This is a genomic window from Kitasatospora sp. NPDC032150 (assembly GCF_055579945.1).
The window spans coordinates 53,722-111,392 of sequence record NZ_JBVIMH010000023.1 but is presented as its reverse complement, the minus strand read 5'-3'; the positions used below and the strand labels follow the sequence as shown (position 1 = coordinate 111,392).

The 57,671-nt window shown below is 72.5% G+C and carries 38 protein-coding genes, 1 tRNA gene, 1 other RNA gene, 1 pseudogene and 1 riboswitch (2 of these 42 only partly in view); of the genes and pseudogenes, 34 read left to right on the top strand and 7 right to left on the bottom strand.

Features of this window, described 5'->3' with window-relative positions:
• Positions 1-1,281, top strand: the 3' portion of a protein-coding gene (gene secA, locus ACZ5ON_RS25090; RefSeq protein ID WP_465596830.1) for a preprotein translocase subunit SecA. It extends 1,503 nt beyond the left edge of the window; 1,281 of the gene's 2,784 nt are visible here — the last part of the coding sequence; its start codon lies off the left edge, out of view; it ends in the stop codon at positions 1,279-1,281.
• A 152-nt stretch (positions 1,282-1,433) separates the two neighbouring features.
• Here secA and ACZ5ON_RS25085 read toward each other — a convergent pair whose 3' ends face one another.
• Complete coding sequence (locus ACZ5ON_RS25085; protein WP_465596827.1) at positions 1,434-2,075, bottom strand: Rv3235 family protein; 642 nt, start codon at positions 2,073-2,075, stop codon at positions 1,434-1,436.
• 547 nt (positions 2,076-2,622) lie between these two features.
• Between ACZ5ON_RS25085 and ACZ5ON_RS25080 the strand changes: the two genes are divergently transcribed.
• From ACZ5ON_RS25080 to ACZ5ON_RS25065, 4 genes are all read left to right on the top strand, one after another.
• Positions 2,623-3,702: a patatin-like phospholipase family protein gene (locus tag ACZ5ON_RS25080; RefSeq protein WP_465596824.1), complete on the top strand. Its 1,080-nt coding sequence runs from the start codon at positions 2,623-2,625 to the stop codon at positions 3,700-3,702.
• 228 nt (positions 3,703-3,930) lie between these two features.
• Positions 3,931-4,440, top strand: a complete 510-nt coding sequence (locus ACZ5ON_RS25075) for a DUF6912 family protein (RefSeq protein WP_465596821.1) — start codon at positions 3,931-3,933, stop codon at positions 4,438-4,440.
• Positions 4,441-4,564: 124 nt separating this feature from the next.
• The gene (locus tag ACZ5ON_RS25070) at positions 4,565-5,221 is read left to right on the top strand and encodes an HAD family hydrolase (protein WP_465596818.1); all 657 of its coding nucleotides are present in this window, start codon (positions 4,565-4,567) and stop codon (positions 5,219-5,221) included.
• A gap of 475 nt (positions 5,222-5,696) precedes the next feature.
• A complete protein-coding gene (locus ACZ5ON_RS25065; protein WP_465596815.1) occupies positions 5,697-10,661 on the top strand; it encodes an NAD-glutamate dehydrogenase in 4,965 nt (1,654 codons plus the stop codon).
• Positions 10,662-10,981: 320 nt separating this feature from the next.
• Here the strand turns inward: ACZ5ON_RS25065 and ACZ5ON_RS25060 are convergent, their stop codons facing one another.
• Positions 10,982-13,855, bottom strand: a complete 2,874-nt coding sequence (locus ACZ5ON_RS25060) for an FtsK/SpoIIIE domain-containing protein (RefSeq protein ID WP_465596812.1) — start codon at positions 13,853-13,855, stop codon at positions 10,982-10,984.
• Between the two features lie 398 nt (positions 13,856-14,253).
• On the opposite strand from ACZ5ON_RS25060, the gene ACZ5ON_RS25055 reads away from it, so the two are divergent.
• From ACZ5ON_RS25055 to prfB, 3 genes are all read left to right on the top strand, one after another.
• Positions 14,254-16,113 carry a serine/threonine-protein kinase gene (locus ACZ5ON_RS25055; RefSeq protein WP_465596809.1) on the top strand — a complete coding sequence of 620 codons (1,860 nt, stop codon included), beginning with the start codon at positions 14,254-14,256 and terminating at the stop codon, positions 16,111-16,113.
• A 158-nt stretch (positions 16,114-16,271) separates the two neighbouring features.
• Positions 16,272-17,570 (top strand): serine/threonine-protein kinase, encoded by a 1,299-nt coding sequence (locus ACZ5ON_RS25050; RefSeq protein WP_465596806.1) that lies wholly within the window; start codon positions 16,272-16,274, stop codon positions 17,568-17,570.
• A gap of 35 nt (positions 17,571-17,605) precedes the next feature.
• A complete protein-coding gene (prfB, locus tag ACZ5ON_RS25045; RefSeq protein ID WP_465596803.1) occupies positions 17,606-18,721 on the top strand; it encodes a peptide chain release factor 2 in 1,116 nt (371 codons plus the stop codon).
• Positions 18,722-18,856: 135 nt separating this feature from the next.
• On the opposite strand, the gene ACZ5ON_RS25040 is transcribed toward prfB, so the two are convergent.
• A complete protein-coding gene (locus ACZ5ON_RS25040; RefSeq protein ID WP_344636343.1) occupies positions 18,857-19,054 on the bottom strand; it encodes a hypothetical protein in 198 nt (65 codons plus the stop codon).
• A gap of 341 nt (positions 19,055-19,395) precedes the next feature.
• Here ACZ5ON_RS25040 and ftsE point away from each other — a divergent pair, with 341 nt between their 5' ends.
• The 9 genes from ftsE to ACZ5ON_RS24995 all read left to right on the top strand — a co-directional run bounded on the left by ftsE (position 19,396) and on the right by ACZ5ON_RS24995 (position 30,109).
• Positions 19,396-20,085 (top strand): cell division ATP-binding protein FtsE, encoded by a 690-nt coding sequence (gene ftsE, locus ACZ5ON_RS25035; RefSeq protein WP_465596800.1) that lies wholly within the window; start codon positions 19,396-19,398, stop codon positions 20,083-20,085.
• Between the two features lie 54 nt (positions 20,086-20,139).
• Positions 20,140-21,048 carry a permease-like cell division protein FtsX gene (gene ftsX, locus ACZ5ON_RS25030; protein ID WP_344636341.1) on the top strand — a complete coding sequence of 303 codons (909 nt, stop codon included), beginning with the start codon at positions 20,140-20,142 and terminating at the stop codon, positions 21,046-21,048.
• A gap of 98 nt (positions 21,049-21,146) precedes the next feature.
• Positions 21,147-22,253, top strand: a complete 1,107-nt coding sequence (locus tag ACZ5ON_RS25025) for a S41 family peptidase (protein WP_465596797.1) — start codon at positions 21,147-21,149, stop codon at positions 22,251-22,253.
• A gap of 92 nt (positions 22,254-22,345) precedes the next feature.
• Complete coding sequence (gene smpB / locus ACZ5ON_RS25020; RefSeq protein ID WP_465596794.1) at positions 22,346-22,822, top strand: SsrA-binding protein SmpB; 477 nt, start codon at positions 22,346-22,348, stop codon at positions 22,820-22,822.
• Positions 22,823-22,902: 80 nt separating this feature from the next.
• A complete protein-coding gene (locus ACZ5ON_RS25015) occupies positions 22,903-24,219 on the top strand; it encodes an alpha/beta hydrolase (protein WP_465596791.1) in 1,317 nt (438 codons plus the stop codon).
• A gap of 114 nt (positions 24,220-24,333) precedes the next feature.
• Positions 24,334-24,712: a transfer-messenger RNA gene (gene ssrA / locus ACZ5ON_RS25010) on the top strand.
• Positions 24,713-25,084: 372 nt separating this feature from the next.
• Positions 25,085-27,406 carry a HelD family protein gene (locus ACZ5ON_RS25005; RefSeq protein ID WP_465596878.1) on the top strand — a complete coding sequence of 774 codons (2,322 nt, stop codon included), beginning with the start codon at positions 25,085-25,087 and terminating at the stop codon, positions 27,404-27,406.
• Positions 27,407-27,862: 456 nt separating this feature from the next.
• Positions 27,863-29,335, top strand: a complete 1,473-nt coding sequence (locus ACZ5ON_RS25000) for an NAD-dependent malic enzyme (protein ID WP_465596788.1) — start codon at positions 27,863-27,865, stop codon at positions 29,333-29,335.
• Positions 29,336-29,827: 492 nt separating this feature from the next.
• Positions 29,828-30,109 (top strand): HU family DNA-binding protein, encoded by a 282-nt coding sequence (locus ACZ5ON_RS24995; protein WP_045303480.1) that lies wholly within the window; start codon positions 29,828-29,830, stop codon positions 30,107-30,109.
• A gap of 93 nt (positions 30,110-30,202) precedes the next feature.
• Here the strand turns inward: ACZ5ON_RS24995 and murA are convergent, their stop codons facing one another.
• On the bottom strand, positions 30,203-31,543 hold the full coding sequence (murA, locus tag ACZ5ON_RS24990) for a UDP-N-acetylglucosamine 1-carboxyvinyltransferase (RefSeq protein ID WP_465596784.1): 1,341 nt from the start codon (positions 31,541-31,543) through the stop codon (positions 30,203-30,205).
• Between the two features lie 280 nt (positions 31,544-31,823).
• Here murA and ACZ5ON_RS24985 point away from each other — a divergent pair, with 280 nt between their 5' ends.
• Both ACZ5ON_RS24985 and ACZ5ON_RS24980 read left to right on the top strand, forming a co-directional pair.
• Complete coding sequence (locus ACZ5ON_RS24985; RefSeq protein ID WP_465596781.1) at positions 31,824-32,393, top strand: YqgE/AlgH family protein; 570 nt, start codon at positions 31,824-31,826, stop codon at positions 32,391-32,393.
• Between the two features lie 55 nt (positions 32,394-32,448).
• Entirely contained in the window at positions 32,449-32,721 is a 273-nt protein-coding gene (locus ACZ5ON_RS24980; protein ID WP_344636333.1) for a DUF3039 domain-containing protein, read from the top strand.
• Between the two features lie 449 nt (positions 32,722-33,170).
• Here the strand turns inward: ACZ5ON_RS24980 and ACZ5ON_RS24975 are convergent, their stop codons facing one another.
• Positions 33,171-33,722 (bottom strand): DUF6624 domain-containing protein, encoded by a 552-nt coding sequence (locus ACZ5ON_RS24975; protein WP_465596778.1) that lies wholly within the window; start codon positions 33,720-33,722, stop codon positions 33,171-33,173.
• A 455-nt stretch (positions 33,723-34,177) separates the two neighbouring features.
• On the opposite strand from ACZ5ON_RS24975, the gene ACZ5ON_RS24970 reads away from it, so the two are divergent.
• The 7 genes and pseudogenes from ACZ5ON_RS24970 (at position 34,178) to ACZ5ON_RS24940 (ending at position 44,064) form a co-directional block, all read left to right on the top strand.
• Positions 34,178-35,044, top strand: a complete 867-nt coding sequence (locus tag ACZ5ON_RS24970) for an FAD binding domain-containing protein (RefSeq protein WP_465596875.1) — start codon at positions 34,178-34,180, stop codon at positions 35,042-35,044.
• Between the two features lie 227 nt (positions 35,045-35,271).
• Positions 35,272-35,728 (top strand): annotated as a pseudogene (locus ACZ5ON_RS24965) ((2Fe-2S)-binding protein); the annotation flags it as partial.
• Between the two features lie 775 nt (positions 35,729-36,503).
• A complete protein-coding gene (locus tag ACZ5ON_RS24960; protein WP_465596775.1) occupies positions 36,504-38,840 on the top strand; it encodes a xanthine dehydrogenase family protein molybdopterin-binding subunit in 2,337 nt (778 codons plus the stop codon).
• Positions 38,841-39,047: 207 nt separating this feature from the next.
• Entirely contained in the window at positions 39,048-40,370 is a 1,323-nt protein-coding gene (locus ACZ5ON_RS24955) for a S8 family serine peptidase (protein WP_465596772.1), read from the top strand.
• Positions 40,371-40,622: 252 nt separating this feature from the next.
• Complete coding sequence (locus tag ACZ5ON_RS24950; protein ID WP_465596769.1) at positions 40,623-42,002, top strand: S8 family serine peptidase; 1,380 nt, start codon at positions 40,623-40,625, stop codon at positions 42,000-42,002.
• 146 nt (positions 42,003-42,148) lie between these two features.
• The gene (locus ACZ5ON_RS24945) at positions 42,149-42,475 is read left to right on the top strand and encodes a hypothetical protein (protein WP_465596766.1); all 327 of its coding nucleotides are present in this window, start codon (positions 42,149-42,151) and stop codon (positions 42,473-42,475) included.
• Positions 42,475-44,064, top strand: coding sequence for a WXG100 family type VII secretion target (locus tag ACZ5ON_RS24940; RefSeq protein WP_465596763.1), 1,590 nt, complete (start codon positions 42,475-42,477; stop codon positions 44,062-44,064). The genes ACZ5ON_RS24945 and ACZ5ON_RS24940 overlap by 1 nt, the downstream gene beginning before the upstream one ends.
• A gap of 182 nt (positions 44,065-44,246) precedes the next feature.
• Here the strand turns inward: ACZ5ON_RS24940 and ACZ5ON_RS24935 are convergent.
• Positions 44,247-44,321: transfer RNA gene (locus ACZ5ON_RS24935), tRNA-Cys, on the bottom strand.
• Between the two features lie 328 nt (positions 44,322-44,649).
• Positions 44,650-44,712, top strand: a riboswitch (guanidine-III (ykkC-III) riboswitch).
• Positions 44,713-44,770: 58 nt separating this feature from the next.
• On the opposite strand from ACZ5ON_RS24935, the gene ACZ5ON_RS24930 reads away from it, so the two are divergent.
• From ACZ5ON_RS24930 to ACZ5ON_RS24900, 7 genes are all read left to right on the top strand, one after another.
• Positions 44,771-45,085, top strand: coding sequence for a DMT family transporter (locus tag ACZ5ON_RS24930; RefSeq protein WP_465596760.1), 315 nt, complete (start codon positions 44,771-44,773; stop codon positions 45,083-45,085).
• Positions 45,086-45,217: 132 nt separating this feature from the next.
• Entirely contained in the window at positions 45,218-46,660 is a 1,443-nt protein-coding gene (locus ACZ5ON_RS24925) for an MFS transporter (RefSeq protein WP_465596757.1), read from the top strand.
• A gap of 232 nt (positions 46,661-46,892) precedes the next feature.
• Positions 46,893-49,490, top strand: a complete 2,598-nt coding sequence (locus tag ACZ5ON_RS24920; protein WP_465596754.1) for a phosphatidylglycerol lysyltransferase domain-containing protein — start codon at positions 46,893-46,895, stop codon at positions 49,488-49,490.
• Positions 49,491-49,613: 123 nt separating this feature from the next.
• Positions 49,614-50,246 carry a class F sortase gene (locus tag ACZ5ON_RS24915; RefSeq protein WP_465596751.1) on the top strand — a complete coding sequence of 211 codons (633 nt, stop codon included), beginning with the start codon at positions 49,614-49,616 and terminating at the stop codon, positions 50,244-50,246.
• Between the two features lie 96 nt (positions 50,247-50,342).
• On the top strand, positions 50,343-51,674 hold the full coding sequence (locus ACZ5ON_RS24910) for an alpha/beta hydrolase (protein ID WP_465596748.1): 1,332 nt from the start codon (positions 50,343-50,345) through the stop codon (positions 51,672-51,674).
• Entirely contained in the window at positions 51,671-54,214 is a 2,544-nt protein-coding gene (locus ACZ5ON_RS24905; protein WP_465596745.1) for a bifunctional lysylphosphatidylglycerol flippase/synthetase MprF, read from the top strand. The genes ACZ5ON_RS24910 and ACZ5ON_RS24905 overlap by 4 nt, the downstream gene beginning before the upstream one ends.
• 383 nt (positions 54,215-54,597) lie before the next feature.
• Entirely contained in the window at positions 54,598-56,418 is a 1,821-nt protein-coding gene (locus tag ACZ5ON_RS24900; RefSeq protein ID WP_465596742.1) for a DEAD/DEAH box helicase, read from the top strand.
• A 19-nt stretch (positions 56,419-56,437) separates the two neighbouring features.
• On the opposite strand, the gene ACZ5ON_RS24895 is transcribed toward ACZ5ON_RS24900, so the two are convergent.
• Positions 56,438-56,824 (bottom strand): SsgA family sporulation/cell division regulator, encoded by a 387-nt coding sequence (locus ACZ5ON_RS24895; RefSeq protein WP_465596739.1) that lies wholly within the window; start codon positions 56,822-56,824, stop codon positions 56,438-56,440.
• Positions 56,825-57,061: 237 nt separating this feature from the next.
• Here ACZ5ON_RS24895 and ACZ5ON_RS24890 point away from each other — a divergent pair, with 237 nt between their 5' ends.
• Positions 57,062-57,671, top strand: partial view of a sensor histidine kinase gene (locus ACZ5ON_RS24890; RefSeq protein ID WP_465596736.1) — the 5' portion only. The gene runs 296 nt beyond the window's last position; the window shows 610 of its 906 coding nt (coding positions 1-610); it begins with the start codon at positions 57,062-57,064; its stop codon lies beyond the right edge, outside the window.

Here is a 57,671-nt window from a genome sequence, read left to right as displayed (position 1 = left end):
CTCGCGGCGGCCGAGCTGGCCCAGCGCGGCATCACCCCGGACAGTCCGGAGGAGTACGACGCGGCCTTCCCGGGCGCGCTGGAGAAGGCCAAGGCGGCCGTCAAGGCCGAGCAGGTCGAGGTCCAGGAGCTCGGCGGCCTCTACGTGCTGGGCACCGAGCGGCACGAGTCCCGCCGGATCGACAACCAGCTGCGCGGCCGCTCCGGCCGTCAGGGCGACCCGGGCGAGTCCCGGTTCTACCTCTCGCTCGGCGACGACCTGATGCGCCTGTTCAAGGCCGGCATGGTCGAGCGCGTGCTCTCCATGGCCAACGTGCCCGAGGACGTGCCGATCGAGTCCAAGATGGTGACCCGCGCGATCGCCTCCGCGCAGACCCAGGTCGAGCAGCAGAACTTCGAGATCCGCAAGAACGTCCTCAAGTACGACGAGGTGCTCAACCGCCAGCGCGAGGTCATCTACGCCGAGCGCCGCCGGGTGCTGGAGGGCGAGGACCTCCAGGAGCAGGTCGGCCACTTCATGGACGACACCGTCGAGGCCTACGTCCACGCCGCGACCGGTGAGGGCTTCGAGGACGACTGGGACCTGGAGAAGCTCTGGGCCGCGCTCAAGCAGCTCTACCCGCTCACCCTCGACCTGGACCAGCTGGAGGAGGAGGCCGGCGGCTCGTCCGAGCTCACCCCCGAGTTCCTCATCCGGGTGCTGCAGGAGGACGTCCAGGCCCAGTACGGTGCCCGCGAGGACCAGCTCGGGTCGGAGATCATGCGTGAGCTGGAGCGCCGGGTGGTGCTCTCGGTCCTCGACCGCCGCTGGCGCGAGCACCTCTACGAGATGGACTACCTGCAGGAGGGCATCGGCCTGCGGGCGATGGCGCAGCGCGACCCGCTGGTCGAGTACCAGCGCGAGGGCTTCGACATGTTCACCGCGATGATGGAGGGCATCAAGGAGGAGTCCGTCGGCTACCTGTTCAACCTGGAGGTCCAGGTCGAGCAGCAGGTCGAGGAGGTCCCGCTCGCCGACCAGGAGCAGGCGGAGATCGAGGAGACCGGCGTGATGCTGGACAAGCTCGCCAGGGACTCCGCGCGGCCCGAGATCAAGGCCAAGGGCCTGGAGGCCCCCAAGCCGCAGCGGCTGCACTACACCGCTCCCACCGTGGACGGCGACGACACGGTGATCGAGGGCGACTTCGACGAGTCCGCGGCCGACTTCGAGGGCGACGGGATGACCCGGGCCGAGCGCCGCAAGGCCGCGAAGGCGGCCAAGGGGCGCCGCCGCAAGGTCTGACGCTTCACCAACGCGAGTTCACCGGGCGCCACTTACCGCTTGTGCGGGGGTGGCGCCCGGTGGCGTTCGCGCCCTGGAGGCTCGGACGGGGTGCTCGGGCGGACGTGCCTCCCCGCGTGGATCCCGGGCGTTGATCTGCCTTCGGCGGGCGCTCAGCGGGCCTCGACGGCGGCGCACTGCCACTGCTCGGTGCGGCGGTGCCGTTCGAGGCGGAAGGCGACCACGTGGTGCCGGTGCCCGAACTCGACCCGTACGCAGACCTCCAGCGCGCCGGGCGCCGGCGCGGAGTCGTACACCCGGCCGATCCGGTGCCCGACGACCTGGCCGCGCGGGCGCAGCGGGCCGCTCCTGACCAGGGCGGTGAGCTGCTGGTAGCCGGGGACGGTGGTGTGCCGCTGGAGCTGTCCGGCCGGACGGCGGCCGGTGAGGACCTCCACCAGCCGGTGCGCGAAGCGTGCGGCGAGCTCGCTGTGGCCGCCGCCGTGTGTCGGGGCGCAGGCGGCACGTGGGTGGCGCGGGCGCCGCGATTCGCCCGGGACACGCACCGGTGCGGGGGCGTGGAGGGGGGCCGGGGCGGTGGATGGGCCGTTCGACACCGGGCCGTTCGACACGGGGCCGTTCGACACGCTGCCGGTGATCGGGGAGGTGACGGTGGTCGGCGCCGGGGCGGTGCACGTGCGCGGCCGCGGGAGCGGGCGCCGGGAGTGCGGGTGTCCGGCGGCGGTGTGCACCAGGGGGCGTACGCGCGGAGCGCGGAGCGCCGCGAGCTGCGGGACGGCTGCGGGCTCGACCATGGACGGTACCTCCGGCGGATGTCGGTGGGTGGCTTGGCCTGTCGAAGACCTTGGTACCCGTGCCGCCACGGGGCGGCAATCATCCGTCGGCGCAGCGCCGGGGCCACGCGGGGAGTCACCTATCCGGGTGATGTCCCTTGCCGCCCGAGGGCTCCAGGGCCGGGCATCCGGGCCACCGGTTGACGCCAGCGGTAGTTCGGGGGCGCTCGAAGGGGGACGTACGCTGGGTGCCCGATCGCGGCGCAGCCCGGGTGCCGTTCCGGTTGTACCGGTCGGTAGCCGGGAGGATCGGGGAGGACGATCCGGACACCGGAGAGGCGGCAGCGGAATGGTGACTCAGCCCTCGGCCGAGTCGGCGGGGACGGCGGCGGGGCCCGTCAAGGCGACCGGCGCGTCCGCGGCGGGGCCCGTCAAGGCGACCGGCGCGTCCGCGGCGGGTGCCGGAGCCGGGAGGACCGGGAGCGGCGCCGATGGCGGCGGGGGGGAGCCGGCCCGTGCCGGCCGGCCTGCGGCCGAGCGGGCGCCGGGGCGCGCCGGGAGCAGGGTGGTGAACGGCGCCGCCGTGGACGTGGTCGCGCGGACGGGCGGGGGGCCGGTCGGCCCGGGTTTGGACGGGGTGCGGCGCGGCCTGGTGCTCGGCGGCGGCGGGATGCTGGGCGCGGCGTGGACCATCGGGGCGCTGTGCGCGATCGAGGAGAGCACCGGCTGGCAGCCCGGCCGCGCCGAGGTGATCCTCGGGACCTCCGCCGGCTCGATCCTGGGCACGATGCTGGCCGCCGGTGTGCGCGCCGAGGAACTGCGGGACCACCAGCGCGGCCTTCCGATCCGCACCGGGCCGCTTGCCGGAGTGGAGTTCGACTACGACACCGCCGTCGGCGGTGCGCTGCCGCCGCGCCCCCGTCCCGGGATCGGCTCGCCCGGCCTGCTGCGGGACGCCGTCCGGCACCCGCGCGAGTACCCGTTCCTGACCATGGTCTCCGCCGTGGTGCCGACCGGGCGCGGCTCGGTGGCGCCGGTCGGCGAGCTGGTACGCGGGCTGGTGGACGGTGACGGCTGGCCGTGCGGGTCCGGGCTGCGGGTCGCGGCGGTGGACTACCGCACGGGCCGCCGGGTGGTCTTCGGCGATCCGGAAGCGCCGGAGGCCGAGGTGGCCGAGGCGGTGATGGCCTCCTGTGCGATCCCCGGCTGGTTCGCGCCGGTGGAGGTGGCGGGCAGCCCGTACGTGGACGGCGGCTGCTGGTCGGCCACCAACGCCGACCTGATGGCGGAGCGCGAGCTGGACGAGGTGTACGTCCTGGCGCCGATGGCGCTGCGTCCTGCGTGGGCGGGCTCGGCACGGGTGGACGCGGGCCGCGGGACGGTCGCCGCCCTGCGCGAATGGCGGGCCAGGGACCGGCCGAAGGGCGTCCTGGCGCAGCTGGTCAGCCGCTACCGGCGGACCGTGACCCGGCAGATGCTCCGGGAGGCCCGGCGCCTGCGTGACTCGGGCGTGCGGGTGCGGCTGCTCGCGCCGACCCTGGAGGACCTCGCGGTGATGGGGCCGAACATGATGGATCCGGCGCGCCGGCCGGAGGTGCTGGAGACCGCGCTGCGGACCAGCCGGACGGCCCTCGAGTCCGTACGCTGACGCCCGGTCCGTGCAGGTGTCAGGCTCCCCGCCGCGGGCGGCGGGGCGGCGGCCGCCACGGACGGTCCGGGGCGTGTTGACGGGGATCCGCACGCCGGCGCGGGGCCGCTCGCGCGGTTCACCGCTCCCGAGCGCTCGCCCAGCGGGGAAGGCCGGGGCGCGGGCCGTATTCTTGGTGCGCGGTGTTGATCAGCCGTCCGAGGAAACCGAAGAACCGGAGTGCCCCCGATGCGCGTGTACGTGCCCACCACGTTGAACGGCCTGGCGGCGGCGCATCCGGGCGGTGCACTCGACCAGTCGGCGGCGTACGCGGTCACTCCCGCGCTGCGCGAGTGGTACGTCAGCGACGACCTGGAGGAGCTGGAGTACGCGGCGCTCAACCGGGCCGCGCAGGGTTCGCTGCGCCTGCTCGCCGCCGATCCCGAGGCTCCGCGCCGGCGGGTGGTGGTGGCCGTCGAGGTGCCCGACGCGGCGGTGGCGCCGTTTCCCGGCGACGAGTACCAGGACCAGGCCTCGCTCGGCCGGGTGGTGCTGAAGGAACCGGTCCGGCCGGCCAAGGCCGCCGCCGTGCACGCCGACGCCGCCGACACCGAGGTGATCGAGGACGTGACGGCCGCCGCTGCCGCGGTCGAGGCCGCCGACAAGGGCGACGCGGACGCCCAGTTCACCGTGGACGGCGCGGAGGACCACGACCTGCTCTGGTTCGCCACCCAGGAGATCCCGTCCCTGATCGCCTGAGTCCCCGATCGTCTGCCGGAGCGAAGAGCGTCGGCGCCGGGTCGGAGGGCCCGGAGGCGAGCGGGCGAGTAGCTTCGGGGACCGGGCGTGCCTGCCTGTCAGGGGGTCCGGCTACCGTTCCCGGATGCGCACTCACATCGTCTGGGACTGGAACGGAACCCTCTTCCACGACATGGAGGCGGTGCTCGAGGCGAGCAACGCCGCCTTCGCCACGATCGGGATCGCCCCGATGACCCTGCGGCAGTACCGGGACTCGTACGAGGTCCCGGTCCCGCGTTTCTACGAGCGACTGCTCGGCCGCGCCCCGAGCCAGGCGGAGTGGGCCCACCTGGACGGTGTCTTCCACGACCGCTACACGGAGCTGCGCGACCGGTGCGGCCTCGCCGACGGCGTGCCGGCGCTGCTGCGCGAGTGGCAGGCGGCGGGCAACAGCCAGTCGCTGCTGTCGATGTACGAGCACGAGCAGCTGGTGCCCGTGGTGGACGGCTTCGGGATCACTCCGCACTTCGTCCGGGTGGACGGCCGGGTCGGGGACGCGGGCGGGCGGAAGGCCGGCTTCCTGGTCCGGCACCTGGCGGCGCTGGCCCCCGAGGTCGAGCCGGAACGCACCGTGCTGATCGGGGACGCGGCGGACGACGCGCTGGCGGCGCTGGAGTCGGGTGCGCACGCGGTGCTGTACACCGGCGGTTCGCACAGCCGGGCCAAGCTGGAGCAGGTCGGCGTGCCGGTGGTGGACACCCTGGCGGAAGCGGTGGAGCTGGCGGCGCGGATCGCCGTGTGACGCCGTCCGCCGAGCCGGCTCCGCTGTCCCCGGCCACGGGGGCGTACGGCCGCGCATCCGGTTCCGCGCCCCCGGACGGGGCGGGTGAGTGAGCGGCGGTTCAGCCCTGGGAAGCGCGGCTCGGGTGCGGATCGGACCCCTGGGGGCACGCCGAATCTGACAGTGCCTGACAAGGCGCCAGGTGACTTTGGACAAGATGTCCAGGTGGACTCGATCTTCCTATGACTTTGTGCCTTGATGTCCCCTGACACCTTCGTTTGGTGCGGCTAGGCTTTCTGGCGTCGTCGGGTTGGCAATCCGGGCCAAACGACCTCACGTACCCAGATGGAGGGCAAGTCATGCGTGACATGGCCGCCTTTCGTAATCGCCCATTAGGGCGGAATCTGGATCATGAGGGAGGATTGCAGACAGACCCGGCGGTGCACACCCGACACCACCGAGTCACGCAACGGCGCGCGACAGGAGCCAGACAGCCATGCAGACCAAGCTGGACGCAGCCAAGGCCGAACTGCTGACCAAGGCAGCAGCAGCCGCTGAGAACAGCCAGGTGGGGGGAGCGGTACAGGGGGAGGGCCTGAGCAACGGTGCTCTGACCGCGTACCTGCACCACTACTACCTCCACACCGCGCCCGAGGACCTGATCGACCGGGACCCGGTCGACGTCTACGGCGCGGCCGCCTCCCACTACCGGCTGGGGCTCAAGCGGCCCCAGGGGACCGCCGAGGTCCGGGTGTACACCCCGACCGTCGAAGAGAACGGCTGGTCCTGCGGCCACACCGTGGTCGAGGTGGTCACCGACGACATGCCCTTCCTGGTCGACTCGGTCACCAACGAGCTGACCCGCCAGGACCGCGGCATCCACGTGGTGGTCCACCCGCAGCTGGTGGTCCGGCGTGACATCACCGGCAAGCTGCTGGAGATCCTGGACATCGACGCCTGCGCCCGCAGCCAGGCCGCCGGTGCCGAGTGGCCGGCCGACGCCGTGGTCGAGTCCTGGATGCACATCGAGATCGACCGCGAGACGGACCGCGAGGACCTCCGCTCGATCGAGGCCAACCTGCGCCGCGTCCTGGGCGACGTCCGCGAGGTCGTCGAGGACTGGACCAAGATGCGCGACAGCGCGCTGCGCCTGGCCGACGAGCTCGCCGAGCAGCCTCCGGCGCACCTGGCCGAGCAGGAGGTCGGCGAGGCCTGGGAGCTGATGCGCTGGCTGGCCGACGACCACTTCACCTTCCTCGGCTACCGCGAATACCTGCTGGCCGAGCACCAGGGCGAGGAGGTGCTGCGGGCGGTCCCCGGCACCGGCCTGGGCATCCTGCGCTCCGACCCGGTCAGCCACGACGCCGACCACCACCCGGTCAGCGAGGCCTTCGGCCGGCTGTCCGCCCCGGTCCGCGCCAAGGCGCACGAGAAGAAGCTGCTGGTGCTGACCAAGGCCAACAGCCGTGCGACCGTGCACCGCCCGGCCTACCTGGACTACGTCGGCGTCAAGAAGTTCGACGCCAACGGCGAGGTCATCGGCGAGCGCCGCTTCCTCGGCCTGTTCTCCTCGGCCGCCTACACCGAGTCGGTCACCCGGATCCCGGTGGTCCGCCGCAAGGTGCAGGAGGTGCTGGCCGGCTCCGGCTTCAGCGGCGAGAGCCACGACGGTCGCGACCTGCTGCAGATCCTGGAGACCTTCCCCCGGGACGAGATCTTCCAGACCCCGGCCGAGGGCCTGCTCTCCATCGCGTCCAACGTGCTCTACCTGCAGGAGCGCCGCCGGCTGCGGCTGTTCCTGCGCCAGGACGAGTACGCCCGCTACTTCTCCGCGCTGATCTACCTGCCGCGCGACCGGTACAACACCAGGGTCCGCGAGCGGATCACCGCGATCCTCAAGGACGAGCTCAACGGCGACACGATCGACTACACGATCTACTCGACCGAGTCCGTGCTCACCCGCCTCCACCTGGTGGTCCGGGTCACCAAGGGCAGCGAGCTGCCCCAGCTCTCCGACACCGACGTCGAGCGGATCGAGGCCAAGCTGGTCGAGGCCGCCCGGTTCTGGATGGACGGCCTCCACGACCAGCTGCACCTGGAGCTGGGCGAGGAGAAGGCCGCCGAGCTGGGCCGCAAGTACGCCAACGCCTTCCCCGACGGCTACCGCGCCGACTTCACCGCGCGCACCGCCGTCGCCGACCTCAAGCACATCGAGTCGCTGAGCGGCGAGGGCGACTTCCGGCTCAACCTGTACCAGCCGGTCGGCGCCGGCGACGACGAGCGCCGCTTCAAGATCTACCGGGTCGGCGGCCCGATCTCGCTCACCGAGGTCCTGCCGGTGCTGCAGCGCCTGGGCGTCGAGGTGCTGGACGAGCACCCGTACGCGCTCACCCGCGCCGACGGCACCACCGCCTGGGTGGTCGACTTCGGTCTGCGGCTGCGCGAGGCCACCGGCCTCACCGAGGAGGCCCGCGAGCGCTTCCAGGAGACCTTCGCGGCCACCTGGACCGGCCAGGCCGAGAACGACCGCTTCAACGAGCTGGTCATGACCGCCGGGCTGAACTGGCGGCAGGCCGTGGTGCTGCGCGCCTACGCCAAGTACCTCCGCCAGGCCGGGAGCACCTTCTCCCAGGACTACATGGAGGACGCGCTCCGCAACAACACCCACACCACCCGGCTGCTGGTCAACCTCTTCGAGGCCCGCCTGAGCCCCGGCCACCAGTCGGGCGCCCGGGAGCTGACCGAGGGCATCCTGGAGGAGCTGGACGGCGCCCTGGACGAGGTCGTCTCGCTGGACGAGGACCGCATCCTGCGCTCCTTCCTCCACCTGATCAAGGCCACCCTGCGGACCAACTTCTTCCAGCACGACGCCGAGGGCAACTGGCACTCGTACGTCTCGATGAAGCTCGACCCCAAGGCCATCCCCGACCTGCCGGCCCCGCGCCCGGCCTTCGAGATCTGGGTCTACTCGCCCCGGGTCGAGGGTGTGCACCTGCGCTTCGGCAAGGTCGCCCGCGGTGGTCTGCGCTGGTCGGACCGGCGCGAGGACTTCCGCACCGAGATCCTCGGCCTGGTCAAGGCCCAGATGGTCAAGAACACCGTGATCGTCCCGGTGGGCGCCAAGGGCGGCTTCGTCGCCAAGCAGCTGCCGGACCCGTCGGTGGACCGCGACGCCTGGCTGGCCGAGGGCATCGCCTCGTACAAGACCTTCATCTCGGCGCTGCTGGACATCACCGACAACCTGAAGGCCGGCAAGGTCGTCCACCCCGCCGACGTGGTCCGCCACGACGAGGACGACACCTACCTGGTCGTCGCCGCCGACAAGGGCACCGCGACCTTCTCCGACATCGCCAACGGTGTCGCCGAGTCGTACGGCTTCTGGCTGGGCGACGCCTTCGCCTCCGGCGGCTCGGCCGGCTACGACCACAAGGGCATGGGCATCACCGCCCGGGGTGCCTGGGAGTCCGTCAAGCGCAACTTCCGCGAGCTGGGCGTGGACACCCAGGCGCAGGACTTCACCGTGGTCGGCATCGGCGACATGTCCGGTGACGTCTTCGGCAACGGCATGCTGCTCAGCGAGCACATCCGCCTGGTCGCCGCCTTCGACCACCGGCACATCTTCCTCGACCCGAACCCGGACGCCGCGACCTCGTACGCCGAGCGCCGCCGGCTGTTCGAGCTGCCGCGCAGCTCCTGGGACGACTACGACAAGTCGCTGATCTCGGCGGGCGGCGGCGTCTTCCCGCGCAGCGCCAAGGCGATCCAGCTGAGCCCGCAGGCGCGTGCGGCACTGGGTGTCGAGGCGACCAAGCTCACCCCGGCCGACCTGATGAAGGCCATCCTGCAGGCGCCCGTCGACCTGTTCTGGAACGGCGGCATCGGCACCTACGTCAAGGCGGCCGCGGAGAGCAACGCCGAGGTCGGCGACAAGGCCAACGACGCCATCCGGGTCAACGGCTCCCAGGTCCGCGCCCGGGTGATCGGCGAGGGCGGCAACCTCGGCTGCACCCAGCTCGGCCGGGTCGAGTACGCCGCGTCCGGCGGCCCCGAGGCCCCTTCAACCGGTCAGGGGACCGGCGGCTGGATCAACACCGACGCCATCGACAACTCGGCCGGTGTGGACACCTCGGACCACGAGGTGAACATCAAGATCCTGCTCAACCAGCTGGTGGCCGACGGCGACATGACCGTCAAGCAGCGCAACGCCCTGCTCGCCGAGATGACCGACGAGGTCGGCCGCCTGGTCCTGCGCAACAACTACGCGCAGAACGTGGTGCTGGCCAACGCCGTCAAGCAGGCGCACAGCCTGGTCAACGTGCACGCGCGCATGATCAACCGCCTGGAGGCGGACGGCCAGCTCGACCGCGCGCTGGAGTTCCTGCCGACCGAGCGCCAGATCCGTGAGCGCCAGGCGTCCGGCCGCGGGCTCTCCCAGCCCGAGCTGTCCGTACTGCTCGCGTACACCAAGATCGTGCTGGCCGAGGAACTGCTCGCCACCGACCTGCCGGACGACCCGTACTTCCGCACCCTGCTGCAGGAGTACTTCCCGACCGCGCTGCGCACCCGCTTCCCCGAGGCGATCGACAAGCACCCGCTGCGCCGGGAGATCATCACCACGCTGATCGTCAACGACACGATCAACCGCGGTGGCTGCACCTTCGCCTTCCGCCTCCGCGAGGAGACGGGGGCGACCATGGCCGAGATCGTCCGCTCGCACACCGCGGCGCGCGCCGTCTTCGGTCTGGAGACCATCTGGGACGAGGTCGAGGGCCTGGACAACCAGGTGTCGGCCCGGATCCAGACCAAGATGCGGCTGCACTCCCGCCGGCTGGTCGAGCGGGCCACCCGCTGGATGCTCAACAACCGGCGCCAGCCGCTGGACATCGCCGCCACCATCGAGTTCTTCCGCGACGGTGTCGAGCAGGTCTGGAGCAGCCTGCCCAAGCCGCTCCGCGGCGAGGACCTGACCTGGTTCGACTCGGTCTACCAGGAGCTGACCTCCTCCGGCGTCCCGGAGAGCCTGGCAACCCGGATCGCGGGCCTGTCCTCGGCCTTCCCGACCCTGGACATGGTCGGGGTCGCGGACAGCGCGGACGCCGAGGTCTCCGAGGTCGCCGAGCTCTACTACGACCTCGCCGACCGCCTGCAGATCAGCCACCTGCTGGACCGGATCATCGACCTGCCGCGTACCGACCGCTGGTCCTCGATGGCCCGCGCGGCCATCCGCGAGGACCTCTTCGCGGCCCACTCCGCGCTGACCGCCGACATCCTGGCGTGCGGCCCCGGGGGCGCCACCCCCGAGCAGCGCTACGAGGCATGGGCCGAGGAGAACAGCACCCTGCTGAGCCGGGCGCGCACCACGCTCGACGACATAAGGGGTTCGGACAACTACGAGCTGTCCAGCCTCTCGGTCGCGATGCGGGTGATCCGCACGCTGCTGCGCACGGGCTCGATGCGCTGAGTCTGCCGACAGCCTGACGAGGGCGGTACCGGGTTCTTCCCGGTACCGCCCTCGCGGGTTTCCGGGGCAGGGCGGATGAACTGTCAGGGGCGCGGGGAACGGCGCGGGGTGGAAGGCGGTCGTGCCGCGCTGAACCCGGGTGCGGGAGTCGCGCCCCCGGGACCGTGCAAGTTCGGACATCCGGGATGCGGTACGTCCCCGGAGGATTGGGCCGCGCAGTTCCCCGCGCCCCTGAGGGCTCACGCTCACCCACGCCCCCGGGGGCTCACCCGCGCCCCTGAGGGCTCACCCGCGCCCCCGGGGGTTCGCTGCGCGCCCCGTCAGGGGGCGGTGGCGGCGCGCTGGAGGGCGCTGGCGAGGAGGGCGAGGTCGGTCGGGCCGTTGCCGAGCTCGCGGACCGGCCGGCGGGTCGGCGGAGCGCCGAGCTGCGCCGGGTCGATGGCCACGACGGTCGGCCGGAGCGTCGCGGTGCGCGGGATGCGCCCGCTCACCCTGGCGGCCTGGAAGGCCGCCACTCCGCCGTCGGGCCGCCGCAGGTAGCCCCGGCCGGGGGTGCTTTCGGGGAGGGCGGCGGCATCGCCGAGGTGGATCAGCAGGTCGGAGTCGGCCGGGTCGGCCGTTCGCAGGGCGATCCGCAGCTGGGCCGCCTCGTCGACCTCCGTACCGGCGGTCTCCTCGGGGGAGCCGGTGCTGACCGCCAGGTGCACCCCGAGTCGCCCGCCGCGCCGGGCGACGGCCGCCAGGGCGCGGGCCAGTGGCCGTCCGGCGGGGGAGGTGGGGGCGAGCAGCGCGTCGTAGTCGTCGACCACCACGACCAGTCGGGCGGGTGCCGGCGGCCGGACGTCCGCCCCGGTGCGCGGCCCGGCCGCCCGGGAGGTGGCACCGGCGCCCGCCAGGGCGGCCGGGCTGACGCCGCCCGCGATGACCAGGGCCGCGCCGGGCGTACCGCCGAGGACGCGGGTGGTGTGCCAGGAGGTGAAGTCGAGGTCGCCGAGCACGGCCTCGCGCCGGTCCAGCTCGTCCAGTAGCCACTCGGCGGTGAGCAGGGCCTGCCGGGGCTCGGCGGTGGCGTCCAGGTGCTCGGTCACGTGCGGCAGGTCGGTGCAGCTGAGCAGGCCGGACGGGTCGTCCGGGCCGGTCGAACCGCGTCCCTCGACGACCATGATCCGCAGTCGCTCGGGCCGCTCCGAGACGGCGAGCGAGGCGACCAGCGTGCGCAGCAGCTCGGTCTTGCCGGAGCCCTTGGCCCCGCCGACGATCAGGTGCGGCCCGGCCGCCTCGCCGCCGGTGAAGGACGGCGGACCGGCCAGGTCGGGGTCGGCGAGGTCGATGGTGCAGTGGTCGTCGCGGGTGGTGCCGAGCAGTGCGGTGGCGGTGCCCGGGCTGGCGGGCAGGGCGTCCCAGCGGGCGGAGAGCTTGGCGGGGGTGACGGTGTCCAGCCGCAGCAGGTCGAGCAGGCGCAGCGCGTCCGGCAGTGGGCCGCGGCTGGTCGGGGAGGTCTCGGTGAGCGGGGCGAGGACCCGGGCGAGCCGCTCGGCCCAGGCGGCGGAGACGGCGTCCAGCGAGACGTCCTCGATCACCTCGCGGCCCCCGTCCGCCGGGCGGTGGACGGTGAGCTGGGTGGCGACCTCACCGGTGATGCGTGCGGTGGCGCCGAGGCCCGGCGGCAGCTCGTCGGGGTGCTCGGCCAGGAAGAGCGGGTGGACCGCTCGGCGTCGGGCGAGCAGCAGCTCCAGGGCGCGGCGGGCGGCCGGGCTGCCCGGGTCGCCGTCCACCAGCAGGACGGTGGCGGGCGCCGCGGCGGTGGTCTCCGGGCCGGTGCGGGCGGTGAGTTCGGTGAGGCGGGCCTCGGCCTGCTCGGGGCCGAAGCCGACCAGGAGCCTGCAGTCCTGCCCGTGGGCGGGCCGCAGGTGCGGCAGCCACAGGGCCCAGGACCAGTCGGCCACGGTCTCCTCGGTGCTGAGCAGGACCAGGCTCAGGGCACTCGGCGGGTGCAGGGCGGCGAGCTGGGCGACGGCCGCGCGGGCCAGCCCGAGCAGCCGGGCGCGCGGTCCCGTCAGGCCCAGGCTGCCGGCACCGCGCAGGTCCACCGTGACCGGGACGGAGGGCAGCACGGTGCCCGGGGCCGTACCGGGACCGCCGGGCCGGTCGGCGGTGCCGAGCCGGAGGACGAGCGCGTCGGGGTGGGCCGGGGTGCGCTCCCAGAGCCGGGGGCCGGTGCCGAGCGCCGTGAGCAGTAGCTGGGCCGGGTCGGGCCAGCGCTCGCGCTGGGCGGCGGTCTGCCGCAGCCGGGCGGCGGCGTGCTGCCGGGCGGCGCTGGGCTGTGGGTCGGGCGCGGCGGAGCGGCCGAGAGTACGGGAGAGCAGGGCCCGGGCGCGCCCGCCGGGGGAGGGCGGTTCGGGGGCCGGGGGCGCCGCCGGCTCGGCGGGCAGCGGCCTGGCGGGCGGTGCGGGGGCGATCTCGAGGCGGCCCTGCCCGTCCGGTACGGGCTGCCGGGCGGACCCTGACATCTCCCCTAGACCGGGGTGGGCGGCTGGACCGGGGTGGGCGGCGGCGCCGGGCCGGGCGACCTGCAGGGTGGACTCGCCGAGCCGGATGAGCCCGTCCTCGGGCAGGTCGTCGGCGGCGCCGCGGAGGAAGTGGCCGTCCACCGTGGTGCCGTTGGTGGAGCCCAGGTCACGGACCGTCACCCGGCCGTCGGGGGCCAGGTGCAGGGCCAGGTGCAGCCGGGAGACGTCGGGGTCGTCCAGTGGTACGTCGGCCTGGCTGGAGCGGCCGACCTGAATCTCCTCGCCGTGCAGCCGGTGCACGCCGCCGGCGTCCGGGCCGCCGACGATCCGCAGCTCGGGCAGGGCCTCGTCGACGGGCTCGTCGGCGTCGGGGTCGGGCTCGTTCAGGGAGAGGACGGTGCCGTCCAGCAGCGGGGGGTGGCCGAGCAGTGCCTGGTCGTCGAGGCGCTGGGTGCCCGCGTAGAGGTGCACGTGAGTGGCGGAGCGCGGGCCGCGTACGCCCACCGCGCCCGCGAGGGCGCCCGCGACGGAGCCGAGCGCGGTGCCCGCGGGGGCGGTGACCAGGACGTCGGTGGTGGATCCGGCGGCGGCCGAGCCGCTGCGGGGTCGGAGGACGGTCAGCCGGATCTGCATCTCGCCCGGTCCCTTCTGCTCGTCTAGGCCCTGCCGGTCGACCTCGGGCACGTGATCAGCCGGGCACTGCCCGGAGCCCCGCACTCCGGGTCGTGCCGTCAGTGGAAGATCGACCGGCCGGGGCTGACCGGGGCCGTGCCCTTGCCTGCCGTCACACGTGTGGCGCATGCCATCCTGCCACCAGGGAGGGACAGCGCGCGCCCGGTACCGGATTTGACGATCTTGCGATGATCGCCATGGTGGAGCCGACGGGCAGTCAGGTCAACCTGCTCGCTGTCCCACCCCTAGGGGAGACCCCTGAGCCGCGCCCGGCCCGGTCCGCGGCGCGGTCCGGCGGCTGCCTCGGAAAGCCGAGCGGACGCGGTTAGAGTTTCCGGGAACACGGGCCCGCAGCCCGTCGCGAACGGGCCCCTCCTCGGCCGATGGAGGGCGCGGAGGGAGAGTCACAGGTGCGGCCAGTCGGCAGCAAGTATCTGCTTGAGGAGACCCTCGGGCGCGGGGCCACCGGCACCGTGTGGCGCGCCCAGGTGCGGGAGGACGCCGCGGTACCCGGGATCGAGCCCGGGCGGCCGGTCGCGATCAAGATACTTCGCGAGGAGCTGGCGGCCGACCCGGACGTGGTGATGCGGTTCCTGCGCGAGCGCTCGGTGCTGCTGCGGCTCACCCACCCGAACATCGTCCGGGTGCGCGACCTGGTGGTCGAGGGCGAGCTGCTGGCGCTGGTGATGGACCTGGTCGAGGGGCCGGACCTGTTCCGCTACCTGCGGGCCAACGGGCCGTTCAGCCCGGTCGCGGGCGCGCTGCTGATGGCCCAGATCGCGGACGCGCTGGCCGCCAGCCACGCAGACGGCATCGTCCACCGGGACCTCAAGCCGGCCAACGTGCTGCTCGCCACCATCACCGTGGACGGTGCCGAGCGGATGCACCCGATGCTCACCGACTTCGGCATCGCCCGGCTCGCCGACTCCCCGGGCATCACCCGCAGCCACGAGTTCGTCGGCACCCCCGCGTACGTCGCTCCGGAGTCCGCCGAGGGCCGCCCGCAGACCGCCGCGGTGGACGTCTACGGCGCCGGGATCATGCTGTACGAGCTGGTCACCGGCCGCCCGCCGTTCGAGGGCGACAGTCCGGTGGCGATCCTGGCCGCGCACATGCGCGAGGAGCCGCAGCGCCCGCGCACCGTGCCCGAGCCGCTGTGGACCGTGATCGAGCGCTGCCTGCGCAAGAACCCGGCCGAGCGCCCCAGCGCGGTCTCGCTGGCCAACGCCCTTCGGGTGGTCGCCGCCGGGATCGGGGTGCACTCCTCGCCGGCGGCCGTGGACGCGGCGATCGAGGTCGGCGCGCTGCTGCGGCCCGACCCGGCGCTGGCCTCCTCCTCCGCTCCCGAAGCTGCCGCCGTCGCCGGGCCCGGCCTCGGCGACGCCGCCCCGACCCAGGTGCTGCCCACCGGCGCGGGCGGCTACGACCCCGCGGCCGCCACCCAGGTCTTCGGCGGGGCGCCGCAGCAGTACGGGGCGCAGGACCGCACCCAGGTGATGGGCGCCCAGCCGGGCGCCGAGGACCGGACCCAGCTGATGGGCACCCAGCCCGGCGGGCCCGCGGACCGGACCGCGGTGATGCCGCCGGTGCCTCCGGCCGGGCCCGCCGCCCCGCCGCAGGCCGAGACGCCGCACCCGTGGCAGACCCAGCTGCGGGCCGCCAGGGACCGCAACCAGCAGACCGAGATCGGCTACTTCGACCCCGAGGAGCTGGCCGCCCCGCAGGTGGCCCCGCCCCCGTACCAGGCACCCCGCCCGGGGCAGCCGCCGTACGGCCCGCCGCAGGGGCGGCAGCGCCCCGGCTACGCCGAGCGGCCGCCCGTCGCCCCGCCGCCGTACCGGGGGAACCAGGGCGGCCCGGGCCGGCCGCCGTACGGCGGCCCGCAGCCGTACCCGCAGGGTTACCAGCAGCCGAGGCCCCCGCAGGGTTACCAGCAGCCGTACCCGGCGCCCGCGCCCCAGCCCGCCCCCGCGCCCGGCCCGGCCCGGCGTGCCGAGCCCGCGCCGCCGCGCCGGGCCGAGCCGCCGGCTCCCCGGCCGCGCGACCCCGAGCCCCGGCGCGAGCCTTCGGCGCGCGAGCCGCGCCGCCGCAGCCCCAACAGGATGTACATTCCGGGCCTGGGGTGCCTCAAGGGCTGCCTGATGGTGCTGCTGATCCTCGCCGTGGCGGGGGTGGCGCTGTGGAACTTCACACCGCTCCCGCACTACTGGGACACCGTGCACGGCTGGTACACCAGCGTGAGCGACTGGATCGGCAAGTACACGAAGTAGCTGACGGCCCGGCAGTTCGTGACTCTGTCACTATGTCGACAATTCACGATATTTGTCGTCAACTGGCCTCCCCCGGAGCCCTCCCGGCGTCTCCCGGAGGCCTCCGGGGCGCGTAGGTTGGTCGCTGAGCACCGACCTACCGAGCCCACGGAGCAGCATTGGCACGCAAGATCGGCAGCCGGTACACCGTCCACCAGGTGATCGGCCGGGGTTCCGCAGGGACCGTCTGGCTCGGCGAGGGGCCGGACGGGCCGGTCGCAGTCAAGCTGCTGCGCGAGGACCTGGCGTCCGATCAGGTCCTCGTCGGCCGCTTCGTCCAGGAGCGGGCCGCCCTCACCGGCCTGGACCACCCCCGGGTGGTCGGCGTGCACGACATGGTGGTCGACGGCAGCGACCTGGCCCTGGTGATGGAGCTGGTGCAGGGCACCGACCTGCGCACCCGGCTGGAGCGCGACGGCGTCCTCAGCCCGGAGCACGCCGTCTCGGTGATCGCCGACGTCGCGGACGGCCTGGCCGCCGCGCACGCGGCCGGGATCGTGCACCGCGACGTCAAGCCGGAGAACGTCCTGCTGGACCTCGCCGCCCCGCCCGCGACCGGTGGCGCCCCGCGCGCCAAGCTCACCGACTTCGGCATCGCCCGCCTGGTCGACGCCCCGCGCCGCACCCGCGCCACCCGGATCATCGGCACCCCCGACTACCTCGCCCCCGAGATCATCGAGGGCCTGGAACCCCGGGCCGCCGTCGACATCTACGCCCTGGCCACCGTGCTCTACGAGGTCCTGGCGGGCTTCACCCCGTTCGGCGGCGGGCACACCGGGGCGGTGCTGCGCCGGCACGTCACCGAGTCCGTGCCGCCCGTCCCGGGGCTGCCGGACGGCCTCTGGCGGATCATCGCCGAGTGCCTGGCCAAGGCCCCGGCCTCCCGGCTGCGCGCCGCCGAGCTGGCCGAGCGGCTGCGCGAGCAGCTGCCCGCGCTGAGCGGGCTTCCGCCGCTGGCCGTCCCGGCGCAGGGCAAGCCGCCCGCCGAGGAGGCGATCACCCCGGGCGAGGCGGTCTACGCCGAGACCGACGCGGGTCCCGGCACCCACCGCCGCCGCCGCGGTCCCGCCGTACCGCTGGTCCCGGGCCCGTCCCCGGACTCCACCCGCGACACCCACACCAGCCTGCGCCGCCCCTCCCCGAACGAGCTGGCCTCGTACGCGGCCGAGTCGGACGCCCAGCGCAGTGCCGCCCCGAGCACCCCCCGAAAGGGCCGCCGGGCCCTGGTGCGGCGCCGCCGGACGATAGCGGCGCTGATCGCGGTGGTGCTGCTGGTGGCGGGAGCGGCGGCCGCGTTCGCCGCCTTCGCAGGCGGAGGCGGGGGTCGCGGCGGCGGCCGGGCGGGCATGGTGAGCCCGGTGAGGAGCGTTCCGGTGGCCCCGAGCCCCTTGGATGCGCCCTCGGTCCCCCGGTTGTAGCCGAGCTTGCCCGCGGAGCCATTAGTCTTGGTTACGTGGCAGCCGTCGATCCTTCCGAAGAGCTCAAGAACCTCGAGTCGACCATGGGGTCGATCGAGGCCGTCCTCGACCTGGACAAGATCCGGGCCGACATCGCACGCCTGGAGGAGGAGGCAGCCGCCCCCGACCTGTGGGACGACGTCGCGAACGCGCAGAAGGTCACCAGCCGGCTCTCCTTCCTGCAGGGAGAGCTGCGCAAGGTGCAGACCCTGCGCGGCCGCGTCGACGACCTGGCCGTGCTGTTCGAGCTGGCCGAGTCCGAGGACGACGCGGACACCCGCGCCGAGGCCGAGAGCGAGCTGGTGGCCGTCAAGAAGGCGGTCGAGGAGCTCGAGGTCCGCACCCTCCTCTCCGGCGAGTACGACGCCCGTGAGGCCCTGGTCAACATCCGCGCCGAGGCCGGTGGCGTGGACGCCGCCGACTTCGCCGAGCAGCTGATGCGCATGTACCTGCGCTGGGCCGAGCGGCACGGCTACTCGACCGAGGTCTACGACACCTCCTACGCGGAGGAGGCCGGCATCAAGTCCGCGACCTTCACCGTGAAGTCCCCGTACGCCTACGGCACCCTCTCGGTCGAGCAGGGCACCCACCGCCTGGTGCGCATCTCGCCGTTCGACAACCAGGGCCGCCGCCAGACCTCCTTCGCCGGTGTCGAGGTCCTGCCGGTCGTGGAGCAGAGCGACCACGTCGACATCGACGAGGGCGATCTGCGGGTGGACGTGTACCGCGCCTCCGGCCCCGGCGGCCAGGGCGTCAACACCACCGACTCGGCGGTCCGGATCACCCACCTGCCGACCGGCATCGTGGTCTCCTGCCAGAACGAGCGCTCGCAGATCCAGAACAAGGCCTCCGCGATGAACGTGCTCCAGGCCAAGCTGCTGGAGCGGCGCCGCCAGGAGGAGAAGGCCGCGATGGACGCGCTCAAGGACGGCGGCAGCTCCTGGGGCAACCAGATGCGCTCGTACGTCCTGCACCCGTACCAGATGGTCAAGGACCTGCGCACCGAGTTCGAGGTCGGCAACCCGCAGGCCGTGCTGGACGGCGACATCGACGGCTTCATCGAGGCCGGTATCCGCTGGCGCAAGCAGCGGGAGACCGCGGCGGCCTCCTGATCGGGAGGACATCGGCCCCGACGGACGGCCGGTACGGCGTCGGGGCCTGCGGCGTGTGCGGCGCAGCGTGCCGCAGGTCGAAGGCGTAACGTGAAGGGCCCCCGGATGACCGGGGGCCCTTCGGTGTCCTGGGGTCTACTGGGCCAGCGCCTGCCTGGCCAGCAGGGCCACCGCGAGCAGCCCGAACAGCAGGGCGATCAGGGTGGCGGGCGTCAGTGCGGCCAGGGGGCCCTGCTCCTGCCGGAGTCGGGCGCGGTTGGCGCGGCACACCGGGCAGCGGCCCTCGCTCACGCGGCCGTTGCAGTTGGCGCACACCAGATGGTCGCAGGTCATGCGATCTCCTCCTTGCTGCTAAGCCAACGCACCGGACGCGGCTTCGGTTCCGCTTCTTTCCACTGTGCCAGGTTCTGGACAGTACGGCCCGTGGGCTGTGAAATCGCTCGCAATTTTTGGGGCAAAACCGGACATTCACCTCAGGCTTCCGGGTGGGGCCTGCGAGTCCTCACGCGGGTCGCGTATGGTCCCAGGCTGAAGGAGGGGCAGACGGCCGCTCCTGCCGACCGAGGAAAGGCGCCACGGGTCGCGCCCTCCGGCCCCTGAGTCTAACGATCGGGTCACGGAGGTTTGGCCGAGCCGGACGCCGTTCCACCTAGGATGGCCACCGTGATGCAGCCGTGATCAGATTCGACAACGTCTCCAAGACCTATCCCAAGCAGAACCGTCCCGCCCTGTCGGACGTCTCGCTAGAGATCGAGAAGGGCGAGTTCGTCTTCCTGGTCGGCTCCTCGGGGTCGGGCAAGTCCACCTTCCTGCGACTGTGCCTGCGCGAGGAGCGCCCGAGCACCGGCGCGGTGCACGTGATGGGCAAGGACCTCGGCAAGCTGTCCAACTGGAAGGTGCCGCACATGCGGCGCCAACTGGGCACGATCTTCCAGGACTTCCGCCTGCTGCCGAACAAGACCGTCGCGCAGAACGTCGGCTTCGCCCTCGAGGTGATCGGCAAGCCGCGCAGTGCCATCAACAAGGTGGTGCCCGAGGTCCTCGACCTGGTCGGCCTCGGCGGCAAGGAGGACCGGATGCCCGGTGAGCTCTCCGGTGGTGAGCAGCAGCGCGTGGCGATCGCCCGGGCCTTCGTCAACCGTCCGATGCTGCTGATCGCGGACGAGCCCACCGGTAACCTCGACCCGCAGAACTCGGTCGGCATCATGAAGCTGCTGGACCGCATCAACCGCACCGGAACGACCGTCCTGATGGCCACTCACGACCAGGCCATCGTCGACCAGATGCGCAAGCGGGTGATCGAGCTCGACAAGGGGCTGCTGGTCCGCGACCAGGCCCGCGGCGTCTACGGCTACCAGCACTGAGACGCCCCGCCCGCCACGTCGCCCCACCCGCATTGACCCTGGAGTGAGAAAAGCATGCGCGCCCAGTTCGTCCTGTCGGAGATCGGTGTCGGTCTCCGCCGCAACCTGACGATGACCATCGCGGTCGTCGTCAGCGTCGCGCTCTCGCTCGCCCTCGCCGGTGCCAGCCTCCTGGTCAGGGACCAGGTCAACTCGATGAAGGGTTACTGGTACGACAAGGTCGAGGTGAGCATCTACTTCTGCACCAAGTCCGACGCCAAGACCTCCGCCCAGTGCTCGGCCGGTGCCGCCACCGACCAGCAGGTCAAGGACGTCAAGACGCAGCTGGACAAGATGCCGCTGGTGCAGTCGTCCACCTACGAGAGCTCGGCGGAGGCGTACAAGCGCTGGAAGGACACCAACCCGGACAACCCGCTGCTCGCCGCGGTCGGTGCGGACGCGATGCCGCAGTCCTGGCGGGTGAAGCTGAACGACCCGGAGAAGTACGACGTCGTGCAGAGCGCCTTCGCGGGCAAGCCGGGCGTCAAGTCGGTCGAGGACCAGCGCAAGATCCTGGAGAACCTGTTCGGTCTGCTGAACGGCCTTCAGACCGCGGCCTTCGTGATCATGGTGCTGATGCTCTTCGTGGCGCTGCTGCTGATCGTCAACACGGTCCGGGTGTCCGCCTTCAGCCGGCGCCGCGAGACCGGCATCATGCGCCTGGTCGGTGCGTCGAACTTCTACGTCCAGATGCCGTTCATCGCAGAGGCCGCGTTCGCCGCACTGCTCGGCGCCGTCATGGCCTCCGGGCTGCTGCTGGCCGGGCACTTCTTCGTGCAGAACTTCCTGGCCCAGCGGGTGCAGTTCATCCACTTCATCGGGCTCTCCTCGGTGCTTACCGTGATCCCGCTGCTGGTCGTGGTGGGTATGGGCATGGCCGGCATCGCCGCCTTCATCACCCTGCGGAAGTACCTGAAGGTCTGACCCGGCGTCGGCCACGGCCCCGGAACGGCAGCGCGCCGTTCCGGGGCCGTTCCGCGTTCGGCCACCGCGGCGGGCCGGTGCGCCTAGACTCCGGTGCCATGGCACGGACACCGAGCGGGGTACGGCAAGGCGCCACACTCACTCTGGTGTTCGGCGCCGTGCTACTGGCGGGCGCGGCCACAGGTGCCTGGGGCGAACCGCCCGGGCCGCCCCGGCCGGTCTCGATGGACACCACGCGCCGGGCCGTCGACCTGACCCCGCAGCAGGCCGAGCGGTTCGCCGCCACCGGGGGCGACCCGTGGGCCGCGTACTACGGCCCGGAGGCGTACCGGGACTTCGTCCAGGGCCGGTACCCGGGGGTGGGCCTGACGGTCGGGCGGCTGCCGGACGGCGGCACCGCCGTCTCCCAGGTGCAGCCCTCCGGTCCGGCCGAGCGGGCCGGGATCGCGGCTGGCGACCGGCTGCTGTCCGTGGACGGCGTGCCGACCGACCGGCTGCCGGTCACCGAGGTGGTGGCCCGGCTGCGCGGCCGGGGTCGGGGCGACCGCGGGGCGGGCTCCGTCGTCGCGCTCGGCGTACAGCGTCCGGGTGGCCCGGTGCGGCAGCTGGCGCTCCGGCGGCAGATGCTGGCGGCACAGGAGGTGGCGGTGGAGCACCCGCGACCCGGAGTGGTCCGGGTCGCCGTCCGGGGCTTCACCGACGGCGTGGCCGAGCAGGTTCGGGCGGCCGTCCGAGGCGCCCGCGGCGTGGTGCTGGACCTGCGCGGCAACTCCGGCGGCCTGGTCGAGGAGGCCGCCCGGACCGCCTCGGTCTTCCTGGACGGCGGCCCGGTGGGCTGGTACGAGTCGCGGGGCGAACGGCACGAGCTGACGGCGGCCCGGGGTGGCGACACCGCCACCCCGCTGGTGGTCCTGGTCGACGGCGGCACCATGAGCGCGGCCGAACTGCTCGCGGGCGCCCTGCAGGACCGCTGCCGCGCGGTGCTGGTCGGCGTCCGCACCTTCGGCAAGGGAACGGTCCAGCAGCCCAGCCGGCTCGCCGACGGCTCGGTCCTGGAGCTCACCGTCGGCCGCTACCACACCCCCGCCGGCCGCACCCCGGACGGCACCGGCCTGACCCCCGACGTCCCGCTCCCCGCCGGCGGCACCCCGCAGGACGCGCTGGCGCTGGCCGACACGGTGCTCTCCGGACTGGGCCGGGGTTGAGGGCCTGTCCGGCGGACGTCCCGGGCCGGGTGCGAAACCAGCGGCAAAAGGGGCTGCCGACCGGTCTCGCGAAGTGCGAGAATGTCCGCGCTATGGCAAAGGAAAAGGGACAGAAGCTGATCGCCCAGAACAAGCGGGCGAGGCACGAGTACACGATCCTCGACACCTACGAGTGCGGCCTGGTGCTCACCGGCACCGAGGTGAAGTCGCTGCGCGAGGGTCGTGCCAATCTGGTGGACGGCTACGCGTACATCCAGGGGCGCGAGGCGTGGATCGACAACGTCTTCATCCCCGAGTACACGCAGGGAACGTGGACGAACCATGCCGCCCGCCGCAAGCGCAAGCTGCTGCTGCACAAGATCGAGATCCGGAAGATCGAGTCCAAGGTGCGGGAGACCGGTCACACCCTGGTGCCGCTCTCCCTCTACTTCAAGGACGGCCGGGTCAAGCTCGAGCTGGCGCTGGCCGTGGGCAAGAAGCTGTACGACAAGCGGCAGACGCTGCGCGAGAAGCAGGACCGCCGAGAGGCCGACCGCGCGGTCGCCGCGGCCCGCCGCCGTCAACGCTGACATGTCCCGGGACTGTCGCAGTTTCGTCCCAAGGACGCCTGCCGGACGGACCCGCGGCGGATCGTAAGTACGATCGCCCGGTGAATGTCTCCCTGCTTCAAGGCTGGCTCCCGGTCACGATGAAGGTCGTGGCCGTGCTGGCGCTGCTGGCGGCGGTTGGCTGGCGCGACTCCCGGTGGCGGCTTCGCCGACTGCCGGTGGCGCTCGGCGTGACCGTGCTGCTCACGGTGCTGGCCGCCCTCGGTGTGCTCTACCTGTCCGGGATCACCGATCCGCTGCCGTTCAGCCTGTGGGTCTGGACGGGCGTCGCGATCATGGCGCTGACCGTCCTGGTGGTCGGCTGGCGCGGCGGACGCTGGTGGCAGCGCGCCTCGGTGCCGGTGGCCGTCCTGGTCGCGGTCGCCACCGGCGCGAACGTGATCAACCAGGAGACCGGCTACTACCCGACCGTGGGCGATGCCATCGGGGAGCTGACCGACCAGCCGCTGCCGAGCCAGATCACCGTGGAGCAGGCGAAGAGCATCACCGGCAAGACCAGCACCGGCCGGATCGTCACGGTGGACATCCCGACCACGGCCAGCAACTTCAACCACCGCCAGGAGCTGGTCTACCTGCCGCCGGCCTGGTTCCGCAGTGCGAGCAGGCCCAAGCTGCCGGTGATCGAGATGATCGGCGGCGAGTTCTCCGCCCCCGACAACTGGATTCGGATCGGCAACGCGGCGCAGACCGCCGACGCGTACGCCAAGAAGCACAAGGGCTTCGCGCCGGTCATGGTCTTCGTGGATCCCAGCGGCGGCTTCAAGGTGGACACCGAGTGCGCCAACGGCCCGGCCGGGAAAGCCCAGGACCACCTGATAAAGGACGTGCCGCCGTACGTCGAGAGCACCTTCGGCACCGCCACCGACCCGCGCAAGTGGGGCGTGGCCGGCTGGTCCATGGGCGGCACCTGCGCCCTCACCATGGCGGTGACCCACCCGGCGGTCTTCGGGCACTTCCTCGACATCTCCGGCGACCTCGGGCCGAACACCGGCAACAAGGAGCAGACCATCGCCAAGCTGTACGGCGGTGACGCCGCGGCCTGGGCCGCCAACGACCCGATGACGGTGCTCGCCCACCACGCGAAGTTCCCGAAGGGCGTCACCGCGATGCTGATGGCCGGGGACCAGGAGACCCGGCAGACGACCCAGATGAAGCAGCAGCTGGAACCCGCGCTGCACAAGGCCGGCTACTCGGTCCACCTGACCGTGCTGCCCGGCAAGCACGTCTGGCAGTTCGCCGCCGGCGCCTTCGCGCACGACTTCGCGGTGCTCGCCCAGCAGGTCGGCACCCCCGGCTCCCGGCCGACGGCCGCCACCGCCAACAAGCCGGAGCCGGAGCCGGCGCCGAGCCTGCCGTGACGACGGCCGCCGGCCTGCCGTAATGAGCTGGACCCCTGCCGGTTGCTGCGCGTACCATGGCCGAAGCAACACCGCAGGGGTCCGTTCCTGCGGCGCTGTTTCTCAACAAAACATGGGGATGATCGGTTTCGACAGGGGAAGTCGAAACAGGGGAAGCGAGCCGAGGAACGCGGCAATGATCTCGTTAACCATCTGTCGCAAAAAAATAATCGCCAACTCTAAGCGCGATTCCCAGCAGTTCGCTCTCGCTGCCTGATCAGCGACAGTGAATGGGTGTCAGCCCGGGGCGTTCCCGACCCGGATCCTGGCATAATCTAGGGAACTCAACCCTCCTCCCGGGCTGCGGGGGAGGCGGGGAAATCAAACAGCAGCTGGGCCTGTTGGCGGCTTGTCCGTGTGACCGCCAGGGCCGAGAAAAGCACAGCGGACTGCGCTCGGAGAAGCCCTGAATCCACTCCACTGGACCCGGGTTCGATTCCCGGCATCTCCACCATCCCATGTGCACATGAGCCGTCCTCCGTTCCGGAGGGCGGCTCTCGTGTTTCGTTCTCCGTGAGCGGTCGGTCCGGCCGAGCCTCCTCCGCGAGCGGCCGGGCGCGACACGGCGGGGCCGGAGGACGACCCGGCTCCGGGCGCTCGCGCGGTGTCCCCCGCACGCCCGACCGTGTTCGAGGGACGTGATCCATCGCGCCTCTGCGGCATGTCCCGTTGTGAGGTGGCCTGGCGTAGGATCATCCGTCCGCCTTCTCTCCCGCAGAGCGGCGATCCATCACCCGCAGGACGCACCTCAGGGGGCTCTTTGGGCGCGCACGGCTCAGCCCAGCAGTTCACCGCCGCAACCACCGAGGCCATGCACAGCACCGCCATGCACAGCACCAGCACCGCCGGATCCACTGCCACCGGCGTCATCGACAACGAGGGCGACACCGTCCGCGACCGTGAGATCGCCGAGGAGCAGCGTCACCTCGACACCGTCTACCACCGTCTCGAGGAGAAGCTGGCCGAGGCCGAGTACATCCTGGAGGACGCCGCGAAGCGGGTCCAGATCGGCACGCCCGGCGCACTCGCCGAGCGCGACGCCCAGGTCTACCGCGCCGGAGCCCACCTGCACCGCCTCAACAGCGAGTTCGAGGACTTCCTGTTCGGCCGGGTCGACCTCCAGCAGGCCGACGCGCCCGAGGAGCACGGCATCCCGTCGCAGACCCCGCTGGACCCGGCCGACCCGGCCGTCGCGGAGACCCTGCACATCGGCCGCCTCGGTGTGCTGGATGCCGAGTACGGCCCCTTGGTGATCGACTGGCGGGCCCCCGCCGCCGCGCCGTTCTACCGCGCCACCCCGGTCGAGCCCGGCCGGGTGATCCGCCGCCGGGTGATCCGCTCCAAGGGCCGCAGGGTGATCGGCGTCGAGGACGACCTGCTGCGCCCCGACCTCACCCCCACCCTGGACGGCCGCGAGCTGGCCGTGGTCGGCGACGGTGCGCTGATGGCCTCGCTCGGCCGGGCCCGCAGCCACTCGATGCGCGACATCGTCTCCTCCATCCAGAAGGAGCAGGACGAGGTCATCCGCGCCGCCGCGGCCGGGGCCACCCTGGTCACCGGCGGCCCGGGCACCGGCAAGACCGCGGTCGCCCTGCACCGCGCCGCCTTCCTGCTCTACCAGGACCGCCGCCGCTACGCCGGGGGCATCCTGGTGGTCAGCCCGACCCCGCTGCTGGTCTCCTACACCGAGGGCGTGCTGCCCGCGCTGGGCGAGGAGGGCCAGGTGGCCATCCGCGCGGTCGGCAGCCTGGTGGACGGCATCGAGGCGGAGCGGTACGACACCCCCGAGGCCGCCCACGTCAAGGGCTCGGCCCGGATGGTGCAACTGCTGCGGCGGGCGGCCCGTGCCGCGCTGGAGCTGGACGCGCCGACCGAGCTGAAGGTCTTCGCCCGGGGCGAGGCGCTGCGGCTGGACGCCGGCCGCCTCAAGGCGGTGCGCGGCAACGTGGTCGGCGGCGGTGGCACCCCGCTCAACCTGCTGCGCCCGCGCGCCCGCCGCCTGCTGCTGGACGCGCTCTGGCAGCAGGCGACCAAGCACCTGCCCAAGCCCGTCAGCCACTTCGAGCGGGAGCAGCGCCAGGAGGAGCGGGAGGCCTTCGACGAGTACGTCTCGGACGAGGCGTCCTTCCTGGACTTCCTGGACGCCTGGTGGCCCGCGCTGACCCCGCGCCGGGTGCTGGCCACGCTCAAGCACGCCCGGCACACCAACCGGATCGCCCGCCGCGCCGTCACCCCGGACGAGGCCAGGCTGCTCGCCGCCTCCTGGCGCCACCTGACGGACCGCGGCGACGGCGCGCTCTCCACCCACGACGCGGCGCTGATCGACGAGCTGCAGCTGCTGCTCGGCGAGCCGGCCCGTCCGAAGGCGCGCGAGGTGGACGCGGTCGACCTGCTGACCGGTCTGGAGGAGGTCACCACCTTCGCCGACCGCACCGCCCGCCAGCGGGATCGGGCGCCGGTCGAGCGCCGCGAGTACGCCCACGTGATCGTGGACGAGGCGCAGGACCTCACCCCGATGCAGTGGCGCATGATCGGCCGTCGCTCCCGGATGGCGACCTGGACGATCGTGGGCGACCCGGCGCAGTCGTCCTGGCCCTACCCGCAGGAGGCGCAGGCCGCGCTGGACGAGGTGCTCGCCGGCAAGCCGCGCCGCCGCCACACCCTCACGGTCAACTACCGCAACCCCGCCGAGATCGCCGAGGTCGCGGCCAAGGTGCTGGCGCTGGCCGCACCGGGGACGCCCTCGCCGAGCGCGGTCCGCTCGACCGGGATCGCGCCGCGGTTCGCCGCCGTGCACGACCCGGCGCCGGAGGCGTTCGCCGAGGCCGCCCGGGCCGAGCTGACCCGGCTGCTGGCCGAGGTGGACGGCACGGTCGCGGTGGTCGTTCCGATGGACCGCCGGGCCGAGGCGGCCCGGTGGGCCGAGGGGCTGGGCGACCGGGTGGTGGCACTGGGCAGCCTGGAGGCCAAGGGCCTGGAGTACGACGCCACGGTGGTGGCCGACCCCACCGGGATCGCCGGCGAGTCGGAGGCCGGTCTGCGGGTGCTGTACGTCGCCCTGACCCGGGCCACCCAGCGCCTCACCGTCCTCTCCGGCCCGGACGACCTCCCGGACTCGGACGGCGTGCCGGCACTGCTGCACGGCTAGCGGCCCCGGGGCGCGGCTCCCGCGCCCCGGCCCGTCCCCGTCAGCCGGCCCGCCCGTCCGCGCGGGCGGAGTTGACGGCCCGCCAACGACGAAGGCCCCCGCCGGTGGCGGGGGCCTTCGTCTCACGTAGGTGACACCGACCCGCCATGCTCGCCTCGCGGCAAGTGGTCGCTCGAAGCGACGAAGGTTGGGCCCGGGGGCTTGGATCGAGCCGGTGTCCCGTCCAATGTAACGCATCGCCGGACGAAGGCCAGCCGCCCGCGGCGGTTTCTCCGCCTCCGGGCCCGATGACCGGATAGTCCGTTGTGGGGCCCGTGCAATTAATGACCAATATTTCTGACTACCCACTGGTAGGTGCGACGATCGAGGTCTAGCGTGCGCGGGGCCGACTGCAACGGGATGTTGAAGCCGGGGTCCTGCTGCCAACCCTCTTGAGTGGATGGAAGAAGGACGTCGATGGCGACGGTGCCAAGTGTCTCGAACTCGATCACGGTGCGTCTGGAGGTCCCGGCCACCGGCAACGCCGTGAGCTCGATCACGACGGCCGTCGAGTCCTCCGGTGGCTCGGTGACCGGTCTGGACGTGACCGCCTCGGGGCTGGAGGCCCTGCGGATCGATGTGACCGTGGCGGCCGCGTCGGTCGCGCACGGCCAGGAGATCGTGGAGAAGCTCCGGGCGATCGAGGGCGTCTCGATCGGCAAGGTCTCGGACCGCACCTTCCTGATGCACCTCGGTGGCAAGATCGAGATGTCGTCCAAACTGCCGATCCGCAACCGTGACGACCTCTCGATGATCTACACCCCGGGTGTCGCCCGGGTCTGCATGGCGATCGCCGAGAACCCCGAGGACGCCCGCCGCCTCACCATCAAGCGCAACAGCGTCGCCGTGGTCACCGACGGCTCCGCGGTGCTGGGCCTGGGCAACATCGGCCCGCAGGCCGCGCTGCCGGTGATGGAGGGCAAGGCGGCCCTGTTCAAGCGTTTCGCGGGCATCGACGCCTGGCCGATCTGCCTGGACACCCAGGACGCCGACCAAATCGTCGAGATCGTCCGTGCGATCGCCCCGGGCTTCGCCGGCATCAACCTGGAGGACATCTCCGCCCCGCGCTGCTTCGAGATCGAGGCCCGGCTGCGCGAGGCCCTGGACATCCCGGTCTTCCACGACGACCAGCACGGCACCGCGATCGTGGTGCTGGCCGCGCTGACCAACGCGCTGCGGGTGGTCGGCAAGGAGATCGGCGACATCCGCGTGGTGATGTCGGGTGCCGGCGCCGCCGGTACCGCGATCCTCAAGCTGCTGCTGGCCGCCGGTGTCGAGCACGCCACCGTGGCGGACGTCCGCGGTGTGGTGCACAGCGGCCGTGACGACCTCAACGACAGCCTGCGCTGGATCGCCGAGCACACCAACCGCTCGGGCCGTACCGGCAGCCTCAAGGAGGCCGTGGCGGGCGCGGACGTGTTCATCGGGGTCTCGGCCCCGAACGTGCTGGACGGCGACGACATCGCCGCCATGGCCGACAACGCGATCGTCTTCGCGCTGGCCAACCCGGACCCGGAGGTCGACCCGGCGGTGGCCCGGCAGAGCGCCGCCGTGGTCGCCACCGGCCGCAGCGACTTCCCGAACCAGATCAACAACGTGCTGGTCTTCCCCGGCGTGTTCCGCGGCCTGCTGGACGCGCAGAGCAAGACGGTCAACACCGACATGATGATCGCCGCCGCCCGGGCGCTGGCCGCCACCGTCCTGGACGACCAGCTCAACGCCAACTACATCATCCCCAGCGTGTTCCACCCGGACGTGGCCAAGACGGTGGCCGCCGCCGTCCGGGAGGCCGCGCTGGCCGCCCGCGGGGGCGAGCCGGCCCCGGAGAAGCCCACCCCGGGCATCGTCGGCACGCTCGACACCACCTCGTTCCCGGCCATCAAGATCTGACCGGAGTGTCGGCCCGGCGTGTCGCACAGCCGGTCAAATGTGCGATTAGCTACCAAAACCCCCCTTACACGCCCCGAACCCTTGCGACACAAGGGGAAGGGGCGTGTTTGGGCTTGTCGGTGCCAGGGCGTACGGTAGCCCTGCACGGGGCGGCGTGTCCGACAAGTACGGAACGTCCCTTCCGGCGTCCCGGCGTGTCGTCCCGACCGCCGCCCGCTCCGGTCCGCCGGAGCCGACGGAGTGTCACAACTCCGTCCGGCGGGCGCTGTTCGGGTCAACCTCGCCGGATCCCGATTGGCTTTCTCAGTGCCGGTCGGGGCAGGATTCGTACCCAGGCAGTGCGGTTTGAGGCGCTTCGGGGTGCAAGCCCGACCCCTGACCAACCCTCGCCTGAACGAGCACAGTGTGCGGACCAGCGGCCTGCCGGGTGCCCCCGGAGGGGGACCGGTGGGGCCCCCGCACACGCAACGCGAACAGACCACAGGAGTACACATGAACCGCAGTGAGCTGGTGGCCGCTCTGGCCGACCGTGCCGAGGTGACCCGCAAGGACGCCGACGCCGTGCTGGCCGCCTTCGCCGAGGTCGTCGGTGAGGTTGTTGCCAAGGGTGACGAGAAGGTCACCATCCCCGGCTTCCTGACCTTCGAGCGCACCCACCGTGCCGCCCGTACCGCCCGTAACCCGCAGACCGGTGACCCGATCCAGATCCCCGCGGGCTACAGCGCCAAGGTCAGCGCTGGTTCGAAGCTGAAGGAAGCCGCCAAGGGCAAGTGACGCCGGGCTCCTCGGAGCCGCGTCCAGCACAGACGGCGATGGCCGGTCTCCCCTCGGGGAGACCGGCCATCGGTCGTTGCGGGTGCCCGGCGGTCAGAGCGCGGCGAGCTGCTCGGCGGGCAGCTCGACGTGGGCGCCGAGGTCGCGCAGCTTCGCCATGAAGTTCTCGTAGCCGCGGTTGATCAGGTCGATGCCGTGCACCGTCGAGGTGCCCTCGGCCGCCAGCGCCGCGATCAGGTAGGAGAAGCCGCCGCGCAGGTCCGGGATGACCAGCTCGGAGCCGATCAGCTTGGACGGTCCGGAGACCACCGCGGAGTGCTGGAAGTTGCGGGCGCCGAAGCGGCAGGGGGTGGCGCCCAGGCACTCGCGGTAGAGCTGGATGTGCGCGCCCATCTGGTTCAGTGCGCCGGTGAAGCCGAGCCGCGACTCGTACACCGTCTCGTGCACGATGGACAGCCCGGTGGCCTGGGTCAGCGCGACCACCAGCGGCTGCTGCCAGTCGGTCTGGAACCCGGGGTGCACGTCGGTCTCCAGGGCGATCGCCTTGAGCTCGCCGCCCGGGTGCCAGAAGCGGATGCCCTCGTCGTCGACCTCGAAGGCGCCACCCACCTTGCGGAAGGTGTTGAGGAAGGTCATCATCTCCAGCTGGCGGGCGCCCCGGACGTAGATGTCGCCCTTGGTGGCCAGCGCGGCGCAGGCCCAGGAGGCGGCCTCCAGGCGGTCCGGCAGCGCACGGTGGGTGTAGCCGTCGAGCTCGTCCACGCCGGTGATCAGGATGGTGCGGTCGGTGCCCATCGAGATGATCGCGCCCATCTTCTGCAGCACGCAGATCAGGTCGACGATCTCCGGCTCGATGGCGGCGTTGCGCAGCTCGGTGACACCCTCGGCGAGCACCGCGGTGAGCAGCACCTGCTCGGTGGCGCCGACCGAGGGGAAGGGCAGCTCGATCTTGGTGCCGTGCAGCCGCTGCGGGGCGACCAGGTAGGTGCCCTGCGGGTGCTTCTCGATGGTGGCGCCGAACTGGCGCAGCACGTCGAAGTGGAAGTCCACCGGACGGCCGCCGATGTCGCAGCCGCCGAGGCCGGGGATGAAGGCGTGGCCGAGGCGGTGCAGCAGCGGGCCGCAGAACAGGATCGGGATCCGCGAGGAGCCGGCGTGCGCGTCGATGTCCGCGACGTTGGCGCTCTCCACGTGCGAGGGGTCGAGGATGAGCTCGCCGTCCTCGTCGCCCGTGCGCACCGTCACACCGTGGAGCTGGAGCAATCCACGCACAACCTTCACATCCCGGATGTCCGGGACATTGCGCAGGCGGCTCGGGCCCTGCCCGAGCAGCGCGGCGACCATGGCCTTGGGCACCAGGTTCTTCGCGCCGCGGATCTGGATCTCGCCCTCCAGCGGGTTGCCGCCGTGGACCAGCAGGACGTCGTCGGTCATCGTTCTCGCAATCACGGGATGCCATGGGAAGGGGCAGGGGCCTGCGGTGGCGCTCTACGGGTGGCAGCAGGCACGCGGCAACCATGGCTCGATCGAGACAAGGGGCCACCACCACGTAGATGGTAATGGCCGGGCGATTGGTTCCCTTGCGCCCTATTGGTGATCGTGGCCTCTGCGGGCTCCGCATGGCGCCCGGGTTGGTCCGTACGGGTGTTCGGTGGTCATTGCGGGCTTTCGTGTTGGGCGCCCGCCGAGGCCGCAACTGCGGGATCATGTGGGCATGACACCGGCCCTCTCGCACACCGGCCGACTCCTCGTCGCGACGCCCCTGCTGACCGACCCGAATTTCGCCCGGTCGGTGGTGCTGCTCCTCGACCACGACGCGCAGGGCGCGCTCGGCGTCGTGCTCAACCGGCCGACCCCGATCGAGGTGGGCAGTGTGCTGGACGGCTGGGCGGACCTGGCCGGCCGGCCCCCGGTGGTCTTCCAGGGCGGACCGGTGGCCCTGGACTCGGCGCTCGCGGTGGCCGTGGTGCCCGGCGAGCCGGGCCAGGCCGAACCGCTCGGCTGGCGGCGGGTGCACGGGGCGATCGGCCTGGTCGACCTGGAGGCGCCGCCCGAGGTGCTGGCCGGGGAGCTGGGCGCGCTGCGGGTCTTCGCCGGGTACTCCGGCTGGTCGCCGGGGCAGCTGGAGAACGAGGTGGCCGAGGGCGCCTGGCACCTGGTCGACGTCGAGCCCGGGGACATCTCCTGCCCGGAGCCCGAGCGGCTCTGGCGCTCGGTGCTGCGCCGCCAGCGCGGCCCGCTGGCGATGCTCGCGACCTACCCGGACGACCCGACCCTGAACTGACCCGCTCCCCGGGAAGCTGGCCGCCTTCCGAGCGGCCCCCATAGACTAGGCACCCATGAGCACTCTTGAGCCCGAGCGCGGCCTCGGCACCGGCACCCTGGTCGAGCCCGTCCCCCAGGTGTCCAACGGGGACGGAGACCACGAGCGCTTCGCCCACTACGTCCAGAAGGACAAGATCATGGAGAGTGCCCTGTCCGGCACTCCCGTGGTGGCACTGTGCGGCAAGGTCTGGGTACCGGGGCGCGACCCGAAGAAGTACCCGGTCTGCCCGATGTGCAAGGAGATCTTCGACGGGATCGACAAGCCGCAGGGCGACGACCAGCAGTAGGCCGTCCCCGTTGACGCGGTGACCGGGCGAGACCGGTTACGGTCCGTGCCGGCCGAACCGCGCGGGGTAGGACGGTCCGCACGACCGGTGTTCCTGCGGATCCCGTCCCTGCCCCGCTGCGTGCTGCCCGTGCCCGGAGCGCCGAGGAGCTCCGCTCGGGCCCGCCACCACCCTGACCGCCGGAGCCGGCCCGGCGGACGTCGAGTCCTGGCTCAGGGCCACCCGCACCGCCGCCACCGTCCGCCGCTGCCCCCGGGCCCCTGGGTGCCGACGGCATCGAGCTGCGGCAGGACGCCCGATTCGGCCCGAGCGCGTACCGGCGACGGGCCCCGTGCCTGGCAGCGCCGCGCCGGCGCGGCCGGCCACCCCCTGGACGGGCCGCCGTCGGCGCTCTGACGGCGGCCGGGCGGACTTCCGTGAGTGGGGGCCGGCCTCGCCCGGGTCGGCGGCTAGCGCGGAGCGTGCCTGGCCGTGTGGACTGCGAACGGCTCGATGCCGACCTCGGCGCGCAACTCGTCCATCCGCTCGGGCTGCTCGCACGGCCACGGGACGGGGGCCCCGTCCACCACCGCGCCGATCTGGGTGCCGTAGATCTGCGGGCGGCCCTCGTTGACCAGGGTGCGGTCGTGCAGGAAGGCGAGGTCGCGGGCGTCCGCCCGGCCCTCCCGTACGGCCGCCGCCATCAGTTCGAGGGCCCGCCGCTGGATGTCCGTTCGACGGTCGGAGTGCTGGGCGATCAGCCAGGCCGCGCGGGCCGCCTCCGCGCCCACCAGGTCGGCCGTGGGCCAGCCGTACGCGTCCATGATCTGGTCCAGCCGCTCGCCGTGGCGGGCGGTCAGCCGCCGCCAGGTCAGCTGCTCGGCCAGGTCGGGGCTGTGGGCGGTGGCGACGGCGGCGTGGTCGGCGGCGGCCATCGCGGTCAGTTCGGCGGTCAGTTCGGCGGCGAGCTCGGCGAGCTCGGCGAGCTCGGCCGGGGCGGGAGGTGTTCGTCGCTGGGTCATCCGGGCTCCTCGGTACGGGGTCGGGTGCCTCCACGCTAGGTCCGCCGAATGCGACCAAGATCATCCCCGGGGACGGAGACACGGGGCGCTCGACTGGGCGAGAATTGATCCACCGGGACGGCCGGTCCCGGAGCCCGCCCGGGTGGCAGGACGTCAAGAACTGGTGACCGATCGATCCCGTTCGGACGGCATTGCGGCGGACTCCGGCCGGATTCGTCCGGGAATCGGCCGGCTTGCCCGCGCCGGCCGGGAAATGATCACCGCGCTTTGTGTGCCAGAGTTGCCCAAGCCGCACCCATCGCCCGTAACCTACGGGCCAGGCCGCACTGCCGATGGGGCTGAGACCCCGGCCGGAGGCCGCCGAGTGCTTCTCCGTCCGGAGAAAAACTCGGGGGAGGGTCAGGCAGTTTGACGAGCAAGTGGAGCACGGTGGAATCCTGGTGAACCGGACGATCATGCTGCCGGCCTCGGTCGACGAGGCCGTGGAGGCGCTGGCAGTCACCCCCGGCGCGGTGCCGGTGGCCGGGGCCACCGACCTGATGGAGGCGGTCAACGCCGGACGGCTCCGCCCGGCCGCGCTGGTCGGCCTCGGCCGGATCACCGAGCTGCGCGGCTGGCGCTACGAGGACGGCGGCACCGCTGTCCTGGGTGCCGGCCTCACCCACGCCCGGATGGACCGCCCCGACTTCGCCGCGCTCATCCCCGCCCTCGCCGACGCCGCCCGTACCGCAGGACCCCCGCAGGTCCGCAACGTGGGCACGCTGGGCGGCAACATCGCCACCGCCGCGTCCGCCGGCGACACCCTCCCCGTCCTCACCGTGCTGGAGGCGACCGCCACCCTGGCCGGCGCCGGCGGCACCCGCGAGGTCCCGATCAGCCACCTGCTCACCGGACTCGACCCGCTGCGCCCGGGCGAACTGCTCACCTGGGTCCGGGTCCCGCTGCTGCACGCCCCGCAGGTCTTCCTCAAGGCCACCAACCGCAGCGGTCCCGCCCGCGCCACCGTCTCCGTCGCCCTGGTCCTCGATCCCGCCCGGCGCGCCGTGCGCTGCGCGGTCGGCGCCGTCGCCCCGGTGCCGCTGCGGCCGTTGGAGGCCGAGGCCTGGGTCGCCGGCTGCATCGACTGGGACGCCAGGGGCGCGGAGGGCGTGGTCCCGATCGACCCGGCGGCGGCCGCCGCCTTCGGCGAGTACGTGGCCGCGGCCTGCATCCCCGACGGTGCGCTGGTCGCCGGCCCGGAGGGGGCGGGCGCGGTGGCCGTACGGCTGCGGCGTACCGTATCGGTGCTGGCCCGACGGGCACTGGGAAGGGCGCTGAAGTGACGACGACAGACCCGATCGACTCCGGCTCGGTCGGACTCGACTCCACGGGGGCCGGTGCGGCCGGGGCCGACCCGCTGGGCACCGGCGCGCCCGTTGCCGCCGCGCTCGATCCGCTGGGCGTCGATCCGCTGGGCGGCGGTGTGCCGGCCGGTGCTCCGCTGGATGTCGACCCGCTCGGCGCCGATCCGCTCGGTCCCGGCGTGGTGGAGTACGGCGGCAACGGCCGGCCCTGCGCCTCGTACACCCTGCGCGTCAACGGCTTCGAACGGCCCGTCACCGACGCCTGGATCGGCGAGAGCCTGCTCTACGTGCTGCGTGAGCGCCTCGGCCTGGCGGGGGCCAAGGACGGCTGCGAGCAGGGCGAGTGCGGCGCCTGCTCGGTGCTGGTGGACGGTCAACTGGTGGCCGGCTGCCTGGTGCCCGCCGCGCTGGCCTCCGACAGCGAGATCGCCACGGTGGAGGGCCTCTCGGCGGGCGGCGCCGCCAGCGACGTGCAGCAGGCGCTCGCCGACTCGGGCGCCGTCCAGTGCGGCTACTGCACCCCCGGCCTGGCCATGGCCGTGCACGACCTGCTGCAGCGCAACCACCGGCCCAGCGAGATCGAGGCCCGCCAGGCGCTCTGCGGCAACCTCTGCCGTTGCACCGGCTACCGGGGTGTCCTCACCGCCGTGCAGGCGGTCGCCGAGGCGCGCGGTGCCGAGGAGGAACTCGCCGAGGAGGCCGCTGCCCCGGCCGAGGTGCCGGTGGCCGCCGACTCGGAAGGGGCCGCCACCGAGCCGCCCGCCGAGTCAGTCCCGGCCGAGGTCCCGGTCGCGGACGGCGGGCTCGCCCAGGCGACGGCGACGCAGCCGGTGCCCGTCCAGCCCGACCCCGCCCGGTCGGGAACCGCCCAGCAGGGGACCGCCCAGCCGGGGATCCAGCCCGGGACCGCCCAGCCCGTCGCCGACCTGCCCGCGCAGACCGGGGAGCTGCCGGTCTACGCCGACGCCGCGGCCTGGGTGGAGGCCGAGCCCTGGGTGGGGGCCGAGCCCTGGGTGGAAGCCGAGCCCTGGGTGGAGGCCGAGGTGCAGTACCCCGTCGAGCCCACCAGCGTCGGCAGTGGGGTCGGCATCGACTACGGCACCACGACCACGCACCAGACCGGTGTCTACGAGCCGTACCCCGGCTACACCGCCACCCCGCCGCACGGCACGCCGTACGACCCCGGCTACGAGACCCAGCCCTCGTACCAGGCCCCCTACGACGCGTCGTACGACACCGCCTACGGCCAGAGCCACTACGAGGCCGCCCCGGCCCACGGCGCGGCGATGGACGGCGGGCTCTACGAGAACGTGCCCGCCCACGGCACCCCGTACGTCCCGGCTCCCGCGCACGGCACCCCCTTCGCGGAAGGCGCCCCCGTCTACGAGGGCTACGACGGCAGCACCCCCGCCCACGGCATCCGCGAGGACGACCACGCATGAGTTCGCCGACCGACATCTCCTCGCCGACCGACCTGTCCGCGGTCGCCACCGAGGAGCCGAAGGACGCCGAGCCCTTCGGCCTCGGTAGCCCCGCCCTGCGCACCGACGCGCTCCCCAAGGCGCTCGGCATCTACCCCTACGCCGCCGACCTGTGGGCCGAGGGACTGCTCTGGGGCGCCGTGCTGCGCTCGCCGCACCCGCACGCGCGGATCGTCGCCATCGACACCGCCCCCGCGCTCGCCCTCCCCGGCGTGCACGCCGTGGTCACCGCCGCCGACCTGCCGCCGTGCCCCGAGGGCACCCCCGACGGCGCACCGTCCGGACCGTTCACCGCCGACCGGCCGGTCCTCGCCTGCGGCGTGGTCCGCCACCACGGCGAGCCGGTGGCCGCCGTCGCCGCCGACCACCCCGACACCGCGCGCCTCGCCGCCGCCTCGATCGTGGTCGAGTACGAGCTGCTGGAAGCGGTCATCGACCCCGAGCAGTCCTTCAACGTCCCGCCGCTGCACCCGGACGGCAACCTCTTCCGGCACATCCCGCTGCGCACCGGCGACCCGGAGGCCGTCGGCGAGGTCGTCGTCGAGGGCCTCTACCAGGTCGGCCGGCAGGACCCGGCCCCGCTCGGCTCCGAGGCGGGACTCGCCGTGCCCCGGCCCGACGGCGGCGTCGAACTCCACCTCTCCTCCACCGACCCGCACGGCGACCGCGACCGCACCGCCGCGTGCCTGGGCATCGAGCCCGACCGGGTCCGCCTGGTGGTCACCGGCGTCCCCGGCGCCACCAGCGACCGCGAGGACCTCTCCTTCCAGGTCACCCTGGCGCTGCTCGCGCTGCGCACCGGCCGGCCGGTGAAGATGGTCCTCACCCGCGAGGAGTCCTTCCACGCCCACACCAGCCGCCACCCGGCGCTGCTGCGCTACCGCCACCACGCGGACGCCGAGGGCAAGCTGGTCAAGGTCGAGGCCCAGATCCTGCTGGACGGCGGCGCGTACGCCGACGTCTCCGCCGAGGCGCTGGCCGCCGCCGCGGCCTTCTCGGTCGGCCCGTACGTCTGCCCCAACGTCCTCGTGGACGCCTGGGCGGTACGCACCAACAACCCGCCGGCCGGCCGGATGCGCGGCGAGGGCGCCCTGCAGACCTGCTTCGCGTACGAGTCCCAGCTCGACCAGCTCGCCGTGCAGCTGGGCATCGACCCGCTGGAGATCCGCCGCCGCAACGCCATGGCCACCGGCGACCCGATGCCCACCGGACAGGCCGTCACCTGCCCGGCCCCGGTCGCCGCCCTGCTCGACGCCATCGCCGAGTCCCCGCTGCCCGCCCTGCCCCTGGACGACCCCGAGGCCGAGTGGCTGCTCCCCGGCGGTCCCGGCGGCGCGGGCGACCCGGCCGCCGTCCGGCGCGGCATCGGCTACGCGGTCGGCATGGTGCACATGCTCGGCGCCGAGGGCGAGGACGAGGTCTCCACCGCCACCGTCCGGGTCAGCGGCAACCACGCGACCGTGATCTGCGCGGCGGTCGACGTCGGCCAGGGCTTCGCCACCCTGGCCCGGCAGATCGTGCAGTCGGTGCTGGGCGTCTCCGAGGTCTACGTCGCCCCGGTCGACAGCGACCAGTCGGTCGCCGGACCGTCCGCGCGCGGCCGGCACACCTGGGTCTCCGGCGGCGCGGTGGAGCGGGCCGCCCTGATGGTGCGCCACCAGCTGCTCCAGCCGATCGCCGCCAACTTCGGCATGTCGGTCGAACTGCTCACGATCGCCGACGGCAAGATCACCTCCTACGACGGCGTCCTGGGCATGCCCGTCAGCGAGGCCCTGGAGGGCAAGGAGCTCTGGGCCACCGCCCAGTGCCGCCCCCACCCGACCGAACCGCTCAACGAGTCGGGCCAGGGCGACGCCTTCGTCTCCATCGCCTTCTGCGCCATGCGGGCCGTGGTGGACGTCGACATCGAACTGGGTGCGGTCCGGGTCGTCGACGTGACGGTCGCCCAGGACGTGGGCCGCGCCCTGAACCCGCGCCAGATCGAGGACCGCATCGAAGCCGCCGTCGCCCACGGCGTCGGCCTCGCCCTGCTGGAGAACCTCCGCACCGAGAACGGCCGCATCCTCAACGCCTCCCTCACCGGCTACCGCCTCCCGACGGCCCTGGACACCCCCGACGTCCGGATCGCCGCACTGCTCGAAGAACGCGACGTCGTCGCCACCTTCGGCGCCAAGGCGGTCAGCGCGGTACCGGCCGTGGTCGCACCGGCCGCCGTGGCCGCGGCAGTTCGGGCGGCCACCGGGCTGCCGGTCGGCCGGCTGCCGATCCAGCCGGAGGACGCGATCGTCGGCTGACGGGGCGGGGCCTCACGGGACGGCTGACGCCGGTTACTGACGGGGCCTGCCCGCATCCGTCCGTCGGGCTCTGGATACGATCGATCGGCTGTCTGCCTGCCTGCGTCGGTGGTTTGCCGGCCGTGCGGACGGCATCGGGTGTTCTGCCGACGGGGGACGGGGCGGGGAGTGGTGGGGCTCAGCAGGACTGTGCGCGTACTGGGGGCCGTGACTGCGGCCGGAGGACTTCTTCTGGTGGGGGCGCCGGTCGCGAGCGCGGACTACGTCCGCGACGGGCAGTGGGCGAACAAGGAGTTCGACCTTCAGAAGGTCTGGTCGGTCAGCAAGGGCGACGGGGTTGTCGTCGCGGTTATCGACAGTGGCGTGGATGCGAGCCACCAGGACCTGTCAGGGCAGGTCCTGGACGGCTACGACCCGAGCGACAGAGGGCTCAACACCCATCCCACGGACCCTCACGGCACCGCGATGGCCGGGCTGATTGCCGCACACGGTCACGGTAGCGGGGATGGCGTCGTCGGTCTGGCGCCGGGTGCCAAGATTCTTCCGATCTACAAGTCGACGGCGCAGGATGCCGACAACGTACCCGAGGACATCAAGTGGGCTGTTGATCACAAAGCCAAGGTGATCAACCTTTCGCTGGGCAGCCCTATCCGGAATCCGAAGCTAGCGGATGCAGTCGCGTATGCCGCCAAGAACGATGTCCTCGTGGTCGCCGCGGCTGGCAATGAAGGCGGGCCAGTGGCCTCGCCGGCAAACGAACCAGGCGTGTTGGCGGTTGGGGCAGTAGACAAGAACAATGCCATCTGGAGCATGTCGGACTATGGCCCGGAGGTAGTGCTCTCGGCCCCTGGTATCCGTATCGTCAGTACCGGTCCGTGTAACAGCAACCAGTACTGCATCGGAGACGGCACTTCTGATGCGGCAGCCTACGTGTCCGGAGCCGCTGCACTGGTCCGGGCCAAGTTCCCGAAGCTGACGGCTGGACAGGTCGCCAACCGGTTGGTGAAGTCGGCCTATGTCCCGCCGTCACTACAGGGCGCCAAGTTGCCCGATCGGCACTATGGTTACGGCATCGTCCGGCCGTACGAGGCGCTCACCCAGGACATCCCCGAAGGCCCGGCGCAGGGCCCGCTGGCCAAGCCTGCTGGCGCCGAGGACGCGGGCGGCGGTGGTCAGGCTGCTGGCATGGCGTCCCCTGGCGCGACGAATCCCGGATCCACTAACCGGTCGCTGACCGGCGGGTCTTCCTCGCACTCCAAGGCCGTCATTGTCCTTGCGGCTGTCGGCGGCGGCATCGTGCTCCTGATCGCGCTGGTCGTGGTGATCGCGATGGTGTCCCGTCGCCGGAACTCCGTTCAGAGCCAGGCAGGTCAGGCACCGTATGGCGCTCAGCAGCACTACGGCGCTCCGCCTGCCTGGCCGCAGCAGATGCAGCCGCCGTACGGCAATCAGGTCCCGCCAACCGGCTATCCGCCCCAGCAGCCGCACCAGGGAAACCCGTACTACGGACAGGGCGGGACCCATCCCTAATCCTTCGCATGCTGGGGTCAATTGGGCATGTGGGGCCGGCTTGCTTCGTAGCGGGGGCATGTGAGGTTGCGGCGCCGTCAGCTGTCGGGTGGTCTGGTCGTGATGGACCAACTTCGGCGTGCAGAAGCGGTGCAGAGGCGCGGGGCCCTGCCCGAGTCGGCAAGTCGGGCGATACGATCGATGTGCCGTCTGCTTGTACTTGCGCCGTACGAGCGGACATCGGATGCCTACTGACGGGGTGACGGGGAAGCGATGACGCTCAGCAGGACCATGCGCGCACTCGGCGCCACGACACTGGCCGGTGGCCTTCTTCTGACCGCCACGCCGGTCGCGAGCGCGGATCAGATCCGAGACGCGCAGTGGGTGAACCAGGAGTTCGACTTGGCGAAGGTCTGGTCGGTGAGCAGGGGGGACGGCGTCAAAGTTGCGGTCATCGACGGCGGCGTGGATGGCAGTCACCCGGATCTGACCGGCCAGGTCGTGGACAGCTATGACCCGAGCGGCACGGGTGAAGCGACCCATCCGACCGACGCGCATGGAACCAGCATGGCCAGCATGATCGCAGGCCATGGCCATGGAAGTGGGAACAGCGAGGGCGTGGTCGGCCTGGCCCCGGGGGTAAAGCTCCTGTCGATTTACAAGGGAACCGCAGGCCACAAGAGCGCGGACGCCGAGGATATCCGTTGGGCCGTGGATCATGGCGCCAAGATCATCAATATGTCGATCGGCGGTCAGCAAGAAGATCCCAAGACAGACGATGCCGTGGCTTATGCGGCAGCCCACGACGTCCTGATCGTTGCCGCAGCTGGTAATAGCGGTGTGACCCCTGTCGAGTATCCGGCGAAGACTCCAGGCATCCTTGCAGTTGGCGCGACAGATAAGAATCGTGCGATCTGGGCGCAGTCCAACTACGGCCCGGAAGTTCTGCTGTCAGCTCCCGGGGTGGAGGTTCTCGGAGCCGGAAGTTGCGACGGCAGCCAGTACTGTATGGGAGACGGCACTTCGGGTGCCACCGCCTATGTCTCTGCGGCAGCGGCCTTGGTTCGTGCCAAATTCCCCAAGCTGTCGGCTGGTCAGGTGGCCAATCGGCTGGTGAAGTCGGCCTATGTTCCGCCGTCGCTGCAAGGCACCAAGTTGCCTGACCAGCACTACGGTTACGGCATTGTCCGCCCGTACGAGGCGCTCACCCAGGACATCCCGGACGGTCCGGCGCGGGGTCCGCTAGCCGCGCCTGTGGGCACAAACGGCGCGGGCAGCGGCAATCAGACACCTGCTGCGTCGTCTCCTAGTGCGGCTGACCCTGGGGCGGCTGGACAACCGCCAACCGTCGGGTCGGCGCACTCAAAGGCCTCCACCGTCATCTTTGCTTCTGGCGCCGGTGTTGTGCTGCTGGTTGTGGTGATTGCGGTGATCGTGGCGGTGGCCCGTCGTAATAAGCCCGTTCAGAGGCAGGCCCCCTACGGTGTTCAGCAGCAGTACGGTGGCGCGCCCTCCTGGCCGCAGCAGGCGCAACCGCCGTACCCGAGCCAGCCTCAGCCGCCCTATGGCAACCAGGTTCCGCCACCTGGCCATCCGCCCCAGCAGCCGTACCAGAACAACCCGTACGGACAAGGCGGGAACCAGCAGCGCTGAGGGTGTGTCAGCCGCTCTCGGGCAAGCGCTACCATCGAACGCCCTAGCTATCGAGCTGCTGTCTGCGAGCTAGGGCACCATCACCACCACCCGCCGGAGCCAGTGCCAGACGGGGAAGCATCGACACTCCAGGGGGAGAGAGCCGTATGTCCGACGGATTCCGGGTCAATACCGATGAGTTGGAGGCGGTGGTCAAGCGATTGCGAGCACTCCAGCAGAACCTTGGCCAGACCGCCAACAAGTCCAAGTACAACACCGTCGTAGCCCGCTCGGACTTCGGCGGCGACTTTCACGAGGCGCAGGGTTTGTATGCGGCGCATGACCAGGTTCAGCAGTTCCTGGCGAGGATGACCGCTGACTTGGACTCCCTGATCAACGAGTTCGGGGACAAGACGAAAACGGTGACCGACGCGTACCGCAACACCGACGAGCAGTACGTCGCGACCATGCGGAAGCAGGAGGGGCAGGTCTGATGGCTGCGGAGAACACGCCCAAGACTGACTTCGAGAACTTCGGCTTCAAGCCGCTCAAGCACATGCTCGAGATCTCCAATTCGGGGCGGCTCAAGGAGGTCGCCGATCACTGGAAGAGCGTGCAGGAGGAGCTGAACGCCGCTGCGGCCGACCTTCAGCAGGCGGTGCAGCACGCGAGCCAGAACTGGGAGGGCGCGGCATCGCAGGCCTTCGTCGGCCGGGCGAATCAGATCCAGGCCAACCTGACGAACACGGCAGCTCACGCCGGCAGCACCTCCAACGCGATGCACTTCGCCGGGACGGCGCTTGAGACGGCTGCCACCAGCATGAAGGGGCTCCATGAGCCCAGCACGATCGACAGCGGGCTGAAGTTCGTCGGCGATATGGGCGACCGTTCCGACGCGCAGTTCAAGGCCGATGTCGCGGGTGGCATGGACCGTTCTGCCGCGCTTCAGAAGAACTACGACCAACTGTCGGCGGGCGAGGTCGCGCACCAGAACGCGATCATCGTCATGGAGTACATCGGTAAGCAGTACAACCAGGCTTCCGGGTGGCTGACACCCCCGGACGATGAAGGAGGAGGCCGGGAGAAGCAGCGCGGCTTCCCCCCGCCGCCCTCCAACCCCGCCCCCGTCGGCGTAGGCCCCGAGCCCATGCCCACCCTCCCGAACCCGCACTCGCCGAGCTCCGGCGGTCCGGGTGGTCCCGGTTGGACGGGGCCGGGCGGTGGTCCGGGTGGGCACGTCCCGGGTGGGCCCGGTCTGCCGGATCCGAACATCCCGGCGCCGCCGTCCCCGGGGCACCCCGGTGGGCCGGGGCATCCGGGTGGGCCGGGGATGCCAGGGATGCCGGGTGTGCCGGGGCCGGGTCTGCCGGACCCGACCACTCCGCCGAGCCACACCGGGATCGACTCGCTCCCGCCCACGCCCACTCTGCCCCAGCCGGGCACCGGTGGTCTGCCGGGCGGCGGCGGTGGCACCGGTGGTCTGCCGGGCGGCGGCGGTGGCCTCGGTGGTGGCGGCCTCGGCGGCGGCGGTGGCCTCGGCGGTGGTGGCCTCGGCGGTCTGCCGGGTGGTCTCGGCGGCGGTGGTCTCGGTGGCCTCGGCGGCGGGACCCTCCCGACCGGAGGCGGCCGTACCGGTGGTACGGCCGGCGGTCTGGGTGCCGGGTCGGGCGCGGGCCGCGGCGCGGCCGGCGGCACCGGTGCGGGCGGGGGCGCGGCCGGCGGTGCCGGCGGGACCCAGGGCCGTCCCGGCATGCCCGGTATGGGCGGAGCGCACGCAGGCGGTGCCGGCGGCAAGGGCGCGGGCGGCGGCAAGAGCGGTCCGGGTCTGGTCCGTCGGGCCGGCGGCACGGTGGGCGGAGCCCGTTCGGGCAGCGCGAGCGGCCGGAGCTTCACCGAGGGCGGTTCAGGTCTGGGCAAGGCGCGCGCCAACGGCCAGCAGGGCGCGGCCGGAGCCCACGGGGCTCCCGGCAGTGGGGCGGCCAACAAGAAGAAGGGCAAGAACGGCAACCGCCCGGACTACCTCGTCGAGGACGAGGACACCTGGCGTACCGGAGGAGCGGCCAACCCGCCGGTCATCGAGTAGCCGTCGTCCGTAGGACCGAACCGTGGGGCGTTCTCCAGCCGGAGAACGCCCCACGGGCGTTTCCGACGATCGGCGAGGAATCGATGCGGGTCGTCGTTTGAGGCGGGGGTGAAACCCTCCGCCCTGATAGGGAGAAATGCCGAATGGCCGACCGGCGTGAAATTCCGATCGGCAATTCGAAATGGAGGCCATGACGGGAATCGAACCCGTGTGAACCGCTTTGCAGGCGGGTCCCTAAACCACTCGGGCACACGGCCGTGAACAGCAACGGAACGGACTCCGCAGCCGCAGTGCAGGGGGGAACGGGGAACGCTCAGGCCTGGCGGCCGAGGCGACGACTGCCGAGGCGACAGCGGTCGGGGCAGTAACGGTCGGGGCGACAACAGTCGGGAGCGGCGCAGGGGCGGGGCGTCCGGGTGGTCGCCGTCCTCCTGTTCATGGCCTGCTCCTCTCGCGCTGTGCGGTGTCGCCAGTGGCCTCCGAATCGATCGGAGCGCCCGTCGGTGAATTCATTTTACGGGGAGGCCGGCGGTGGGCGTCAATATCCGAATATGAATTCTGTGTTTCGTCGTGTGCTACCGTCGGGGACAGGTGAGTTGATCGCCCCGGACGAGGCGCGTCGTACCCGGTATGACAAGACGGCGCAGTAATCGCGGCAGAGCCAGGTCGGGCTCGGCCGTCCACTGCTGCGGAGGAGAGTCCGGTCATGGCCTGGGTGGTGCTGATCGTCGCCGGTGCGCTGGAGACGGTGTGGGCGGTGGCGCTGGAGGCGTCCAGGGGGTTCTCGCGGCCGGTGCCGAGCCTGGTGTTCGCGCTGGGGCTGGCGCTGAGCATGGGCGGACTGGCGTGCGCGATGCGGAGCATCCCGCTCGGGACGGGGTACGCGGTGTGGGTGGGGATCGGCGCGGTCGGCACGGCGCTGTACGGGATGGCGGTCATGGGGGACGCGGTGACGACGGCCCGGGTGACCTGTCTGGTGCTGATCCTCGGTGGCGTGGTCGGGCTGAAGGTCCTGCACTGACGCCTACGCCGGCAGCGGCTCTCCGGGCCGGGGCAGGCCCGATGACCGGCGGCGGTCCTAGGACCGATGGGGGAGGCGCCCGGGACCGAAAGTCAGGAGTAAATCGGGTAATAGGCACTTACCATGATGGGCATGACCTCGGCCCCCACCACCTCCGCGACCTCGTCCATACCCACCCCGACAGCCGAACCGGACACCGGAGGCGTGCTCAGCGGCCCGTACCGGGCACTGACCCTGGGGATCGTCTCGGTCGTGCTGCTGCTGGCCTTCGAGGCGACGGCGGTGAACACCGCGATGCCGGTGGCGGCCCGTCAGCTCGACGGCCTCGGCCTGTACGCCTTCGCCTTCTCCGGCTACTTCACCAGCACGCTGTTCGCGCTGGTGGTGTCCGGTCAGTGGTGCGACCGCCGGGGGCCGATGGGGCCGCTGTTCTCCGGGATCGCGGTGTTCGGGGCCGGCCTGGTGGTGGCGGGCACGGCGGCCAACATGTGGCTGTTCGTCGCGGGCCGGGCGATCCAGGGGCTCGGCGGCGGGCTGGTGATCGTCGCGCTGTACGTGGTGGTCGGACGGGCGTTTCCCGAGCGGCTGCGGCCTTCGGTGTTCGCGGCGTTCTCGGCGGCCTGGGTGCTGCCCTCCATCCTCGGCCCGGCGGTCTCCGGGGCGGTGACCCAACAGCTGGGCTGGCGCTGGGTGTTCCTCGCCGTGCCGGTGCTGATCCTGCTGCCGCTGGTGGTGATGGGACCGGCGCTGCGGCGCAGTGAGCGCGCGCAGCGCGAGCTGGAGACGGCGCCGGGCCCGGAGTTCGACCGGCGGCGTTCGGCGCTCGCCGCGATGGCCGCGCTCGGGGCGGGCCTGCTGCAGTACGCGGGCCAGCGGTTGGACCTGCCGGGGCTGATCCCCGCCCTGGCGGGGGCGGGGCTGCTGCTGCCGGCCGTGCTGCGGCTGCTGCCCGCGGGCACGCTGCGGGCGGCGCGCGGACTGCCGGCGGTGATCCTGCTGCGCGGGGTGGCGGCGGGGGCGTTCTTCGCGGCGGAGGCCTTCATCCCGCTGATGATGGTGACCCAGCGGGGTCTGAGCCCGACGATGGCCGGGCTGACCCTGACCAGCGGCGGGCTCTCCTGGGCGTTGGGTTCGTGGCTGCAGGGCCGGCCGGGCGTCCAGCAGCACCGGGAGGCGATGATCCGGCTCGGCTTCGTGCTGACGGCCGTGGCGATCGCGAGCACGGCGCTGGTGCTGGTACCGGCTGTCCCGGCCTGGGCGGCGGCGGTGGCCTGGGCCGTCGGCGGGCTGGGCATGGGCCTGACGGTGGCGAGCGTCAGCGTGCTGATGATGAAGCTGTCCGCTCCCGAGGAGGCCGGTGCCAACTCGGCCTCGCTGCAGATGAGCGACGCGCTGGGCAACGTCCTGCTGATCGGCCTGTCCGGGGTGCTCTTCGCCGGCCTGGGCGGCGGCTCGGTGGCGGCGGCCCAGGACTCGCCGGTACCGGCCTCGGCGTTCGCGGTGATCTTCCTGGTGATGACCGGGGTGGCGCTGTTCGGCGCGCTGGTCTCGGGCCGGGTACGGGCCGGGGCCTGAGCGGGCGGGGCGCACCCCGGCGCGAGCCGGGCCCCGGGTGCGCGGCGTCAGGTGTAGCGGCGTCAGGTGTAGATGTCGGCTCGCCCGGCCGGACCAGCGGCCGGCCGGGACTGCGGCCAGGGGTGGTGGAGCGGGCCCGGCCGCGGCGGCCCATAGGATCGGTGGCCCGCGAAACCGCAGGGCCGCCGGAGCGCGGTGGCCCGCGTCCAGCACGCCCGGAGGTGCGCCCGTCATGTGGCACTCGGTACTCGACGCTTACCGGGAACGGATCGTCGAGGCCGGTCGCCAGCCGCTCTTCCTGCTGCTGCTCGGGCTGATCGGCTCGTTCCTGTTCATCCGCTTCAGCGTCCGGATGATCCGGCGCGGCACCAGCTGGTGGCCGGGCAACGTCACCCCGGGCGGACTGCACATCCACCACGTGGTGTTCGGCCAGGCGCTGATGCTGGTCTGCGGGGTCGGCGCCTTCACCGTCCGGGGCGACGGCGGGGTGCTGCGCGAGGTGATGGCGACCGGCTTCGGGATCGGCTGCGGCCTGGTGCTGGACGAGTTCGCCCTGGTGCTGCACCTGGAGGACGTCTACTGGAGCGAACAGGGCCGAAAGTCGGTGGACGCGGTGATCATCGCGGTGGCGATGATCGGGCTGCTGCTGTTCGGCGCACTGCCGCTGGGCGGCTTCTCCGGGCACCTGACGCTCGGCCAGCTGGCGCTCGCCGCACTGGTGCTGCTGGTGGTGGTGGTCAGCCTGTTCAAGGGCAAGATCTTCACCGGCCTGCTCGGGGTGATGGTCTGGCCGCTGGCCCTGGTCGGGGCCGTCCGGCTGGCCAGGCCGCGCAGCCCGTGGGCCCGCTGGCGGTACCGCTCGCGACCCAAGCGGATGGCGCGGGCCGAGCGCCGCGACGCCCGGATCCACCAGCGCCTGGAGGCGGTCAAGCTCTCCTTCTACAACGTGCTGGCCGGCGCGCCCGACGTGGTCGCCGCCCCGCCGGTCGAACCGCCGGTGGCGGAGGCCGTCGCACCGGTGGCGGAGCCCACCGCCTCGTACGCGCCGGGACCGGTGCCCGCCTGGCGCGGACGCTGCGTCGCGTTCGCCGAGTGGTACCTGCGGATCGCCGCCCTGCTCAACCTGGTGACCGGGCTCATCGCGCCGTTCCGCAACCGGGTGCACCGGGCCAACACCGGCGAGTTCTTCACCCCGGTGCTGATGACCGCCGGGTTCACCGCCGCGCTGTTCGCCGGGCTGCTCGCGCTGATGCTGCGCCGCCGCAAGCGGGCCGCGTGGACCGTCGCGACCACCGTGGTCGCCGGGTACGCGGTGCTGATCGCGCTCGCCCTGGCCGTCGCCCCCGAGGACCGCTCGCACCCCTTCAACTGGGGCTCGGCCACCCTCACCGCCGCCGTACTGGCCGCCCTGCTGCTCGGCCGGCCGGCCTGCCGGGTGCGCGGCGAGCGGGGCAACACCGTGCTCGGGCTGGCGGTGCTGCTGGTCGGCGGGGCCGCGGTCACCGCGATCGGCGCCGCCCTGGTACGGGTCGGCTACGCCGGGGCGGCACCCGGCTGGGGCGACAGCGCGGTCTACGTACTGCTCCGACTGGTCACCCTGTCCGGGCTCGTCGAGTACTCCGACCTCGACGTGCCCGGCTGGGTCGCGCTGACCGTCAACGTCCTCGGCGCGGCACTGCTGGTGCTCACCATCCGGGTCTTCTTCCGCTCGCCGCGCAGCCGGGTGCATCTGGAGCCCGAGGACGAGCGGCGGCTGCGCGCCCTGCTGGAGCGGCACGGCGGCCGGGACTCGCTCGGCTACTTCGCACTGCGCCGGGACAAGTCGGTCTGCTGGTCGCCCTCGGGCAAGGCGGCCGTGCTCTACCGGGTGGTCAACGGCGTCGCGCTGGCCTCCGGCGATCCGGTCGGCGACCCGGAGGCCTGGCCGCAGGCGATCGCCCGCTGGCGCGAGGAGGTCCGCGACCACGCCTGGGTGCCCGCGGTGACCGGCGCCGGCGAGCAGGCGGGGATCGTCTACCGGCGGGAGGCGGGCCTGCGGGCACTGGAGTTCGGCGACGAGGCGGTGGTCGAGGTGGAGGGCTTCACCCTGGCCGGCCGCTCGATGCGCACGCTCCGGCAGTCCCACCAGCGGGTGGCCAGGGCCGGCTACCGGGCCGTCATCCGCCGCCACCGGGACATCCCGGTCGAGGAGCTCACGGCGCTCGCCAGGCTCGCCGACGCGTGGCGGCACGGCCGGAGCGAGCGCGGCTTCTCGATGGCGCTCGGCCGCCTCGCCGACCCGGCCGACGGCGACTGCCTGCTGATCGAGTGCCGGGACGAGCACGACCGCACCAACGCCCTGCTCAGCTTCGTCCCGTGGGGATCGCACGGCCTCTCGCTGGACCTGATGCGCCGTGACCGGGAGGCCGACAACGGGCTGGTGGAGTTCATGGTCGCCGAGCTGCTGACCCGCGCGGCGGCGGGCGAGCTGCCCGTCACCCGGGTCTCACTGAACTTCGCGATGTTCCGGTACGTCTTCGAGCACGGCGCCCGGATCGGCGCGGGCCCGGTCCTGCGGCTCTCCCGCACCGTGCTGCGCTTCCTCTCCCGCTGGTGGCAGCTGGAGTCGCTCTACCGCGCCAACGCCAAGTACCAGCCCGTCTGGGAGCCGCGCTTCCTGCTGTACGAGAAGTCGTCCGAACTGCCCGCCGTCGCGCTGGCCAACGCGCTGGCAGAGGGGTTCCTGACCCGGCCCCGGCTGCGCCGCTCGGCCGGCGAGGGACGGGAGTCGCTCGCCCGTTCGGCGCAGGTCGTTCCCGGCACTTCGACTGACCGCGGGTCAGCACGCTGACCTGCGTCCATCACCCGGGACCCGGTCGAACGGCGGGCCCGGATTCCGACCCGTTGCGGATGTCACGCGCCGACCAGGGCGTTTGACTTGGGACAGCGGATCGACGAAGGGGTGAGGTGAGGAGTGGGCGCGCAGCCGGGTAAGAGCCCGTGGCCGGGGACGCTGGCGACGAGTGCCGTGCTGGTACTCGGCGCCTGGATGATCCACGGCGGCAACGGCCTCCACCTGCCCCCGCTGCCCGGCCTCTCCCAGGGCTTCGGCAGCGCCACTTCGCCCGCGATGCTCGTCCCGCCTCGTCCCCGGGCCGTCCCGACCAGGATCAGGATCCCGTCGATCGGGGTGGACGCCCCCGTCACCAGCCTCGGCCTGGACGCCGCCGGCCGCCTGCAGGCGCCACCGGCCGGTGAGCGGAACCTGACGGGCTGGTACCGCGACGGCGTCACACCCGGTCAGCGCGGGACGGCGATCGTGGCCGGGCACGTCGACAACAGCAAGGGGCCGGCCGTCTTCTACAACCTCGGCACCCTGCGCCGGGGCGACCAGGTGGAGATCACCGGCGCGGACCGGGGCACCGCCTTCTTCCTCGTGGACGCCGTCGAGCTCTATCCCAAGGACGACTTCCCGGACGAGAAGGTCTACGGTCCCGCCCAGGACTCGCAGCTGAGGCTGATCACCTGCGGCGGGGGATTCACCGCGGGCATCGGGTACGACGCAAATGTCGTTGTGTTCGCGCACCTGGTCCGTAGCCTGTCCTAGTTGCCCCGGCGGCGGCCGCCGGCCGTGTCACCGAACGTCACCCGATCACATGTCGGCTGATCCCATGTCAGCCGACTCGACCATGCGAGGAGCATGATGAGCAGCCGGCCGCTGGCGGCGCAGAACCCGCTCGACTGGCCGCTGACCCACGGCGCGGTCCTGTTCGCCGTCATGACGGTCGGCATCGCCGCCCTGCTGGGTCTCGGGGTGTCGGGTGGCCGGCGCTGGTGGCGGCGGCGCCTCCCGGGTGCCGTGGCGGTGGCGGCGGTGCTCACCGCACTGCTGCAGATGGCCGTGGACGACTGGTGGCAGCCCTTCCCGGAGGAGCTGCCGATCCAGGTGACCGCCTGGATCGGCGTCGGCCTCCTCGCGCTGGCCCTCGCGGTGGCGCGGCTGCTCCCGCCCGGCCCCGGGCGCCGGCGCGGCCGGTTCGGCGTGGTGCTCGCCGCCGTGCTGGTGCTGCTGATGTCCTCCGACCAGGTCAACGGGTTCTTCGAGCAGTACCCGAGCACCCGGGTGCTGCTGGACTCCTGGTTCGGCCGGGCCCACCCGCTGACCGTCACCAGCTCGTCCGACACCGTCGCCGCCCCGCCGGGCAGAGCACTGGCCGAGGTCTGGCGGCGGCCCGAGGGGCTGCCCGCCAAGGGCACCGTCTCGAGCGCGCCGGTCCCCGGCGCGAAGTCCGGCTTCAAAGCCCGCGACGCCTACGTCTACCTGCCGCCCGCCTACCAGGCCGAGCCCAGGCCCCTGTTGCCCGTCCTGGTGCTGATGGCCGGTCAGCCCGGCACGCCCGCCGACTGGGTCAACTCCGGCCGGCTCGCCGAGCTGCTGGACGACTTCGCCGCCGGGCACGACGGGCTGGCGCCGATCGTGCTGGTCGTCGACCAGATCGGCTCGGCCTGGGGCAACCCGCTGTGCATGGACTCCAAGATCGCCAAGTCGCAGACCTACCTCGCCGAGGACGTCCCCGACTGGATCCACGCCCACCTGCAGACCGCCACCGGTCGCGGCTCCCTCGCGATCGGCGGGATGTCCCTCGGCGGGACCTGCGCGCTCCAGCTCGCCGTCAACGCACCGCAGGTCTACGGCACCTTCCTGGACATCTCCGGCCAGCAGGAGCCGACGCTCGGCAGCCACGGGAAGACCGTCAAGGCGACCTTCGGCGGTGACGAGGCCGCGTTCGATGCGGTCGACCCGATGCACCTGATGACCCGCAGGAAGTTCTCCGAGACCGCCGGCGCCTTCGTGGTCGGTGAGGGCGACCGGAAGTACGGGCCGCAGCAGCGCCGGGTCTACGCCGCCGCCGTCGAGGCCGGGATGAAGGCCACCTTCACCGCCATGCCCGGCGGCCACGACTGGAAGGCCTTCCAGGGCGGGCTGGTCCACAACCTTCCCTGGCTCGCCCAGCAGATGGGACTGATCCGATGAGCGCGGCCGCCCTCGAATCCGTCCCGAGGACACCCGAGGCCGAGCCGGACGGGCGGCGCCGGCTACGGGTGCTCGGCGCGGCCGTCGCCCGGCTGCGCACCGCGCCGCTCACCGTCGCGCTGCTGGTCGCGATGTGGGCCGTCGGCTGGGCCACCGGCAGTGTCGGCCGGGGTCCGTCCGAGGGGCTGCTCGGCCATGTCGGGGTGGGCCTGGTCAGCCTGAACGACGGTCACTGGTGGGCGCTGGCCGGCTCGCTGCTGTGGTGCTCGGGCATCGGCGCGTACGTGGCGACCAGCGTGATCCTGCTGGTGATCGGGCCCGCCGCCGAGCAGCGGCTCGGCACGTCGGTGACCGCCGCCGTGCTGCTGGCCGGGCAGGTGCTCGGCGCGCTGCTGGGCACCGGCGCCGTCCGCCTGGGCATGGGCGCCGACATCGGCTGGACCCTGGACATCCAGGACCAGCTGGCGATCGGACCGATGACCGGACTGGTCGCGGTCGCCGCCGTGCTCGCGCACCGGCTCACCGTGCTCTGGCGCCGGCGGCTGCGGCTGGTGCTGGTGCTCGTCCCGCTGGTGATGATGCTCTACGTCGGGAACCTGCAGGGTGTGCAGCGGATGGCCGGGGTGCTGGTCGGCTTCGGCCTCGGCGTGCTGATGCACCGCCGGCTGCCCGGCCGGGCGCAGCGGGTCTCCCGCACCGAGACCCGGGTGCTGGTCGCGCTCTGCCTGGTCGCCACCGCGCTCGGGCCGCTGGTCGCCTCGCTCTACCAGGACGCCATCGGTCCGTTCAACACCCTCGGCGACCTCTACTTCTCGCACGCCACCACCGGCCGGGACGTGGTCGCCGCCTGCCAGGAGACCGCCGCCGACTGCGCCCGCGCGCACGCGATGCAGCGCTTCTTCGGCTCCCCGGGCAGGCTGATGGCGGCCCTGGTCCCGGTCCTGCTGGTGGTGCTCGCCGAGGGGCTGCGCCGGGGCCTGCGGGTGGCCTGGTGGATCACCGCGGCGACCGAGCTGCTGTGGATCGGGGTGCTCGGCCGGCTGCTGGCCCTCAACTACGACGACTTCCGGGTCACCGACGGCGTGGCCGACCTGTACGAGCTGATCGGCGAGGCGGTGCTGCTGCCGGTGCTGATGCTGGCGCTGCTGCTGGCCACCCGGCGGCGCTTCGACCAGCGGCTGCCGCGCCGGGACCTGCGCCGGCTGGCCGGAGTGATCGGCGGGGCGCTGCTGCTCAGCGGCGGTGCGTACATCGGGCTCGGCTGGCTGGTCAGGAAGGAGTACGAGCCGACCGCGACCCTGGGGAAGCTGGCGGCGGGCCTGCTCGCCGAGCTGCTGCCGCCCGCCTACGGCGAGCTGCTGCCCGGCTCCCCGATCGCGGCCGGCGGCACGGCGCAGACCCTGGAGATCTACTGCGGGCTGCTGTTCTGGACGGTCGCGCTGACCTCGCTGCTGCTGGCCTTCCGCCGCCCGGTGGTGCACGCGGACGCGGCGGACGCGGTGCGCGCCCGGGAGCTGCTCACCCGGTACGGTGGCTCGACGCTCTCCTACATAGCCACCTGGGAGGGCAACCACTACTGGTTCGACCGGGACGGTACGGCCGCCGTCCCGTACCGGGTGATCGCGACGGTGGCGCTCACCACCGGCGACCCCTTCGGCGAGCCGGAGGCCCGGCGGCGCGCGGTGGCCGGGTTCGCCAGGTACTGCGACACCAGGGGCTGGACGCCCTGCTTCTACAGCGTCACCCCCGAGACCGCGGCGGCCGCCGAGGAACTGGGCTGGCGCTCGCTCCAGGTCGCCGAGGACACCGTGGTGCCGCTGCCCGGGCTGGCCTTCACCGGCAAGAAGTGGCAGGACGTGCGCACCTCGCTCAACAAGGCGGCCAAGCAGGGCATCACCGCCGAGTGGTGGCGCTACCAGGACGCGCCGCTCGCCATCACCGACCAGATACGTTCGATCTCCGAGGAGTGGGTCTGCGACAAGGGCCTGCCCGAGATGGGGTTCACCCTCGGCGGGCTGGCGGAGCTGGCCGACCCGGAGGTGCGGCTGCTGATCGCGGTGGACGGCGACCGCACCGTGCACGGGCTCACCAGCTGGATGCCGGTGTACGAGAACGGCGAGACGGTCGGCTGGACCCTGGACTTCATGCGCCGCCGGGCCGAGGCCCGCGGCGGAGCCGCCTACCAACCCTTCCGGGGCGTGATGGAGTTCCTGATCGCCTCCGCCGCGCTCGGCTTCAAGGAGGAGGGCGCCCGCTTCCTCAGCCTCTCCGGGGCCCCGCTGGCCCGCGCCGACCGGGGGGAGCCGCCCACCGCGCTGCAGCGGATGCTGGACTGGATGGGCGGGGTGCTGGAACCGGTGTACGGCTTCCGTTCGCTGCTCGCCTTCAAGGCGAAGTTCCAGCCCGAGTACCGGCCGATGTACATGGCCTATCCCGACCCGGCTGCGCTGGCCAGCATCACCCGGGCGATCGGCAAGGCGTACCTGCCGCATCTGACGGCGGCGCAGGGGGTGCGGCTGATGCGCAAGCTCTCCTCGTGAGCCGGACGGCGGGACGGAGCCGCCGAACGGCGGGGTGACCTGCGGGTTCGCTTCACACACAATGGCCATTGGTCTGGACCAATGGCGTCCGGGTCGGCTCCGGCGGACTGGGGGTCGACCAGGGCGCCGCGTACGAGCTGGTGGTGGCCGTGGCGGCGGGTGGGGCCGGTGGCGCGGGGGTGCGGCGGGCCGGTTGCGGGAGCTCGCCGAGGGGGCTGCGCACGGGGTGTGACGGGCCCGCGTCAGAGGCCGAAGCGGGGGGAGTACCGGTAGGCTGGGCGGGTTGTCCGCTCGCCGACCAACTGCGGGTCGGGGCCGCGATCATGGCTCTGACCTGCGACGATCCCCCCTCGGAGACCGTGAGTACTGCCGCCGCTTCAGCCATGGCCCCGCTGTTCTCGGACGCCGAACCGCACACTTCCGCCCGGGCAGCCGCAACTCCCTCGTCCCACCTGTCCCCGGCCTTCCCCGGCCGTGCCCCCTGGGGCACCGCCGGCAAGCTCCGGGCCTGGCAGCAGGGGGCGCTGGACAAGTACATCGAGAAGCAGCCCCGCGACTTCCTGGCCGTCGCGACCCCGGGCGCAGGCAAGACCACCTTCGCGCTCACCCTGGCGTCGTACCTGCTGCACAACCACCTGGTGCAGCAGGTCACCGTCGTCGCCCCGACCGAACACCTGAAGAAGCAGTGGGCCGAGGCCGCCGCCCGGGTCGGCATCAAGCTCGACCCGGCCTACTCCTCGGGTCCGCTGTCAAAGGAGTACGACGGCATCGTCGTCACCTACGCGGGCGTCGGCGTCAACCCGATGCTGCACCGCAACCGGACCGAGGCCCGCAAGACCCTCGTGATCATGGACGAGATCCACCACGCCGGTGACTCCAAGTCCTGGGGCGAGGCCTGCTCGGAGGCCTTCGAGCCCGCCACCCGCCGGCTCGCGCTGACCGGTACGCCGTTCCGCTCGGACACCAACCCGATCCCGTTCGTCCAGTACGGGGCGGGCAGCGACGGCATCCGCAAGTCGGTCGCCGACTACACCTACGGCTACGGGCACGCGCTCGCCGACCACGTCGTCCGCCCGGTGATCTTCCTCTCCTACAGCGGCAACATGCGCTGGCGCACCAAGTCCGGCGACGAGCTGGAGGCCAGGCTCGGCGAGCCGCTGACCAAGGACCTGATCGCCCAGGCCTGGCGCACCGCGCTCTCCCCGCAGGGCGAGTGGATCCCCGCCGTGCTGCAGGCGGCCGACCGCCGGCTCACCGAGGTGCGCAAGGCGATCCCGGACGCCGGCGGCCTGGTGATCGCCACCGACCAGAACGTGGCCCGCGCCTACGCCAAGATGCTGCGCGAGATCAGCGGCGAGAAGGTGACCCTGGTCCTCTCGGACGAGGCCGAGGCCTCCAAGCGGATCTCCGAGTACTCCGCGGGCGACTCCCGCTGGATGGTCGCGGTCCGGATGGTGTCCGAGGGCGTCGACGTGCCCCGGCTCTGCGTCGGGGTCTACGCCACCTCGATCTCCACCCCGCTGTTCTTCGCACAGGCCGTCGGCCGCTTCGTGCGCGCCCGCAAGCGCGGCGAGACCGCCTCGGTCTTCCTGCCGACCATCCCGATGCTGCTGGGCTTCGCCAACGAGATGGAGCTCCAGCGGGACCACGTGCTCGACCGGCCGAAGAAGGAGGGCGAGGGCCTCTTCGACGAGGAGGACCGCCTGCTCGCCGAGGCCAACCAGGCCAAGGACGGCCCCGATGCGGCCGGCGGTGAGGAGTTCAGCTACGAGGCGCTGGGCTCGGACGCGGTCTTCGACCGGGTGCTCTACAACGCCATGGAATTCGGCATGCAGGCGCACCCGGGCAGCGAGGAGGAGGAGGACTACCTCGGCATCCCCGGTCTGTTGGAGCCCGACCAGGTGCACATGCTGCTGCAGAAGCGCCAGCACCGGCAGATCCAGCGCAGCAAGGCCAGGCCCGCCGAGGAGGCCGACCTGCTCGAACTCCCCGCCGAAGACCGCCCGGTGGTGACCCATCAGGAGCTGCGCGAGCTGCGCAAGGAGCTGAACGCACTGGTCGCAGCCTGGCACCACCGCACCAACCAGCCGCACGGCACCATCCACAACGAGCTGCGCCGCCAGTGCGGTGGCCCGCTGACCGCGCAGGCGACGGCCAACCAGCTCAAGGCCCGGATCGCCAAGATCCGGGAGTGGGCCAAGTAGCCTGAGAAGGAGTGGGCGTTCAGCCCTCGCCGGCCGGGGACCGGAGCAGCAGCTCCAGTCCCCGGCGCAGTCTCTCCGGGCTGAACTCCGCGCCGAACGGCACCAGTTGCCCGGTGTCCAGCAGCGCCGAGTGCAGGGCGTTCGCGTCGGCCAGCAGCACCGCCGAGCCGGTGGCGGAGTACAGGTGGAGCTCCACCAGGCCGCCGGGGACCGGGCGGACGTGCACATCGCCGGTGCCGCTCGGTGCGCTGAGCCCGGCCAGCAGCAGATCGCGGGAGAGGGCCCAGGTCACCGGGGTGTCGCCGGGGGCGGGGAAGGTGAGCCGGACGACCAGCGGGTCGTCCTCCAGGTAGTCGCACTCCACCTCCAGCGGGAAGCGGGGGCCGAGCGGGCTCTCCAGATCCATCGCGAGCCGGGTGCGCAGGTACCGCCGGGTCGGCGGCCCCGACGGAGAGAGATCTTCCGGTTGCTCGCGAAAACGCATATCGTCCCTCGTCGTTGGAGTTTTCCGGCTGACCGGTTTGTTCGGGTGGCCCTGTCGACCAGACTCCCTCTTTGGTCGAACAGCCGCATCCGCCGACCGTCTGGGACGGAAATCGCCAATTGGGGCGGGTGGAAACCATCGGATCGGCGGTGGTCCTCGATGGCGAGTCGATGGTATGGGGGCCTGGTGCGGCGACTGGCGGGTGTGCTGCTGCCCGGACTGGCCGGCGCTGCCGTCCTGGCCGCCTGCGGTCGGCTGTACCGTGACCGGGCCGGCGGGCCGAGCGCCGCGCGGCTGGAAGTCGCTTACGAGCAGGGGCGGTTGGCCGAGCGCGAGCGGATCGGCCGGGACGCCCACGACACCGTGGTGCAGGGCCTCGCCGCGATCACGCTGCTGGTCCGTGCCGCCGACCGGGCGCTGCCGGCCGGCGCGCCCGGATTCGAACGGGCCAGGGAGCGGCTGGCGGCGGTGCACGACACCGCACTGCTGAGCCTCGGTCAGGCGCAGGACCTGACCGCCGGGGTGGCACTGAGTCAGCTGGGTGCCGGTGGCCTCGTCCCGGCACTGACCGGGTACGTGGAGCTGAGCCGGCGCAATCTGGACATCGTGCGCGGACTGCTGGAGCTCGGCCCCGACGGATCGTCCTGCGCCTCGACCCTGCGGGCGCCCGAGCTCCGGCTGCGGATCACCGGCACCGCCCGGCGGCTCGGCCTGGCGGCCGAGAGCGCCGCGTTGCGGCTGGTCCAGGAGGCGGTCGCCAACGCGGTCC

What these genes read in the sequence shown, in the direction of transcription:
- ACZ5ON_RS25085 (WP_465596827.1), bottom strand. Translation starts at nt 2,075, where the DNA reads ATGGTCGAGCCCGCAGCCGTCCCGCAGCTCGCGGCGCTCCGCGCTCCG.
- ACZ5ON_RS25075 (WP_465596821.1), top strand. Translation starts at nt 3,931, where the DNA reads ATGCGCGTGTACGTGCCCACCACGTTGAACGGCCTGGCGGCGGCGCAT.
- ACZ5ON_RS25070 (WP_465596818.1), top strand. Translation starts at nt 4,565, where the DNA reads ATGCGCACTCACATCGTCTGGGACTGGAACGGAACCCTCTTCCACGAC.
- ACZ5ON_RS25065 (WP_465596815.1), top strand. Translation starts at nt 5,697, where the DNA reads ATGCAGACCAAGCTGGACGCAGCCAAGGCCGAACTGCTGACCAAGGCA.
- ACZ5ON_RS25040 (WP_344636343.1), bottom strand. Translation starts at nt 19,054, where the DNA reads ATGACCTGCGACCATCTGGTGTGCGCCAACTGCAACGGCCGCGTGAGC.
- ftsX (WP_344636341.1), top strand. Translation starts at nt 20,140, where the DNA reads ATGCGCGCCCAGTTCGTCCTGTCGGAGATCGGTGTCGGTCTCCGCCGC.
- ACZ5ON_RS25025 (WP_465596797.1), top strand. Translation starts at nt 21,147, where the DNA reads ATGGCACGGACACCGAGCGGGGTACGGCAAGGCGCCACACTCACTCTG.
- smpB (WP_465596794.1), top strand. Translation starts at nt 22,346, where the DNA reads ATGGCAAAGGAAAAGGGACAGAAGCTGATCGCCCAGAACAAGCGGGCG.
- ACZ5ON_RS25005 (WP_465596878.1), top strand. Translation starts at nt 25,085, where the DNA reads ATGCACAGCACCAGCACCGCCGGATCCACTGCCACCGGCGTCATCGAC.
- ACZ5ON_RS25000 (WP_465596788.1), top strand. Translation starts at nt 27,863, where the DNA reads ATGGCGACGGTGCCAAGTGTCTCGAACTCGATCACGGTGCGTCTGGAG.
- ACZ5ON_RS24995 (WP_045303480.1), top strand. Translation starts at nt 29,828, where the DNA reads ATGAACCGCAGTGAGCTGGTGGCCGCTCTGGCCGACCGTGCCGAGGTG.
- murA (WP_465596784.1), bottom strand. Translation starts at nt 31,543, where the DNA reads ATGACCGACGACGTCCTGCTGGTCCACGGCGGCAACCCGCTGGAGGGC.
- ACZ5ON_RS24985 (WP_465596781.1), top strand. Translation starts at nt 31,824, where the DNA reads ATGACACCGGCCCTCTCGCACACCGGCCGACTCCTCGTCGCGACGCCC.
- ACZ5ON_RS24980 (WP_344636333.1), top strand. Translation starts at nt 32,449, where the DNA reads ATGAGCACTCTTGAGCCCGAGCGCGGCCTCGGCACCGGCACCCTGGTC.
- ACZ5ON_RS24975 (WP_465596778.1), bottom strand. Translation starts at nt 33,722, where the DNA reads ATGACCCAGCGACGAACACCTCCCGCCCCGGCCGAGCTCGCCGAGCTC.
- ACZ5ON_RS24970 (WP_465596875.1), top strand. Translation starts at nt 34,178, where the DNA reads ATGCTGCCGGCCTCGGTCGACGAGGCCGTGGAGGCGCTGGCAGTCACC.
- ACZ5ON_RS24960 (WP_465596775.1), top strand. Translation starts at nt 36,504, where the DNA reads ATGAGTTCGCCGACCGACATCTCCTCGCCGACCGACCTGTCCGCGGTC.
- ACZ5ON_RS24950 (WP_465596769.1), top strand. Translation starts at nt 40,623, where the DNA reads ATGACGCTCAGCAGGACCATGCGCGCACTCGGCGCCACGACACTGGCC.
- ACZ5ON_RS24945 (WP_465596766.1), top strand. Translation starts at nt 42,149, where the DNA reads ATGTCCGACGGATTCCGGGTCAATACCGATGAGTTGGAGGCGGTGGTC.
- ACZ5ON_RS24940 (WP_465596763.1), top strand. Translation starts at nt 42,475, where the DNA reads ATGGCTGCGGAGAACACGCCCAAGACTGACTTCGAGAACTTCGGCTTC.
- ACZ5ON_RS24930 (WP_465596760.1), top strand. Translation starts at nt 44,771, where the DNA reads ATGGCCTGGGTGGTGCTGATCGTCGCCGGTGCGCTGGAGACGGTGTGG.
- ACZ5ON_RS24925 (WP_465596757.1), top strand. Translation starts at nt 45,218, where the DNA reads ATGACCTCGGCCCCCACCACCTCCGCGACCTCGTCCATACCCACCCCG.
- ACZ5ON_RS24920 (WP_465596754.1), top strand. Translation starts at nt 46,893, where the DNA reads ATGTGGCACTCGGTACTCGACGCTTACCGGGAACGGATCGTCGAGGCC.
- ACZ5ON_RS24910 (WP_465596748.1), top strand. Translation starts at nt 50,343, where the DNA reads ATGAGCAGCCGGCCGCTGGCGGCGCAGAACCCGCTCGACTGGCCGCTG.
- ACZ5ON_RS24905 (WP_465596745.1), top strand. Translation starts at nt 51,671, where the DNA reads ATGAGCGCGGCCGCCCTCGAATCCGTCCCGAGGACACCCGAGGCCGAG.
- ACZ5ON_RS24900 (WP_465596742.1), top strand. Translation starts at nt 54,598, where the DNA reads ATGGCCCCGCTGTTCTCGGACGCCGAACCGCACACTTCCGCCCGGGCA.
- ACZ5ON_RS24895 (WP_465596739.1), bottom strand. Translation starts at nt 56,824, where the DNA reads ATGGATCTGGAGAGCCCGCTCGGCCCCCGCTTCCCGCTGGAGGTGGAG.